Here is a 56,554-nt window from a genome sequence, read left to right as displayed (position 1 = left end):
GCGCGGCATGCAGGGCATGGTGGAAGTCGTCGTTCCACTGGGCGTGCAGCCCGAGGCCGCCCTCCGCGCGGGGCGTGGTGGTGCGCGGGTCCCCGAGGTCGGACTCGGCGATCAGGAACAGCGGCCGGCCCAGGTCGGCGGAGAGCGCGTCGACGGCCGTGGACAGCTCTTCGAGGAAGGTCAGCGCGCGGTGGTCGGCCAGCGCGTGCACGGCGTCCAGCCGCAGCCCGTCGAGCCGGAAGTCCCGCAGCCAGGCCAGGGCGCTCTCCCGCAGATACGCGCGCACCTCGTCCGAGCCGGGGGCGTCGAGGTTGACGGCGGCGCCCCACGGGGTGTGGTGCGTGTCGGTGAAGTACGGTCCGAACGCGGGCAGATGGTTGCCCGCCGGGCCGAGATGGTTGTGCACGACGTCGAGGACGACCCCGAGGCCCAGACCGTGCGCCGTGTCGACGAAGCGCTTGAGCGCCTCGGGGCCGCCGTACGGCTCGTGCACCGCCCACAGCGACACCCCCTCGTACCCCCACCCGTGGGTCCCGGGGAAGGGGCACACCGGCATCAGCTCGACGTGGGTGATCCCCAGTTCGGCCAGGGGAGCGAGTCGCGCCGCCGCCGCGTCGAAGGTGCCCTCACGGGTGAAGGTGCCGATGTGCAGCTCGTACAGGACCGCGCCGGGCAGCGGCCGGCCCGGCCAGGGGACGCGCCAGTCGTACGCGGCCTGGTCGACGACGGCGCTGCGGCCGTCGGGGCCCTCCGGCTGGTGGCGGGAGCGCGGATCGGGCCGTACGGGGCCGCCGTCGAGCGCGAAGCCGTAGCGCGTCCCTTCGACCGGCGCGGCGACCGGTCCGTCGGCTGTACCGTCGGCCGGTCCGTCGGCTGTTCCGGCCGTCGTCTCGGCGGTCCACCAGCCGGGTCTGCCCTGGTCACGCTCCATGGGCAGGACGACGGGTCCGGCGCCGCCGGGTCCCGCCTCGCCGTGGCTGCCGGGTCCCGCGCGGTCCGCCCCTCCCAGATGGAGGTCGACCCGCTCCTGCGCCTTCGGTGCCCACACCTCGAACTGCACGGGTGGTTCCCCCTTGTCGTCGGCACCGTCCCTCTGACGGTGACACCTCTCATGGTGGCAAGGGAGACGGCCGCAGGCTCGGTGATCACGGTGAATCGGTGGCCGTGGCGCGGACGGGGACACCGCGAGCGTGCGGAGGGGAACACCGGTCCGCGTCGACGGAAACACCGGTCCGTGCGGACGGGAACACCGGTCCGCGTCGACGGGAACACCGGTCCGTCTGGACACGTCAGGGCCGCCGGAAGGACAATCACGTCTGTGACGTCCTCCTTCGAGTCTCCCGCGTATCCCGTGCGGCTCTCCGACGCCGAACGTGACCGTGTCCTCGCGGTGCTCAGGGAAGGCGCGGCGCAGGGCAGGCTCTCGCACGACACCTTTCTGCGCCGGACGGACCTGGCGCTCGCCGCCCGCGGGGCCGACGAGCTGAAGCCGCTCACCGCGGACCTGGAGGCCGAAGGCCGCTGGTCCCGTGGGCTGTTCGCGGCGGTGGGCCGGATCTCCGCGTTCTCGCACCGGCTGGGCAGGGCGTGGCAGGCCGAGCGGCTGCCGAAGCTGCTGCTGCCGCAGCCGGGCCCTTTCCCGCTGCGGATCGGCCGCGACCCGGTCAACGGGCTGCGGCTCAGCCATGACACGGTCTCCCGGCTGCACGCCGAACTGAGCATGGAGGGCGGGCGCTGGGTCCTGCGCGACCTCGGTTCGACGAACGGCACGACCGTCAACGGACGGCGCGTCACCTCGACGGTCGTCGTGCGGGACGGCGACCTGGTGACGTTCGGTCACATGAGCTTCCGGCTCGCCTCGAACTGAGCTGCGGAGAGCGGCAGTCGGGCGGACCCGGCCCGCCGCCCGGTGTGGGGGGTGTGACGGCGGGCCGGGTGCTGTCCGGCGTCCGGGTGGGGGCCGGGCCGGAGTGTGCGGGTGCGCCGGTGGCGGACCGGGCGCGCCCTGGTCAGTGCACGGAGCAGGGCGCTGTGGTGGCGGTGTCCGGTGGCCCGCCCGAGGCCACGTAGCTGAAGGTGGTGGAGGCGCCGGCCGCCAGCGATCCGTTCCAGTCGACGTTGTGGACCATCACCCCCTGACCGCCGTAGGTGGCGTTGCCGTTCCAGAGGCTTTCGACCTTCTGGCCGGTCGGCAGGGTGAACTCGACCATCCAGCCCAGGATCGGGTTGGCGCCGGTGTTCTTGACGGTGATCTCGGCCTGGTAGCCGCCCGACCACGAGTTGGTGGTCTTCCGGGTGGCGGTGCAGGTGGCCGTCGGGTCGGTCGGCGGGTCCGTCGGGGTGGTGCCGGGCTCGCCGACGCCGGTCACCTCGCCGTTGCCGCCGTCGAAGACCACGTCCGAGCAGCTGTAGAAGGTCTCGTTGCTGTCCGAGCGCTGCCACACCATGTAGATGATGTGCCGGCCGCTCTTGCCGCCGGGCAGCTTGCCGGTCCACTTGTACGCGCCGTCCACGGTGCCGACGCTGCCGGTGACCTGCGGGTGGTCGACGGTCATGAACGGGGTGGACTCCAGGGCGTCCCAGGTGAAGGTCTTCGTGGGGTCGAAGCCGTCCTTGGTGACGTACACGTAGAACCAACCGGGGTGCGCGGCCCACGCGTTGTACGAGAAGTCGAGCGACGCGCCCGAGGTCAGGTGGGTGAGCGGCCAGTCGCTCCTGGCCTTGTTGTAGCCGTTGAACGTGGTGTTGCCGCCGCTGCACAGCTGGCCGTCGGGGATGAAGCCCTTGGTCCGCCCGGCGCCGTCGGAGCGCAGCACGGAGAACCAGTTGTAGAGCGGGGTCGTGCCGCTCTCCGCGACCGCGGCCTTGCACGCGGGGTTGACGGGCTTGATCTCACCCGTGCTGGTCAGACCGTCCCGCCAGCACATGAAGGTGCGGCTGGCGGGTTTCATCGGGGTGCCGTGGGCGGACGAGGGCTGACTGTCCGTGACGACCAGCAGCAGGGCGGGGAGTACGGCGAGAAGCGCGAGGAGTACGGCTCTGCGGGGGTGTAACAGCCACAGTGGGGGGCGGTTCATCATGCGAGTCCCTTCGGCATGATTTTTTCGGCGTGATCATGACAAGTGAGCGAGGCGGCCAATGGGAGCGCTCCCATTTCTCGGAACGTAGCGCGGCCCGGTCACTCTGTAAACGCCGTGGACCGAACTTCCGGTAACAGGCCTTCAGGCCCGCGCCACCTCCGGGCCACCGCCACGTCCGGTCCGCGGCCTTCCGTCCGGCCGGCTCCGGTCCGTCCCCCGCGGGCCGCCGTCGCCATCGGCCCGCAGCCCCGGGCCCGCCGCCCTCACTCCGTCGTCAACAGGGCCACCGGGAACTGGTCCAGCAACTCCGCGAGCCGCACCGTCCCCGACACCTCACGCCCCGTCAGGGTGTCCCGCCACCGCCCCGGCGGCAGCGGCAGCTCCGTCGTACGCCAGCCGCCCGCCCGCTCCAGACCGTACGGGAGCCGCGTCGCCACCGTGACCGTGGCGCCGGTGCGGACGAAGGCCAGCGCGTGCGCGGCGGCCGGGCCCACCGCGGGCAGCGGGGTGTACGTGCCGGACTCGCCGAAGACCTCGGGCCGCTCCCGGCGCAGCATCAGCGCGGCTGTCGTGACCACCGTACGGTCGTCGGGCGGGCCGGTCCTGAACGGCCGCCGGTTGTCCGGGTCCACCAGCGCCGGATACTCGCGCTCCGTGCCCTGGTAGAGGTCGGGCACCCCCGGCATGGTGAGGTGCACCAGCGCCGCGCCCAGCGCGCTCGCCCGTACGTACGGCGCCAGCGCGCGGTTGAACGCCGTGACCGTACGCCGCGCGGGACCCGCGGGGCCCGCCTCGACGAACGCCGCCACCGCCTGCTCGTACAGCGCCTCCGGTTCCGTCCAGCTCGTCCGCAGCCCCGCCTCCCGTACCGACTTCAGCAGCGCGGGCACCATCCGCGCCCCGTCCGGCGGGGTCCCGTCCACGGCCGGGGTGAAGCCCACCGCCGTCTGCCACGCCTGCCACGCCACCTGCGGGTCCGGCGCCGCGACCCCCGCCACCTGCTCCAGCAACTGGTCCCACCGCTCGGGGCACTCGGCCAGGATCGCGATCCCGGCCCGTACGTCCGCGCTGCGCTTGGTGTCGTGCGTGGTCAGTACGGTGCCGGTGGACGGCCAGTCGCGCGCGAGGCGCAGGCAGTACGCGTGGAACCGCTCCGGGCTCACCGCCGGGCTGCCCGGGTCGCCGCCCACCTCGTTCGCCGAGATCAGCGGCGTGTAGCGGTAGAACGCCGTGTCCTCCAGCGCCTTGGCGCGCAGCGCGGACGCGGTCTGCGCGAACCGCGCGCAGAACACCGTCTGGTCCTCGCCCGTACCGAGCCGGCCGAGCGCCAGCTCCCGCACCACGTCCACGACGGTGGCCTCCCGCTCCACCGCGAACGCCGTCTTCGCCTGCCTGACCGCCTCCTCGGAGACCGCGGCCTCCGCCGCCTCGGGGCAGGGCCCGCCCGCCGTCGTGTACGGGCGGTAGACCGGTACCCGGACCAGCAGCTCGCGGATCGCCGTACGCAGCGCCCAGGGCGCGTGGTCGCGCAGCGCGGGGTCGGCGGCGCAGACGCGCAGCGCCGTACGGACGAGGAAGGCGGTCTCGGCGGCCAGTTCGTGGAAGACCACCTTGTACGCGGCGCGCCGGGCCGTACCGTTCCAGTAGCCGCCCCGGTCGCCGGCCGGGCCCGCGACATCCCGGTAACGGCGTTCCAGGACCTCGGCGCCCGCCCCGTCCGTGAACACCCCGTCGATGTGGCGCAGCGCGTCGTACCCGGTGGTGCCCGCGACGGCCCAGCCGGCCGGGAGCACCTCGTCGTCGGCGAGGATCTTCTCCACGACCGTCCAGCAGCCGCCGGTCGCCTCGTTCAGCCGGCGCAGATACTCCTCGGGGTCGGCGAGCCCGTCCGGGTGGTCGACGCGCAGCCCCTCGACGACGCCGTCCCGTACCAGCTCGACGATCTTGGCGTGGGTGGCGGTGAAGACCTCCGGGTCCTCCACACGTACCCCGATCAGCTCCGGGATGGTGAAGAACCGGCGGTAGTTCAGCTCGGTGCGGGCCAGCCGCCACCACGCGAGCCGGTAGTGCTGGGCGTCGAGCAGCTCGGGCAGCGGCAGTTCCTCGCTGCCGGCCGCGAGCGGGAAGCGCTGCTCGCCGTGGTGGAGCGTCCCGTCCTCGACGCGCAGCGCCCCCGCCGCCAGCTCGTCACCGACCGGGCCCGGCAGCACCGGCAGCAGCACCTTGCCGTCGCCCGCGGCCCAGTCGATGTCGAACCAGCGGGCGTACGGCGACTCCGGTCCCTCCCGCAGCACCTCCCACAGGGCGCGGTTGTGGACGGGCGCCGCGGCCATGTGGTTGGGCACGATGTCCAGCACGATCCCGAGGCCGTGCTCGCGGGCGGCGGCGGCGAGCTGCCGCAGCCCCTCCTCGCCGCCCAGCTCGGCCCGTACGGCGGAGTGGTCGACCACGTCGTAGCCGTGCGTGGAGCCCGGTACGGCCTCCAGCACCGGCGACAGGTGCAGATGCGAGACCCCGAGCGCGGCGAGATACGGCACGGCTCTCCGGGCGGCCGAGAACGGGAATTCCGGCTGGATCTGGAGCCGGTAGGTCGCAGTGGGCGTCATACGGTCGTACGTACCCCGCTTCTCGACTTCTGTTTCATCGGTATCACTGGATTCGGCGGGAACGGTCTCGACGGGAATGACTGCGGAGTCACCGACTCTCGGGCGCGGGCGGCGGGCGGTCCGCCTCCACCGTAGAGCCTGTGGCCTACGCCGTGTGGACGTACGGGGTGGTCGTACTGAGGACGGTGAACCCGAGGCGCTCCAGGATGGGACGGCTCATGTCCGTCGCGTCCACCTGGAGGTAGGGGTAGCCGCGGTCGGCGGCGATCCGGGCCCGGTAGGTGACGAGCGCGCGGTAGACGCCCTGGCCGCGCCACTCCTCCGTCGTACCGCCGCCCCACAGACCGGCGAACCGCTTGCCGGGCGGCAGTTCCAGCCGGGCCGCGCTCACCGGTACGTCGCCCGCCATGGCGACGACCGCGGAGACCGTGTCGGGGAACTCGGTGAGCTGGGCGAGGAGCTGCCGACCGATCCGGCCGTCGTCCGTGCCGAACGCCTGATCGTGCACGTCCGCCATGAGGGCGACCCCGGCCGCGTCGGTCACGGGGACCAGCCGGACGCCCTCCGGTGGCTCGGCGTCGCCGAGCAGATCCCTGACCTCGGCGACCATGAGCGCCTCCGTGGGCTCGGCGACGAACCCGGCCGCGAGCAGCAGCTTCCCGAGACCGGCGGGAGCGTCATGGTCGTAGAGCTTCCACTCGAACTCCAGGCCGAGCGCGGTGAAGTGCGCCACCTGCTCCGCGATCGCCGCCACGGCCGAGCTCTCGTCCAGGTCCGACCAGAGGACCCCGTTCCAGTCGTGCGGGCCGCCGCTGCGGCGCACCACATTCCCGGCCCGCTCCGGCGACGCGCGCGAACCGTCGGCCCCCGCGCGCAGTCGCATGTCCCGGTCGAACGCCTTCAGTACGGTTTGCTTGTCCATCCGGGCACTGGATCACCGGCGGGGGCGGCGCGGCAACCGGGTTTCCCAGCCCGCCGCGCCGCGTCCGCTCCGCGCCGCGTCCGCTCCGGGGAGCCGTACGGCCCGTACGGCTCCCCGTACCGGCCGGGGCCCTACGCCGGCCGCATCAGCACCGTCATGCTGCGGCCGATCATCTTGAGCCGCTCGCCGCCGTCGACCTTCTCGCCCTGACCGCGCACCACGCCCTCGGGGCGGGCCGTGTCCACCATGACCTGCCACTGGCGTCCGTGGTTCACCGGCACTCTGAACTCCAGCTCGTCCGCGCTCGCGTTGAACATCAGCAGGAACGAGTCGTCCGAGATCCGCTCCCCGCGTGGCCCCGGCTCCGAGATCGCGTGGCCGTTGAGGAAGACCGTCATCGCCTGGGCGTGCGCCGCCTGCCAGTCCTGCTGGGTCATCTCCTCACCCGCGGGGGTGAACCAGGAGATGTCCGACAGGTCGTCGTGCGTGCCCTCCACCGGGCGCCCGTGGAAGAAGCGCCTGCGCCGGAAGACCGGATGGTCCCGGCGCAGCCACACCATCGCCTGGGTGAAGGCCAGCATCGTCCGGTCGGTCTCCGCGCCCGGCTCCGGCCAGCGGACCCAGGAGACCTCGTTGTCCTGGCAGTACGCGTTGTTGTTGCCGCCCTGCGTACGAGCGAACTCGTCGCCGTGGCTGAGCATCGGCACGCCCTGGGAGAGCATCAGCGTCGCGATGAAGTTGCGCATCTGGCGGTTGCGCAGCTCCACGATCTCCAGATCGGCGCTCTCGCCCTCCGCCCCGCAGTTCCAGGACCGGTTGTGGCTCTCGCCGTCCCGGTTGGACTCGCCGTTGGCCTCGTTGCGCTTGTCGTTGTACGAGACCAGATCGTGCAGGGTGAAGCCGTCGTGGCAGGTGGTGAAGTTGATGGAGGCCAGTGGCCGCCGCCCGTCGTCCTGGTACAGATCGGACGAACCGGTCAGCCGGGACGCGAACTCGGCGAGGGTCCTGGGTTCGCCGCGCCAGAGGTCCCGTACGGTGTCGCGGTACTTCCCGTTCCACTCGGTCCACAGCGGCGGGAAGTTCCCCACCTGGTAGCCGCCCTCGCCCACGTCCCACGGTTCGGCGATCAGCTTCACCTGGCTGACCACCGGGTCCTGCTGGACGAGGTCGAAGAACGACGACAGCCGGTCCACCTCGTGGAACTGGCGGGCCAGGGTCGCCGCGAGGTCGAAGCGGAAGCCGTCGACGTGCATCTCGGTCACCCAGTACCGCAGCGAGTCCATGATGAGCTGGAGGACGTGCGGGCTGCGCATCAGCAGCGAGTTCCCGGTGCCCGTGGTGTCCGTGTAGTAGCGCTGGTCCTCGGAGAGCCGGTAGTACTGCGCGTTGTCCAGGCCGCGGAAGGAGAGCGTCGGGCCGAGATGGCTGCCCTCGGCCGTGTGGTTGTAGACGACGTCGAGGATGACCTCGATCCCGGCCTGGTGCAGCGCCCGTACGGCCTGCTTGAACTCCAGGACCTGTTCGCCCCGGTCGCCCCACGACGCGTAGGCGTTGTGCGGGGCGAAGAAGCCGATGGTGTTGTAGCCCCAGTAATTGGCGAGCCCGGCGTCCGCCAGCCGGTGGTCGTTGACGAACTGGTGCACCGGCATCAGCTCCAGCGCCGTGACCCCCAGCTCGGTCAGGTGCTCGATCACCGCCGGATGGGCGAGCCCGGCGTACGTGCCGCGCAGCTCCTCGGGGAGCGCCGGGTGGAGCATCGTCAGGCCCTTCACATGGGCCTCGTAGAGCACGGTGCGGTGATAGTCGGTACGGGGACGCCGGTCGTCGCCCCAGTCGAAGTACGGATTGACGACGACCGAGGACATCGTGTGGGGGGCGGAGTCCATGTCGTTGCGCGAGTCCGGCTTGCCGAAGTGGTAGCCGTACACCGACTCACCCCACTCGACGGAGCCGCTGATCGCACGCGCGTACGGGTCGAGAAGTAACTTGGCGGAGTTGCAGCGGTGCCCGCGCTCCGGTTCGTACGGTCCGTGGACCCGGAATCCGTAGCGCTGACCAGGCATGATGCCCGGAAGGTAGGCATGGCGCACGAAGGCGTCGGTCTCGCGGAGCTCCACCGCCGTTTCTGATCCGTCGTCGTGCAGGAGGCACAACTCGATCCGGTGCGCGACCTCGGAGTAGACCGCGAAGTTCGTACCGGCGCCGTCGTACGTGGCGCCGAGGGGATATGTCTGTCCCGGCCAGACCTGCATAGGGAGGACTCTTCCATTTCTGATCCGGGTGGAGCGGGCTGTTGTGCCAGATCTTCCCCGAAAGTAGGGCAACCACCTAGGAACCCGCAGCCTTCTTGGCCCTTCTTGCCCCGAGGGTCAACCGCGTGCACCGCGCCGTCGCCCGGACCGGTCATGGTGCTCAGCGGCCCCACCGGGCTCCTCCCGCCCCGCCGGGCGCGCGGAGAAGATCGGGTGGAATCGTGATGAATCATCCCACTCCGGTGGAAGTCACCACCGGGAACAAGCCGCATGAACAAGGGAGTTGGGAAAGGAGCCTGTGCATCCTGCTGCACCTGGTCCGGTCGGCGGAGTACCCTTCCTTGATCGTTGAAAAGGGAGAGAAGGCGGTGCGCGGGTGAGCTCGGGAGGGCTGGAGCTGCCCCCAGGTGACGCAGGTCATGCGGGGGAATCCGGCGACATCCCGCCCGGAGTGGTCTCCCTCGCGCGACCGATGGAGATCGGGGCGGAACTGGACTGGGGCGCGGACGCCTGGAACGAGGTCCGTACGCGCGCACAGCGGGCCGGGCGGGCCTACATCTGGCTGAATCTGGTGGAGCAGCGGCTGCGCGCGGTCGTCGCCGCGGTCCTGCGGCCCATCTACGAGCCCGTGCACGGCGAGGAGTGGGTGGTCGCCGCCGCCGGGCCCGCCGGGCAGGAGTGGGTGCAGCGCGCCGTCGCCGTACGGGAGGTGTCCCGGCGCAAGGGCTACCTCCTCGACCCGGCCGACGACAACGTGCTGAGCTTCCTCACCCTTCCGCAGCTCAGGGAGCTGATGGTCCAGCACTGGCCCTGCTTCGAGCCGTACTTCGACGACCGCCGCGACGTGGAGCTGGCCCTCGACGAGCTGGAGGTCGCGCGGAACGTCGTCTCCCGCAACCGGGCGCTCTCCGAGACGGTCCTCGCCCAGGCGGAACGGGCCTCCGCGAGGCTGCTGGAGATCCTCGGCGGCGGCAGCGGCATACCGTCCTCGCAGCGGCTGCGCGTCGACGCGGTGGAGGACCTGGTCGGCGACCGGTACGGCGATGTCGTCTCCGTCCACTCCGACCGGGTCAGACTGCAGCGCCAGCTACCCGCGGAGGACCTGTTCGGCGGGGCCCGGCGGCTCGACGCCATCGGTATCGGCCTCAACCTCCTCGTCCAGAACTTCTCCGGACGCCGGCTCGTCCGGCTCGCGGAGTCCGGCTGCAGGACCCGGCTGGTCTTCCTCAACCCGGCGAGCAGCGCGGTCAAGCGCCGGGAGCGCGAGCTGGGGCTGCGCAAGGGGGAACTGAGCCGTTCGGTGGAGATGAACATCCTCCACATGCGCCGGGTGCGCTCCAACCTGCGCGACCCGGGCGCCTTCGAGATCCATGTCTTCGACGAGACGCCGCGCTTCACCGCGTACCTCGTGGACGGGGATGGCCCCGACGGTCTGGCCGTCGTCCAGTCGTACCTGCGCCGGGCACGCGGCATGGAGGCCCCGGTCCTGGTGCTGCGCGGCGGCGGGCGTGAGGTCGTGCGGGCGGGGCAGGACACGGAGCACGGGCTCTTCCAGACCTACCGCGAGGAGTTCGACTCGGTCTGGACGGACTCCCGGCCGGTCTCCTGAACCGGGGCGTTGTCAGTGGCCCGTGGCAGGGTGAAAGTCCGGCGGGGAGATCCGACGGGGGGAGCGGGGGAAGCACCACCGCACCACGAAGGAGGACCACACGATGACTTGGCACGGGGAAGCACTGGCCGGTTTCGACCTGGAGACGACCGGTACGGAGCCGCTGGAGGCCCGGATCGTGACGGCCGCGGTCGTCGAGGTCCGGGGCGGCGAGGTGATACGGGAGCGGAGCTGGCTCGCGGACCCGGGCATCCGGATCCCCGCCCAGGCGTCCGCGGTGCACGGCATCAGCAGTGAGCGCGCCGCCTCGGAGGGGCGTCCCGCGCCCGAGGTGGCGGCCGAGGTCGCGGAGGTCCTGCGCGGCTACTGGGCGCGCGGGGTGCCGGTCGTGGCGTACAACGCGCCGTTCGACCTGACGCTGCTCGCGGCCGAGCTGCGGCGCCACGGGCTGCCGGGGCTCGGTCCGGTCGGCCCGGTGATCGACCCCTACACGATCGACCGGGCCGTCGACAAGTACCGCAGGGGCAAGCGCAATCTGGAGGCGGTCTGCGGGGAGTACGGCGTGGTGCTGGACGCGGCCCATGATGCGGGCGCGGACGCCCTGGCGGCGGCCAGGGTGGCCACCGCGATAGCCGAGCGGCACGCCTCGGTGGCCGCGCTGACCCCGCCGGAGCTGCACGAGCGCCAGATCGCCTGGTACGCGGAGTGGGCGGTGGACTTCCAGCGCTTCCTGCGGAAGAAGGGGAACACGGACGCGGTGGTCGACGCGGTGTGGCCGCTGCGCGAGCCGGTGGTGACGACGACGCCCTGACCCCGGTGCCGCGCGGATCCGTACCGCCGCGGTCCGGCGGTCCCGCGGTCCCGTACGGGCGGGCCGGCCGGTCAGAAGGGGTACCAGCGGACCTCGGGGTCGTCGTCGCGCAGGGAGGCGACCCGGCGCCGGAACTCGGCGAGCGCCTTGGGGTTGGCCGGGGCGTGCTGCGCCACCCAGGCGCAACTGGCCGTCTCGCGGGCGCCGCGCAGTACCGGACAGCCTGACCAGGCGCGGACGTCCCAGCCGTAGACGGCGGTGAACATGTCGTACGCCTCGGGGGCCAGCCCGTACCGGTCCCTGGACAGCGCCATGACCACCAGGTCGTGTTCGCGGAAGTCCGCGGAGAAGGTCTCCAGATCGACCAGCACGGGCCCCCGCGGGCCGACATGGACATTGCGCGGCAGCGCGTCGCCGTGGATCGGGCCGGCCGGAAGGTGCGGGGTGAGTGTGGCGGCGGCCTCGGCGAAGCCGTCCCTGCGCCCGCGCAGGTACGCGGCGTCGGCGGGGTCGATCGTGTCGCCCGCGATGTGCAGCCAGCGCTCCACACCGCCGAGCAGTTCGCGGCGGGGCAGGGTCAGTACGGCGGGATCGGGGGCGGGCAGGGCGTGGACGAGCCGCAGCAGCGCGGCCAGATCGGCGGGTTCCGCCGGGCGTACGGCCTCGGGCAGCCGGTGCCAGAGCGTCACCGGATGGCCGTCCACGGACCGCGCCCCGGATTCGGCGGCCCGTACGGCCGGCACCCCGGACTCGGCGAGCCAGGACGCGAGGGCGACCTCGCGCCGGGCGCGCTCCAGCAGCTCCGGGTGGTCCCGCGCGTCCCTGCCGACCTTGACGACCAGCCCGGCCGTCCCGAACACCGCGTTCTCGCCCAGGGCCAGCAGCTCCGCGTCGTGCGGCAGCCCCGGCAGCCCCGCCCCGGCCAGAATCTCCCGCGCCCGCGCCTCGTCCATCGTCGGCCCACTTACTTCCGGTCGTCGCTCCGCGCGGTCCATCGCGTCCCGCGCCACCGCGAAGTCTCCCATCCGCCCGCGTGTGCGTGCTTGACGTACCACGAGGGCGTCCCCACGATGACGAGGACGGACAGGACGGCCCCTGACAGCCCCACGCGAAGGAGTCGCATCCGTGACATCGGCCACCGCGACGACGCGGTCAGCGGCGGAGGAGGCCGGCGAGGGCCGGTCCGGTACGGGACGTACGGGCCGGCCCCGGAAGCCGCTGGATCACGGTGCCTGGTTCCTGGTGCTGCCCGCGCTGCTGCCGATCCTGGTGCTGAGTGTGGGACCGCTGCTCTACGGCGTCGCGCTCGCCTTCACCGACGCGCAGTCCGGCCGCACCGAGCCCACCGGGTGGATCGGCGTCCTGAACTTCCAGGACCTGCTGCACGACACGCTCTTCTGGGACTCCTTCGGTATCGGCCTGCTCTGGGCGGTCGGGGTGACCGTGCCGCAGTTCGCGCTCGGCCTCGGCCTCGCCCTGCTCCTCGACCAGGACCTGCGCCTGCGCTGGCTGGCCCGGGCCCTGGCGATCATCCCCTGGGCCATGCCCGAGGTCGTCGTCGCCGTCATGTGGCGGCTCGTCTACCACTCCGACGCCGGGGTCCTCAACGAGACACTGCGCGATCTGGGCCTGGGCGAGGGCCGGGACTGGCTGACCGGTCTGTCCACCGCCCTGCCCGCGGTGATCGTCGTCGGTGTCTGGGCCGGCCTGCCGCAGACCACCGTCGCCCTGCTGGCCGGCCTCCAGAACACCCCGCGCGAACTGCACGAGGCCGCCGCGCTCGACGGCGCGGGCGCCTGGCGCCGCTTCCTCGCCGTCACCTGGCCCGCGCTCCGGCCGGTCGCCCTCGCCGTCACCGCGCTCAACTTCATCTGGAGTTTCAACTCGTTCGCGCTGGTCTACGTGCTGACCAGCGGCGGCCCCGGCGGTCGCACCCGGCTGCCGATGCTCTTCGCGTACGAGGAGGCGTTCCGCTACGGCCAGTTCGGCTACGCCGCCGCGATGGGGTGCGTGATGGTCGCCGTGGTCTCCGTACTCCTCGCGTTCCATCTCGTCGGCCGGCTCACGAAGGGGGCGGAGGCATGAGCCCGCGCGTCAGCGGCTCCGTGCGCGCCGGACAGTACGCCGCGCTCCTGTGCTACCTCGTCTTTCTCGCCTTCCCGTTCCTCTGGCTGCTGTCCACGGCCTTCAAACCGCCCCGGGAGCTGGGCAGCCTCCACCCGACCTGGATCCCGCACCACCCGACGCTCGACAACTTCCGCCAGGCGTTCGACGAACAGCCGCTGCTGCGGGCGGCGGCCAACAGTCTGACGGCCGCCCTCGCCGCCGCGCTGATCGCCGTCGTCGTCGCGACCCCGATGGCCTACGTGATGGCCCGCCGGCGCGGCAGGCTCGCGGCGGCGGCCACCGGCTGGGTGGTGGTCAGTCAGGCGTTCCCGTTCGTCCTGGTGATCATCCCGCTCTTCCTCGTCCTCAAGAACCTGCGCCTCGTCGACTCCCTGGGCGGGCTGGTCCTGGTGTACGTGGTCTGGTCGCTGCCGTTCGCGCTCTGGATGCTCACCGGGTACGTCCGCGCCCTGCCCACCGAGCTGGAGGAGGCCGCGGCCGTGGACGGCGCGGGCCGGATCCGCACCCTCGTCTCCGTCACCGCACCGCTGCTCGCGCCCGGCATCGTCGCCACGGCGCTCTTCGCGTTCATCACCGCGTGGAACGAGTTCTTCTTCGCGCTCGTCCTGCTCAAGTCCCCCGGGAAACAGACCCTGCCGGTGGTGCTCACCCACTTCGTCGGGGCGGAGGGCGTCGCGGATCTCGGACCGCTCGCCGCCGCCGCGTTCCTCGCCACCCTGCCCTCCCTCCTCGTCTTCGCCCTCATCCAGCGCCGGATCACCGGCGGGATGCTGGCCGGGGCGGTGAAGAACTGATGCGCCGGCCGAAGACCTTCGCGGCCGTCGCCGCCGTGCTCGCCCTGCTGCTCGGCGGCTGTTCCGGCGGCGGGACCGACGGCGCGCGGGAGGACGGGATCACCCTGCGCTTCCAGTCCCTGGCCTGGCAGGACGAGTCGGTCCGCGCCACCGAGGAGCTGGTGGAGGAGTGGAACGCGGCCCACCCCGACATCCGGGTCGAGTACGTCCAGGGAAGCTGGGACAGCGTCCACGACCAGCTCCTCACCTCCTTCGAGGGCGGCGAGGCGCCCGACCTCATCCACGACGCCGCCGACGACCTCGCGGACTTCGCCTACGGCGGCTACCTCGCCGACCTGCGTCCCTTGCTCTCCGACCGGCTCACCCGGGACATCCCCCGGCGCAGTTGGGACACGGCCACCTTCGGGGACGGCGTGTACGGCGTGCCGTTCCTCCAGGAGCCCCGCGTCCTGATCGCCGACCAGAAGATCCTGGACGCCTCCGGGGTCCGGATCCCCACCGCGGAGCGGCCCTGGAGCTGGCCGGAGTTCCGGCGGATCAGCGGTGAGCTGACGGCGTTCATGCGGCAGGGGCGGGCGAAGGAGAGGTTCGCGGTCGCCTGGCCGCTCAAGGACCCCGTCTCCGCGACGCTCAACCTCGGCCTCTCCACCGGCGGCCGGCTCTTCCACCGGGGCGCGGACGGGAAGGTGACGATCCGGTTCACCGAGGACGACGCCGTGGTGCCCGACACGGTCCGGCGACAGGTCACCGAGGACAGGAGCGCGTCCGGCGCCACCCTCGGCATGGGCGGTTCCGACACGCTGCCCGGCCTGTTCGGCGGGAAGTACGCGATGGTCCCGCTCGGGTTCTCGTACCGTCAGCAGATCATCCAGCAGGCACCGGAAGGCTTCGAGTGGACCGTCCTGCCGGCCCCCGCCGGCGACGGGAGCGCCGGGGCAGGTGACGAGGGGGCCGTGCCCGCGCAGGGCGTGAGCCCGCAGACCCTCTCCATCGCCCGGGACAGCCCGCACAAGAGGGAAGCGGCGCGCTTCCTCGACTTCCTGCTGCGTCCCGGGAACATGGTGCGCCTCGCGAAGGGCGACTGGATGCTGCCCACCGGTACGACGGCTCTCGCGGACCCGTCCCTGCACACCGCCGAGCACGGCTGGGCGACGGGAGCGGCGCTCGCGGGCGGACTCCGCCCGGCCCCCGCCCAGTCCGTACGCGGCTACCCGGAGTGGAAGGACAAGGTGGCGACCCCGGCGCTCCAGGAGTACTACAGCGGCGCGATCGACCGTACGGAGCTGGAGAAACGCCTGGTCGAGGACGGCAACCGGGTGCTGGCCCGCTACCAGCGGTAGACATGTGGACGGACTCCAATGTAGTTGCACGAGACGTATCGTCTTGTTTATGTTGAGGGCATGACCGCAGCCGAGCCCGCCCACATCGCCATGTTCTCCATCGCCGCCCACGGCCACGTGAACCCGAGCCTCGACGTCATCAGGGAACTCGTCGACCGGGGCCACCGCGTCAGCTACGCGATCCCCGCGAACTTCGCGGAGAAGATCGCGGCCACCGGCGCCACACCGGTGATCTACACATCCGTCCTGCCCACCCCCGACGACGACCCCGAGGACTGGGGCACCGAACTGATCGACAACCTGGAGCCCTTCCTCGACGACGCGATCCAGGCCCTGCCCCAACTCGTCGCCGCCTTCGAGGACGACCGCCCCGACCTCGTCCTCGGCGACACCACCTCCTTCCCCGCGCCCGTCCTCGCCCACCGCTGGGGCGTGCCGTTCTTCCAGATCTCCACGCACATGGTCGCCTGGGACGGCTACCGCGAGGAGGTCGCGGAGCCGATGCTCGCGGAACTGGAGAAGTCGGAGCGCGGCAGGGCGTACCGGGCACGGTTCGCCCAGTGGCTCATCGACCAGCACATGGACCACACCGACCCCGACCGGCTCTCCGCGGAACCTGGCCGCTCCCTCGTCCTGATCCCCAAGGCGCTCCAGCCCCGGGCCGACGACGTGGACGAGTCCGTCTTCACCTTCGTCGGCGCCTGCCAGGGCGACCGCGCCGACCAGGGGGAGTGGCGGCGGCCCGCCGGAGCGGAGAAGGTCCTGCTCGTCTCGCTCGGCTCGTCCTTCACCAAGCAGCCCGCGTTCTACCGGGCGTGCGTCGAGGCGTTCGGCGGAGAGCCGGGGTGGCACGTCGTGCTCCAGATCGGCAAGAACGTCGAGGTCTCCGAACTGGGCGAGATCCCGGCCAACATCGAGGTACGGGACTGGGTGCCGCAGCTCTCCGTCCTCCGGCAGGCCGACGCGTTCATCACCCACGCGGGCGCGGGCGGCAGCCAGGAGGGCCTGGCCACGGCCACCCCGATGGTCGCCGTACCGCAGGCCGTCGACCAGTTCGGCAACGCCGACATGCTGGCCGCCCTCGGCGTCGCGCGACGGATCGACACGGCGGAGGCCACCCCCGGGGCGCTGCGCGAGGCCGTCCTCACCCTGGCCGCCGACCCGGAGGTGGCCCGCAGACTCGCCGCGATCCAGGCCGGGATGGCGGCGGAGGGCGGTACCCGCCGGGCGGCGGACCTCGTCGAGGCCGCGCTCACCCCGGACACGGACCGATGACCGCGCGGGGTTCCGTGCCCGGGGCATGCGGGGTGCCCCGGGCACGGCCCCGCCCTATCGTGGGCACATGATCACGACCTATGTGGCGCTCCTGCGCGGAATCAATGTCGGCGGGCACCGGAAGGTCCCCATGGCGGACCTCCGGGCGCTGCTCACCGGGCTCGGCCACGGACAGGTCCGTACGCACCTCCAGAGCGGCAACGCCGTCTTCACGAGCGAGTCCGGCGACGAGAAGGCCCTCGCCACCGCGCTGGAGCACGCCATCGAGGAGCGCTTCGGATTCACCGTCGACTGCCTCGTCCGCAGCGCCGCGTATCTGCGGGCCGTGGCCGACGCCTGCCCCTTCCCGGCCGGCACCCTGGAGGGCAGGCAGCTCCATCTCATCTGCCTCTCCGAGCGGATGGGCCCGGAGCGGTTCGCGTCGCTCGACCCGGCCGCGTACCTCCCGGAGGAGTTCCGGCTCGGCGACCGGGCCCTGTACCTGTACGCACCCGACGGCCTCGGCCGCTCCAAGCTCGGCGACGCGCTCGCCAGGCCCGCCCTGTTCCGGGGCGTCACGGCCACCAGCCGCAACTGGAACACCGTCGTCAAGCTGCTGGAACTGGCCCGTGACTGACCGCACCTCCGCGATCGCCGCGGCCATCGACGCCGAGCTGCGCCTCCTCGACCCGGCCGTCCGCGCCTCCCCGGCGCTGCTCGCGGAGCTGCTGCACCCGGAGTTCCGGGAGTTCGGCGCCTCGGGCCGGGAGTGGGACCGTGACACGGTCGTCGCCGCGCTCACGGAGCCGGGCGGGCCCGTGCCCCGGCCGATCACCACCTCCAAGATGCGGGGCGTGCGGCTCGCCCCCGACGTGGTGCACCTGACCTACGACAGTGCCACGGACGGCCGCCGGGTCCACCGCAGTTCACTGTGGCGGCAGACCGGCGGCACGTGGCTGCTCTTCTTCCACCAGGGCACGCCGTACGGCTAGGGTCTTTCGTTCGGATCTGGCCGGATCAGGGAGCGCCCGCCGCGTCAGCGGCTGATGTCGCTGCGGGCGCGCGAGCCCGGCAAGGTCCAAACGGGAGGCTCTAGGGCCTGTTTCGAACGTAGCGCCGTCCGCCCGTAGGGCGGGGCCTGCGGCGTCCGGTGCACTGCACTCGCTCCGCTCGCTCCGTCTCGGCGCACTGAATTGCCCTTGGGATGCCGAGCGCGATCGCGAGGCGGAGGATCGGCACCCTCGACGGCCCGGACGTACGCGGACGACTCCGGCAACGCGGCGAGCGTGCGTGCCAGGCGTCGCGGGCCAGGCGGGACTTTCGAAACACGCCCTAGACCCGACCGAACCCCGCGAAGGGGCCGTCGGCGGCGAACGCCAGGCCGGCGAAGCGTTCGCCCATACGGCGGTGGGTGGCGGCGTCCGGGTGGAGGTCGTCGGGCAGCGGCAGTTCGGCGGAGTCGGCCTCACCGTAGAGGGCGCGGCCGTCGAGGTGGCGCAGGTTCGGGTCCTCCGCCGCCCGCTGCGCCACGATGCGGGCCAGCTCCTCCCGGATGACGCCGAGGGCCAGCTTCCCCTGGGCGCGCTCCGCCGGATCGCCCGCCGCCCGGAACCGCAGGCGTCCGGCGCCGAGGGCGGAGAAGTCCGGGGCGCTGGGGCCGGGGGCGTCCTCGTGGATGGGACACAGGATGGGCGAGACCACCAGCAGCGGGATGGTGGGGTGGCCCTCGCGGATGGTGTCGAGGAAGCCGTGCACGGCGGGGGTGAAGGCGCGCAGCCGCATCACGTCGGCGTTGACCAGGTTGATGCCGATCTTGACGCTGATCAGGTCGGCGGGGGTGTCCCGCAGGGCGCGGGCGGTGAACGGGTCGAGCAGGGCGCTGCCGCCCAGGCCCAGATTGATCAGCTCCACCCCGGCGAGGGAGGCGGCCAGCGCCGGCCAGGTGGTGGTGGGGCTCGCGGCGTCGGAGCCGTGGCTGATCGAACTGCCGTGGTGCAGCCACACCGGGCGCCCCGGGTCGGAAGCGGGCTCGACGGGGGCGTCGGTGCGCAGGGCGACGAGTTCGGTGGTCTCGTTGTGCGGCAGCCAGATCTCGATGTCCTTGACGCCCTCGGGCAGGTCGTCGAAGCGGAGTGTGGAGACCGGCCCCGACGTGGTCTCCACGGATCCGGTGGTCATGTCGATGGTCATGGTGTTGCCGCCGGTCACAACGGCCTGGCCGGTGAGCCGGCCGTCCACGAGCAGGTCGTACACGCCGTCCGGGCGGGGCGGGGCGCCGACGTAGGCGCGCTTGGTGGGCAGCGTGTCCAGTTCCAGGGCGGTGGCCCGGGTGCGGAAGGCGAGCCGTACTCCGGAGGGCTGGGACTCGGCGAGGGCGAGCTGCGGGTCGGCGCACTGCGCGCGGGCCCGCGCGGGCAGCCGGTGCGGCAGTAGGCCGTGCTCGGTGCGCTCCACTTCGAGGGCGCCACGCAGGAGGTCCGCGGTGACGGGGGTGGTGATCCAGTGGTTCCGGGTGTTCATGGTCTCAGCCTGTGGGTCGGGGCCTGTGTGGGGCCGGACGGTCGGAGGTGCGGAGGCGCGGACCATGTCGACGGAGGCGGACCGCGCGACGGAGCAGGACGAGATGACGGGGGGAGGGCGGCGCGACGGCGGAGGAGGGCGTTTTCAGGGCGCGGGCCGGCCCCGTAGCAGGGCGTCGAGGCGGTCGAGGGTCCAGGACCAGGACTGCTGCGAGTCGGGGACGCTGTGGCTGAAGCCGCCCGCCAGTTCCAGGCTGACGTAGCCGTGGAAGAAGCTGCCCAGCATCCGTACGGCGTGCGTCTGGTCCGGTTCCGTCAGGTCGTAGCCGCGCAGGATCGCCCGCGTCATGCGCGCGTGCCTGCCTCCGGCGCTCGCCGCCGCGGCCTCCGGGTCGAGCCGGAACTGGGCGGCGGCGTAGCGGCCGGGGTGCTCCCGGGCGTAGTCGCGGTAGACGTCGGCGAAGGCGGTCAGGGCGTCCTTGCCGGCCCGTCCTGCCAGGGCGGCGGCGCCCCGGTCCGCCAGCTCCTCCAGGGCGAGCAGGGCGATCCTGGTCTTGAGGTCGTGGGAGTTCTTCAGGTGCGAGTAGAGGCTCGCGACCTTGACGTCGAACTGCCGGGCGAGCGCCGAGACGGTCACCTGGTCGAAGCCGACCTCGTCCGCCAGCTCCGCCCCGGCCCGGACCAGGCGGTCCGTGGTCAGTCCTGCGCGTGCCATAGCCATCCATTCATCAGCCTGAATCAATTATGCATTTGCCTATAAGGCTTAGGCAAATTAGCTTACGGCTTATGAAGCCGCTGACCGAGCAAGAGATCCGTACCGCGTTCGTGAACTGCACCAAGGGCCAGGCCAAACGCCTGTCCGTGCCGCGTGACCTGGCCGACCGGCCCTGGGACGACCTGGACTACCTGGGCTGGCGGGACCCACAGGCGCCCGACCGTGCCTACCTCGTCGTCGAGCTGGACGGCCGCCCCCGGGCCCTCGCGCTGCGCTCGCCCAGCCCCGCCTCCTGGCAGACGCGGCGCAGCATGTGCTCGATCTGCCTGACCCTGCACACGGGCGGCGTCTGCCTGATGGTCGCGCCCAAGGCGGGGAAGGCCGGGCAGCAGGGCAACTCGGTGGGCACGTACATGTGCGGCGACCTCGCCTGCTCCCTCTACGTACGAGGAAAGAAGGACGCGGGCGTCGGCTCACGGCTCCCCGAGTCGCTCACCCTGGAGGAGCGGATCCGGCGGACCGTCGAGAACGTCGCCGCGTTCATGGCCAAGGTGACCGCCTGACCCGGGCACCCGAGCCCGGAGCGGTCGGTCGGTCAGCCGAGTCCGGGCCGTGGTGCGGGGGCCTCTTTCGCGCTTCACCGCCCAGCGGCCCTCGATCCCGGATCGAGCGGTACGAGCGGTACGAGCGCGTCCAAGTCGCGCATGTCCTCGGCGGACAGCCGGATCTCCACGGCGCGCAGGTTCTCGTCGAGATGGGCGGGCGAACCGGTGCCCGGGGTCGGGCACAGCACGGGGGAGCGGTGCAGCAGCCAGGCCAGGGCGATCTGCCCGCGCGTGGCGCCGTGGCGCCCGGCCACGGAGTCGAGCGCCGACGCCGCCGTACCCGTCAACGCGCCGTTCGCCAGCGGGAACCACGGCAGGAACGCGAGCCCGTGCGTCTCGCACAGCCTCAGCACCGCCGCCGACGCGCGGTCCAGTAGGTTGAAACGGTTCTGCACCGAGGCGATCCCGGTCAGGGCGAGCGCCCGCTCAAGCTGCTCGGCGGTGACGGTGTCCAGGCCGATGTACCGGATCTTGCCTTCCCGCCTCAGTTCATCCAGGGCCCCCACCTGTTCCTCCATCGGCACCGCCGGATCCAGCCGGTGGAGCTGGTACAGGCCGATCGTCTCCGTACGCAGCCGGCGCAGGCTCGCCTCGCACATCGCCCGCAGCCGTTCCGGGCGGCCCTCGACGTGCCAGCCGCTGTCGCTCGTCCGCACCACGCCGCCCTTGGTCGCCACGGTCAGCCCGGCCGGATACGGTGCCAGCGCCTCGGCGACCAGCTCCTCCGCGAGCCCCGGCCCGTAGTTGTCCGCCGTGTCGATCAGGGTCACCCCGCGATCGACGGCGCGCCGCAGGACGGCGACGGCGTCCGCACGCTCGCCGCGCGGGCCCCAGTAGCCGGGCCCGGTGAGCTGCGCCGTACCGAACCCCAGCCGCCGCACCGGGAGTCCGCCGTCCAGCGCGAAGGTCTGCGCGACCGGATCCCCGTCCGCCGATCCGTCTCTCCGTTCCGTCATTCCCGGACGGTATCCGACCGTGTAACCGGGCCCCAGGACAGCCCGCGAACACCGTCGCCGCCGTGACGGTGTCCGCGGGCTCAGTAGACGTCGCGTACGTACCGCTTCTCGGCGGCGAGCCGCTTGACGTACGCGGCGGCCCCGTCCTCGTCCAGACCCCCGTGGGCCATGGCGAGTTCGCGCAGCGCCCGGTCGACGTCCTTGGCCATCCGGGAGGCGTCGCCGCACACGTAGAAGTGGGCGCCGTCCTGGAGCCAGGACCAGAGCCGGCCGCCGTGCTCGCGCATCCGGTCCTGGACGTAGACCTTGGCCCGCTGGTCGCGCGAGAAGGCGGTGTCCAGCCGGGTCAGGGTGGCGTCGCGGCGCAGCTTCGCCAGTTCCTCCCGGTAGTAGAAGTCGGTGGCGCGCCGCTGCTCGCCGAAGAAGAGCCAGTTCGGGGCCTGGTGACCGCGGGCGCGCCGCTCCTGGAGGAAGCCGAGGAAGGGGGCGACCCCGGTGCCGGGGCCGACCATCACCATGGGCGTCGCGGGGTCGGCCGGCGGACGGAAGTGCGGGGAGCGCCGCACATGGACGGGTACGGGGCTGGCGGGCGCCGCGTCGGCGAGGAAGGCAGACGCGACGCCCTTGCGCGGGCGGCCGTGGCGGTTGTCGTACCGGACCACGGAGACCGTCAGCCGGACGAGCGCGGGGTCGGCGAGCGGGCTGGACGAGATGGAGTAGAGGCGCGGTTGAAGCCGTTTCAGGGTGCCCGCCCACTCCGCCGCCGTGGCCCGCACCGGGTACTCGGCCAGGATGTCGGCGCACTGGCGGCCCCAGGTCCACTGGGCCAGCTCGCCCTTGTTGTCCGGCCGGAGCAGCTTCTTGAGGGTGCGGTCGTGGCTGCGTTCGGCGACGAGACGCAGCAGCGCGGGGGTGACCGCGGCGATGTCGAGATGGCGGTGCAGCGCGTCGCCGAGCGCCACCTCGCCGGGGCCGGACAGGTCGACGGGCGCGGCGGGGTCGAGCCCGGTGACGGCGAGCCATTCGGCGACCAGGTCGGGGCAGTTGCGCGGCTGCACGCCGAGCGCGTCACCCGCCTCGTAGACGAGCGGGACGGGGCTGTCGCCGGTGTCGAAGGTGAACTCGCGCACCTCCTTGGCGGCGCCGGGGAGGCTGAGCAGCCGGTTCCCGGTCAGCCGGGCGGTGACGGGCGCGGCCTTGGAGGGGCGTACGTCCGGTGCGGGTGCGGGTGCGGGTGCGGGGTCGGGGGCGACGGTGGGTGCGGGCGGCGTTCCCCCGGGCGCCTCGGGCACCGCGCCCGGCCCGGCCGCCGGCCCGGCGCCCGGCTCCGTGAGCAGCGCCGTGCGTACGTGGTCGAGCCACTGCCCGGCGGGCTGTTCGTACTCCGGCTCGCAGTCGGTACGGGGCACCAGGCGGACGGCGCCCAGCTCGTCGAGGCGCGCGTCCAGCCGGCGGCCGTGGCCGCAGAAGTCGTCGTAGGAGGAGTCACCGAGGGCCAGCACCGCGTACCGCACGCCGTCGAGCCGGGGGGCGTCGGGCGCGCTGAGCGCCGCCCAGAACCGGGAGCCGTTGTCGGGGGCGTCGCCGTCGCCGAACGTACTGGTCACGACCAGCAGATCGGCGCCGCGCCCGACCGTGTCCGGCGCCGCGTCGTCGTCCATGTCGAGCAGCCGCGCCGCGAGCCCGTCCTCGGTCAGCCGCCGTACCACCAGGGCGGCGGCCTCCTCGGCGTTGCCGGTCTGCGAGGCCCACAGGACGACGATCTCGCGTCCGGGCACGGCGGCGGAGGGGGAGGCGTCGGGCAGCGGCGCCGCCGGGGCGGCGGTACGGGAGTACATCCCGGCGAGTACGCCGTTGACCCACAGGGCGTGCGCCGGGGCGAACGGCGCACGGTCCGGCAGCACCGGCGTGGCGACGGAGGCCCCCACGCCCGCCTCCGCGCCGGCCTCCGCCCCCACGCCGGCCTTCGTGTCCGCCTCGGCGGCGCCCAGCCCGGTGAGGAACCCCGCCAGATAGCGGCGCTCCTCGTCGGTCAGCACCGGCGGCGCGAGGTCCGCCCCGAACACCCCCGCCAGCGCCGCCACCTTCCCGGGACCGGGACCGGGACCGAGACCGGGACCGGGAACGCGACCCTGACTGCCACCGTCGCCGTCGCCGTCGCTCATTGTCGGCGCCTCCTCCGCGGGGGCGGCGTGGGGCGCGGCGGGCGCGGTGGCGAGCCGGGTCAGCGAGACCGCGCACACCTTGAACTCCGGCTGGAAGGAGATCGGGTCGACCGCGTCGTTGGTGACCGCGTTGACGCAGGTGTACTCCCCGAACAGGTCGTTCCAGTGGAAGGGCGCGAAGCAGCCCCCGGGCCGCACGCGCTCGGTCACCACGGCCGGGAGCACCGCTCGGCCCCGCCGCGAGGCCACCTCCACCGGGTCGCCCTCCGCGATGCCCAGCTCCCGCGCGTCGTCCGGATGGATCTCCACGAAGGGCCCGGGGTTGAGCTTGTTGAGCTTGGCGATCCTGCCGGTCTTGGTGAGCGTGTGCCACTGGTGCGGGAGCCGGCCGGTGTTCAGGACGTACGGGAAGTCGTCGTCCGGCAGTTCGGCCGCCGGCAGGTGCGGGCGCGCGTGGAAGACGGCCCGGCCGGAGGCGGTGGGGAAGACGAGCCGCGGCCTGCCGCCGTCGGGACGCTCGGCCAGGGTCTGGCTGACGCCGTCGTTGAGGTAGCGCACCGGGTTGCGGTCGGGGCCCCCGGCGGACGCGCTGGGCCACTGCACGGGGGCGCGGCGCAGCCGTTCGTAACTCACCCCGCGCAGGTCGTAGCCGGTCTTCGGGTTCCAGGCGCGCTTGATCTCCTCGAATATCTCCTCGGCGCCGCCGTAGCCGAAGGCGTCCTCGTACCCCATCTCGCAGGCGATCCGCGCGATGATCCGCCAGTCCGGCCAGGCCTCGCCCGGAGGCTCCACGGCCTGCCGGCTCAGGGTGAGGGTGCGTTCCGAGTTGACCTGGACGCCCTCGGACTCGGCCCACAGAGCGGCGGGCAGGGCGACATCCGCGTACGCGTTGGTCTCGGTCTCGGCGAAGACGTCCTGCGTGATGACGAACTCGGCCCGTTCGAGCCCCTCGATGACCGTTCTGCGGTTGGCCACCGAGGCGACAGGGTTGGTGCAGATGATCCAGCACGCCTTGACGTCCCCGTCGGCCATCCGCCGGAACAGGTCCACCGTGCCCTCGCCGAAGCCGTCCGCCCGTACGGTCCCGGGCTCGACGCCCCACAACTCCTCGACGAAGGCGCGTTCTTCCGCCACCAGCACCGATCGCTGCCCCGGCAGTCCGGGGCCCATGTACCCCATCTCGCGCCCGCCCATCGCGTTGGGCTGGCCCGTGAGGGAGAACGGGCCGCTGCCGGGGCGGCAGATCGCCCCGGTCGCGAGGTGCAGGTTGACCAGCGCGTTGGTGTTCCAGGTGCCGTGCGTGGACTGGTTGAGCCCCATCGTCCAGCAGCTCATCCACTCGCCCGCGTCGCCGATCCACTCGGCGGCCCGCCGGATGTCCGCCTCCGGGATGCCGGTGATCTCCGCGACCTTCGCGGGCGGGTACTCCGCGAGGAACGCGGGCATCTCCTCCCATCCCTCGGTGTGCTCGGCGATGAACTCCGGGTCGGTGCGGCCGTTCTCGACGAGGAGGTGCAGCAGTCCGTTGAGCAGGGCGAGATCCGTGCCCGGCCGGATCTGGAGGAAGAGATCGGCCTTGGCGGCGGTGGCGCCGCGCCGCGGGTCGACCACGATCAGCTTCGCGCCCGCCCTGACCCGCTCCATGAGCCGCAGGAAGAGAATCGGGTGGCAGTCGGCCATGTTGGAGCCGGTGACGAGGAAGACGTCCGCGTGCTCGAAGTCCTCGTACGAACCGGGCGGGCCGTCCGCGCCCAGCGACAGCTTGTAGCCGCTGCCCGCGCTCGCCATGCACAGCCGCGAGTTGGACTCGATGCGGTTGGTGCGCAGGAAGCCCTTCGCGAGCTTGTTGGCGAGGTACTGCGCCTCCAGGGTCATCTGCCCCGACACGTAGAAGGCGATCGCGTCGGGACCGTGCTCGTCGAGGATCGCGCGCAGCCGCCGCGCCGTCTCCTTGACCGCCGCCTCCATCGGGGACGGTACGGGCTCGTCGCCGCGCTCCGCCCGTACCAGCGCGGTGGTCAGCCGCCCGGGGGCGGTGAGCAGGCCGGCGGAGGTCGCGCCCTTCGTGCAGAGCCGGCCGCGGTTGGCCGGGTGGGCCGGGTCGCCGGACGCCTTGAGAACGGTCCTGCGGCCGTCGGGGCCCGCGCCGACGTCGAGGAGGATTCCGCAGCCGACACCGCAGTACGAGCAGACGGTCCGCACCTGGGTGGCGGTGGCGGTGGCGCCTTCCTGGGGATGCGCTGCGGTCACGGGCGGCCTCTTTCGTGGACGCGGGGTCCGGGGATCCGGGGCGTACGGCTTCCGACCGTACGAAGGGCCCGTTACCCGGAGGTCACGCCGGACGCGTACGAGGAGTTACGCCTGCCACACAGCCGCCCGCACCGCCCCGTGAGGACGGGGGAGCGGAGGCTCCTCACCCGATCAGGTGGAGCGGTTCCCTTCCGCCCCACCCGCTCCCCGGCGTCCGTCACGCTGTCCCGTGTCCGTCCGCCGCCCCCTCGCCACCCGCTGAGGAGCCACCCCATGCCCGATCTCTGGATGCCCGGTGCTGAACGACTCGACATCAGGGACCACGCCCCCACCGACGGCGGCCCGGCCAAGGCCGTCGCCCACATCACCTGGGACAGGGACGCGACCGAGGCCGAGCCCCGGAACCTCGTGCCGTACGCGACCCTCCGGACGTACTTCTCCGGCGACGGCAAGGGCGTCGCCCCGCATCTCCTCTGGAACCCCTTCACCGGCACCTTCTGCCAGTTCGTCCCGGCCGACTCCCGGTCGAAGTCCCTCGCCGACCTGCCGGGCGGTACCCGGACCAACCGGGCCGGGGCCGTGGTCCTCCAGATCGAGGCGCTCTTCTTCCCCTGGTGCGTGGTGAAGGGGAAGAAGTACGAATCGCTCAAGGACACCCCGTGCGAGGGATGGGACGCGCTCCACGCCTGGATCAAGAGCTGGGGCGTCCCGGACTCCTGGCCGATGGGGCAGCCCGACGGGTTCGTCAGCCGGCGCGACGAGAACGTCTGGGCGGAGAAGGCCGGCTGGTACGGCCACGCCCAGGTCCCGGAGAACGACCACACGGACCCCGGGACCTGGCCGGACTTCCCGTAGGCGACGGGCCGGAAGGCCGGACGGGCGGGCTATCGTCCGAGGTGTCCGAGGTGTCCGAGGTGTCCGAGGCCGTCGAGGCCGTCGAGGCTGCCGAGCACGCGCCGGGTGACGTCCTCGACCTCGCCCAGCGCGTCGACGACGGCCGTACGCCCCGCGTAGTAGGCGAGCAGGGAGTCGGTCTGCTCGTGGTGGATCCGCAGCCGGTGCCGGATCACGCCCTCGGTGTCGTCGGCGCGTCCGCGCGCGAGCAGCCTGCGGACGACGATCTCGTCGTCGATCCGGAACTCCAGGACCCGGTCCAGCCTCTTCCCGAGACCGGCGAGGATCGTGGCCAGCGCGTCCGCCTGGACCACGCTGCGGGGGAAGCCGTCGAGCAGGAACCCCCGGGCGGCGTCCGCCGCGCCGAGCCGCTCCGCCACCAGGGCGGTGGTGAGCTCGGCGGGGACCAGCTCGCCGGCGCGCAGATACTCGTCCGCCTCCAGCCCCAGCGGCGTCCCCTGGGCGACATGCGTACGGAACAGATCGCCGGTCGAGACATGGGGCACGCCGAACTCCGCCGCGAGAAGGCCGGCCTGGGTGCCTTTGCCCGCGCCGGGCGGGCCGAGAAGCACAAGTCGCACGCTGGGATCCTTCGCGGGTCGCCCTCCGTCCTCTTCCTGCGAGGACCGTGCGGTCGTTATACCCGCGCCCGCCTGCCCCAGACGTGACACCGCTCACGGTGGTGTCATACGGCTCGCCTATGCTGAAGACGTCGTACCGGAACGGGGGTCGGGATGCGTTACGTCATCATCGGGGCGGGAGCGGTCGGCGGCAGCGTGGGCGGCCGGCTCGCGGAGGCCGGGCAGGACGTGGTCCTCGTCGCCCGGGGCGCGCACTACGCGGCGCTGCGCGCGGACGGCCTGCGGCTCACCACGCCGGACGGCACCCGGGCGCACCGGCTGCCGGTCGTCGACGGACCCGACGCGCTCGCACTGCGCCGGGACGATGTCCTGCTGCTCTCCGTGAAGACCCAGGACAGTACGGCGGCGCTGGACGCCTGGTCGGCGAGGCCCGTCGCGGGCGGCGGTACGGCGGGCGAGCTGCTGCCGCTGGTCTGCGCGCAGAACGGGGTGGAGAGCGAACGGCTCGCCCTGCGGCGCTTCCGGCACGTGTACGCGATGTGCGTCTGGCTGCCCGCGACCTATGTCGAACCGGGCGCGGTGAGCGCCGGAGGCGCCCCGTACACCGGCATGCTGCACCTCGGCCGCTACCCCTCGGGTACGGACGCGACGGCCGCCGCGATCGCCGCCGGGCTGGCGAAGGGCAAGCTCCTCGCGCCGGTCGTGCCGGACGTGATGCGCTGGAAGTACGCCAAGCTGCTGGCCAACCTCGCCAACGCGATCGAGGCCGTCACCGGAGTGATCGGCGAGGAGACCTGGGAGCTGGTCCGGCGCGCCTCGGCGGAGGGCGCGGCCGTCCTCGACGCTGCGGGCATCGCGTACGTGGGCCCGGAGGAACAGGCCGAGACGCGCGGCGAGAACATCGGCTTCGATCCGTCCGGCGGCGTGGAGCGCGGCCACGGCTCGTCCTGGCAGAGCCTCAGCCGGGGCACGGGCACGATCGAGGCGGACTATCTGAACGGCGAGATCGCCCTGCTGGGCCGGCTCCACGGGGTCCCCACCCCGGTCAACGACACGCTCCAGCGCCTGGCCAACACCTTCGCGCGGGAGCGCCGCGCGGCGGGTTCGATGAGCGTCTCGGAACTGACGGCACTCATCGACGGCTGACGGCTGACGGCTGACGGCCGATGGCGCACGGGTGACGGCTGGCGGCCGGTGACGTACGGCTGACGGCGCAGGGTCGGTGACGTACGGCCGACGACGAACAGGCCGACGGCGCACGCGGCCGGTGGCATGCGGCCGGCGCGCCGACGTCGGGCGCCGGGTCACGGCTCCGGACCAGCGCAGGGTCACGGCTCCGGACCGGCGCAGGGTCACGGCTCCGGCCCGGCCCGGCCCGGACCGGTTACGCGTGGCCGACGAGTTCCCTGGCCGGAACCGCCGCCGCGCCGTCGTAGCGGCGCAGGAGCAGCGAAGCCACTTCCGGCGCCGCACCCAGCACCTCGGCGAGCACGTCCGCGCCCGCCTCCCGCGCGCCCGCCGCGATACGGTCGGGGAGCCGGCCGGGGGCGATGACGTACGGTGCCACCGCCACCCGGCGGACGCCCTCCGCGCGCAGCGCGCGGACCGCGTCCTCGGTGCGGGGCAGAGATGCGGAGGCGAACGCAGGCCGCACGGCGCACCAACCGGTGTGCCGCCACTCCCGCGCGATTTCAGCGATCACTGCGATCGCCTCCGGGTCCGATGAGCCCGCCGAGGCCAGGACGACCCCGGTCGAGCGTTTGTCGGCGGCCGTCAGACCGGCCTCGTACAACCGCCGCTCCAGCGCCGCCCCGAGCAGCGGGGACGGGCCGAGCACCGCCGCCTGCCGGATCCGCAGGCGCGGATGGCGGAGCGTCGCAGCTCCCAGCACGGCGGGGATGTCGGACTTGGCGTGGAAGGCGCGCGTCAGCAGCAGGGGCTGCGCGACCACGTCCCGTACGTCCTCCCGCGCGAGCCGGTCCAGCACGTTCGCCACGGACGGCGAGTCGAATTCCAGGAACCCGGTCTCCACCCGCAGCCCCGGCCGCAGCGCCCGCAGCCGCCGGGTCAGGGCGCGTACGGTCGCGGCGTGCCGGGGATCGCGGCTGCCGTGTGCGACGAGCAGCAGCACGGGCCGCGGGGCGCGGTACGTCAGGAGGCGGCGCACAGGTCCTGGCATGGGCATCAGCTCTTCACCAGCAGACCGCGCCCGCGCAGCACCCGGCGCTCCAGCGGGCTGAAGATCAGCAGGTCGATGGCGATCCCGACGATCAGGATCAGGAAGATGGCGAGGAACACCATCGGCATGCTGCCGACCGTACGGCCGTTCTCCAGCAACTGCCCGAGCCCCACGCCGAGGTCCGGCGAGGACGCGATGATCTCCGCGGCCATCAGCGAGCGCCACGAGAACGCCCAGCCCTGCTTGAGCCCCGCCAGATAGCCGGGCAGCGCGGCCGGCATGACGATGTGCCAGGTGCCCCGCAGCCCGGTCGCGCCGAGGGTGCGCCCGGCGCGCAGGAAGAGCGGCGGCACCTGGTCGACGCCGGAGACCAGTCCGTTGGCGATCGAGGGGACCGCGCCGAGCAGGATCACCGCGTACATCATCGAGTCGTTCAGACCGAGCCAGATCACGGCCGGCGGCACCCAGGCCACCGAGGGCAGCGACTGGAGCCCGGAGAGGATCGGGCCGATGGCCGCCCTGACGAACTTCACCCGGGCCACCAGCAGCCCCAGCGGGGTGCCGATCAGCAACGCCAGCAGGAAGCCCAGCAGGCCGCGCGAGACACTGGTCCAGATGTAGCCGAACAGGGTGCCCTGCGTCCACGCGTCGGAGACCTCGCCCCACACCGCGCCCGGTGACGGCAGCTTGTAGCTGTCGGTCACCTTCGCCCACACCAGCACCTGCCACACCACCAGCACCACCGCGACGGCGATCACCGGTGGCAGCACCTTCGCGACGAGCGTCCGGCGCAGCGGCGTACGCCCGGTCTGTACGGTGTCCAGCGCGTCGAGCCCGGCCCCCAGACCGGCCAGATCGGCGCCCGGCGCCGCGCCCCGCTCGCCGGTGCCCCGCCGCACCGCGTCGTCGCGCGGCGTCCCCTGCTCGGACGTCGTCTCAGTGCTGGCCATGGCGGCGGATCTCCCCACGCAGTTCTTCGGTGATCTCGACGGACAGCTCCGCGACCGCGGCGTCCTCGATACGGCGCGGCTGCGGGATGTCCACCCGCCACTCGCGGGCCACCCGGCCGGGCCGCGACGACAGCAGGACCACGCGCTGCGCGAGCCGTACCGCCTCACGGACGTTGTGCGTGACGAACAGCACCGACAGGTCGGTCTCCCGCCAGATCCGGGTCAGCTCGTCGTGCAGCACGTCCCGGGTGATCGCGTCCAGCGCCGCGAACGGCTCGTCCATCAGCAGCAGTTGGCTGTCCTGGGCGAGCGCGCGGGCCAGCGCGACGCGCTGGCGCATCCCGCCGGACAGCTCGTGCACCCGCTTGCCGTACGCCCCGTCGAGCCGGACGAGCCCGAGCAGCCGCTCCGCCTCGCCGCGCCGCTCCTGCTTGGCGACGCCGCGCAGCCGCAGCGCCAGTTCGATGTTCTTGCCCGCGGTCAGCCACGGGAACAGCGCGTGCTCCTGGAACATCAGCGCGGGCCGGCCGCCGGGCGTCTCGATGGCCCCGGCGGACGGCCGGTCGAGCCCGGCGACCAGATTGAGCAGCGTGGACTTACCGCATCCCGAGGCCCCCAGGAGGGTGACGAACTCGCCCGGCGCGACATCGAGCGTGATGTCGTCCAGTACGAGCTGCTGCCCCGCGGGCGTCGCGAAGGACTTCGAGACGTGCGCGATACGGGCGGCGTGGTCCACCGCCGGGGTGGCCTCGGCGGCCTTGGCAAGAGTCGATGCCACGGTCGTCACCTCCTGGGAACGGTGTGGATTCGGGAGTTTCGCGGGTGCGTGCATGCGAGGTGCGTACTGGCGTTCGCGCGTATCCGGACGTACGGCATGACAGGTCTACCGGTTGCCGAGACCCGCGTCGGTGACCTCGGTCTTCCCCTCGGTCTTCAGCACCTTGTTGAGCGGCGCCACGTCGTAGATCCCGTTCAGGTCGGGCTTCTTCAGCAGCCCGGCCTTGACCGCGTGGTCCGCCTCCGAGCGGAGCGTGGAGGCCAGCGGATCATCGGTGATCTTGATGGACTTCCACGCCGGGTCCAGGACATCGGCGGGCAGCGCCTTGCCGGAGAGCTTCTTCAGCGCGTCGTTGGCCGCCGCCTTCGCCTGGGCGTCGTTGGCGTTGATCCACTTGTTCGTCTTCACCGTGCCGCGCAGGAACGCCTCGACGACGTCCGGGTGCTCCTTCAGGAACGTCTGCGACACGATGATGTTGGTGATCACGAACTGCTTGTCCGGCCAGAGGGCCGACTCGTCCAGGATCTCCTTGGCGCCCTCGGCGACCAGCTTGGAGGCGGTCGGCTCCGGCACCCACGCGCCGTCGATGTCCCCGGCCTTGTAGGCGTCCGGGGTGATCTTGTTGTCCGTACGGACGACGGAGACGTCGCCCTTGCCGGACTGCGCGTCGACCTTCCACCCCTGCTCGGAGATCCAGTGGAGGAACGCCACGTCCTGGGTGTTGCCGAGCTGCGGGGTGGCGATCTTCTTGCCCTTGACGTCGGCCAGCGACTTGATCTTCTCGGGGTTGACGACGAGCTTCACCCCGCCCGAGGCGGAGCCGCCGATGATGCGCAGCCCCTTGCCCGCGGTCTGCGTGTAGCCGTTGATGGCGGGGGAGGGGCCGATGAAGCCGATGTCGATGGAGCGCGCGTTGAGCGCCTCGATCTCGGAGGGGCCCGCGTTGAACGTCGTGGCCGACACCTTCGTGCCGCCCAGCTCCTTCTGGAGGATGCCCTTCCCGATACCGACCAGGGCGGTGGCGTGCGTGAGGTTCGGGAAGTAACCGACGCGCACGGTGTCGGCCGACAGCGCCTTGCCGGTGGGCGCGGGGGTGGACTCCTCGGAGGAGTCGGCGGCGGAGCCGTAGCCGCACGCGGAGAGCGCGAGGGCGAGCAGGGGCAGTGCGGCTACGGCGGCCAGTCGGCGGCGCGTGACGGTGCGGGAGGCAGGCACGGGAGGGGTTCCTCTCGTTGGCCCGGTGCTCACGCCCTGGAGGGATACGGGGGCGCGGCCGGGAGGTCGGCAGATCTTCGTCGATACGAGTGGTACGGGTGCGGCTGGTGAGGCATACGGGCGCGCGAGCGGTGCGCGTACGTCATCGCGCACATCGCGCCACCCCGCCCGTCCCCGCGCCGAGGGCGCCGCTGCCCACCCGGCCGCCCTCCTTCGCGAACGTCGCGTAGACGTCGTGCCCGGCGCCCGCCATCAGAAGTCCCAGCCCTCGTCGTCGGCTGCCGTGGCGGCGGCCGGGGCGGGGGCGGCGGCGCCGTCCGCGAAGGCCTCGCCCGCCATGCCGGCGCTCAGCGTCGTCCCGTCGGCCGGGTCGATCAGCAGAAACGATCCGGTGCGCCGTGAGTCCGCGTACGAGTCCAGCGCCAGCGGCTCCGCCGTCCGGACGACGACCCGGCCGATGTCGTTGGCGACGAGCTGCCCCGGCGCCGGGTGCTGGGAGAGGTCGTCCAGCGTCAGCCTCGACGGGATGTCCTTCACGATCGCCTTGACCGTACGGGTGGTGTGCTTCAGCAGCACCCGCTGGCCCACGCCGAGCGGCTGGTCGGCCACATGGCAGACGGTCGCCTCGATGTCCTGCGTCGTGGCGGGCGCGTCGCCGGTCGGCACGATCAGGTCGCCGCGCGAGACGTCGATGTCGTCGTCGAGCAGCAGCGTGACCGACTGCGGCGTCCAGGCGACGTCCACCGCCTCGCCCAGCAGGTCGATCCCGGCGACCTTCGACGTACGCCCCGACGGGAGGACGGTCACGTCCTCGCCGACCCGGAAGGTGCCCGCGGCGATCTGGCCCGCGTACCCCCGGTAGTCGGGGTGCTCGGCGCTCTGCGGACGGATCACGTACTGCACGGGCAGCCGCGCGTGGCAGCCGGTCAGGTCGTGGCTGACCGGGACGGTCTCCAGGTGCTCCAGCACCGTCGGGCCGCCGTACCAGTCCATGTGCGCGGACGGCTCCACGACATTGTCCCCGGCCAGCGCCGAGATCGGGATCGCCGTGATCTCGGGGACGCCGAGGGACGCCGCGTACGCCGTGAACTCCTTGGCGATCGACGCGAAGACGGGCTCCGCGTACTCCACCAGGTCCATCTTGTTGACGGCGAGGACGACGTGCGGCACGCGCAGCAGCGCGGCCACCGCGGCGTGCCGGCGGGTCTGCTCGACCACCCCGTTGCGGGCGTCGACCAGGACCACGGCCAGCTCGGCCGTCGACGCGCCCGTCACCATGTTGCGGGTGTACTGCACATGGCCCGGGGTGTCGGCGAGGATGAACCGCCGCCGGGGCGTGGCGAAGTAGCGGTAGGCGACATCGATGGTGATGCCCTGCTCGCGCTCGGCGCGCAGCCCGTCGGTGAGCAGCGCCAGGTCGGGCGTCTCCTGGCCGCGGCCGAGCGAGACCCGCTCGACGGCCTCCAACTGGTCGGTCAGGACCGACTTGGAGTCGTGCAGCAGCCGGCCCACGAGGGTGGACTTGCCGTCGTCGACGGAGCCCGCGGTGGCGAAGCGCAGCAGCGTGGTCGCCGCGAGCGGCCCGGTGGTGTGCGTGTGCGTGCTCGGCATGGCTAGAAGTACCCCTCGCGTTTGCGGTCTTCCATCGCGGCCTCGGACATCTTGTCGTCGGCGCGGGTGGCGCCGCGCTCGGTCAGCCGGGAGGCGGCGATCTCGGTGATCACCGCGTCGAGCGTGGTGGCGTCGGAGTCGACGGCGCCCGTGCAGGACATGTCGCCGACCGTGCGGTAGCGCACGAGGCGCGTCTCGACGGTCTCGGACTCCTTGGGGCCGCCCCAGTCACCGGCGGTCAGCCACATCCCGCTGCGGCTGAAGACCTCGCGCTCGTGCGCGAAGTAGATCTCCGGCAGCTCGATCCCCTCGCGGGCGATGTACTGCCAGACGTCCAGCTCGGTCCAGTTGGAGAGCGGGAAGACCCGGACGTGCTCGCCCGGGGCGTGCCGGCCGTTGTAGAGCTGCCACAGCTCGGGGCGCTGGCGGCGCGGGTCCCACTGCGAGAACTCGTCCCGCAGCGAGAACACCCGCTCCTTGGCGCGCGCCTTCTCCTCGTCGCGCCGCCCGCCGCCGAAGACCGCGTCGAACCGCTCGGCCTGGATCTTCTCCGTGAGCGGCACGGTCTGCAGCGGGTTGCGGGTGCCGTCGGGCCGCTCGCGCAGCTTCCCGGCGTCGATGTACTCCTGTACGGAGGCGACGTGCAGCCGCAGCCCGTGCTCGGCCACGGCGCGGTCGCGGTAGTCGAGGACCTCGGGGAAGTTGTGCCCGGTGTCGACGTGCAGCAGCGAGAACGGCACCGCGGCCGGCGCGAACGCCTTCAGCGCCAGATGCAGCATGACGATGGAGTCCTTGCCGCCGGAGAAGAGGATCACCGGCCGCTCGAACTCGCCCGCGACCTCGCGGAAGATGTGGACCGCCTCGGACTCCAGCGAGTCCAGGTGGCTCAGCGCGTACGGGGCGTCCGTGCCCTCGGTGACGGCTGCGACGGTGGTGGTCACGCGAGACCCCTTTCGGTGAGCAGCGCGTGGAGCGCGGCGGCGGACTCCTCGACGGACTGGGTGTGCGACTCGATCCGCAGGTCCGGCGCCTCGGGGGCCTCGTAGGGGTCGTCCACCCCGGTCAGCCCGGTCAGCTCGCCGGCCGCCTGCTTGGCGTACAGGCCCTTCACATCGCGTACGGAGCACACCTCGACCGGTGTGGCCACGTGCACCTCCAGATATCCCGTGTCCTCGGCCTGGTGGCGCTCGCGGACCGCCTCCCGGCTGTCCGCGTACGGGGCGATGACGGGGACCAGTGCCTTGACGCCGTTCGCCGCGAGCAGTTCGGCGACGAAGCCGACGCGCCGCACATTGGTGTGCCGGTCCGCGCGGCTGAAGCCGAGGCCCGCGGAGAGGAACTCCCGGATCTCGTCGCCGTCGAGGACCTCCACCCGGTGTCCCTCACCGCGCAGCCGCTCGGCCAGCGCGACCGCGATGGTCGTCTTGCCGGCGCTCGGCAGCCCGGTGAGCCAGACCGTGGCGCCCCGCTCCGTCGCGCTCAACCGTTTCTCCACTTCCTCTTCCCGGCGGACATCGTGTTCCTGGTGGGCCGTCATCAGTGCAGCCCGCATTCGGTCTTGGACCGGCCCGCCCAGCGCCCGGCGCGCGCGTCCTCGCCCGCCAGGACCCGTCGGGTGCACGGTGCGCAGCCGACGGAGGCGTAACCGTCCTCCAGCAGCGGGTTGGTGAGCACCCCGTGCTCCAGGACGTACGCGTCCACGTCGTCCTGCGTCCAGCGCGCGATCGGTGAGACCTTCACCTTGCGGCGCTTCTCGTCCCAGCCGACGACCGGGGTGTTCGCGCGGGTCGGGGACTCGTCGCGGCGCAGCCCGGTGGCCCACGCGTCGTATCCGGTCAGGCCCTCCTGGAGCGGCCCGACCTTGCGCAGCGCGCAGCACCGGTCCGGGTCGCGGTCGTGCAGCTTCGGGCCGTACTCGGCGTCCTGCTCCGCGACGCTCTGCCGCGGGGTGAGCGTGATGACGTTCACGTCCATCACCGCGTCCACGGCGTCCCGGGTCCCGATGGTCTCGGGGAAGTGGTAGCCGGTGTCCAGGAAGACCACGTCGACGCCGGGCCGTACCCGGGCGGCGAGGTGGGCGACCACCGCGTCCTCCATCGAGGAGGTCACGCAGAACCGGGCGCCGAAGGTGTCCGTCGCCCAGGTCAGGATCTCCAGGGCCGACGCGTCCTCCAGGGCGCGCCCCGCCTCTTCCGCGAGGGCCCTGGGATCGTCGGTCTCCGTCAGTGCCGTCATGACTCTTCCCCTCCGTCACTTCGCCGAAGTCCCTGGGCGAGCAGCCCGAGGAACTTCAACTGGAAGGCCCGATTGCATGCCCCGCATTCCCAGGCGCCGTGACCCTGCTCGCTGGGACGCAGGTCCTCGTCGCCGCAGTAGGGGCAGTAGAAGGGCGCCGCGCGTTCGCTCATGACAGGGCCTCCTCGCTGGCCCTGGCCGCCCAGGTGGCGAAGCGCTCGCCGTCCTCGCGCTCCTTCTCGAAGCGCCCGAGGACCCGCTCGACGTAGTCGGGCAGCTCCTGCGAGGTGACCTTCAGCCCCCGGACCTTGCGGCCGAATCCGGCCTCCAGACCCAGCGCGCCGCCCAGGTGCACCTGGAAGCCCTCGACCTGGTTGCCGTCCTGGTCCAGCATGAGCTGGCCCTTGAGACCGATGTCCGCGGTCTGGATACGGGCGCAGGCGTTGGGGCAGCCGTTGATGTTGATGGTGATCGGCTCGTCGAAGTGCGGGATGCGGCGCTCCAGCTCGTCGATGAGCGTGGCACCGCGCTCCTTGGTCTCGACGATCGCCAGCTTGCAGAACTCGATGCCGGTGCAGGCCATCGTGCCGCGCCGGAACGGTGAGGGCTTGACCCGCAGGTCCAGCGCGTCCAGACCGGCGACCAGGGAGTCGACCTGGTCCTCGGCCACATCGAGGACGATCATCTTCTGCTCGGCGGTGGTACGGAGCCGGCCGGACCCGTGCGCCTCGGCGAGCGCCGCGATCTCCGTCAGCTTCGCGCCGTCCACCCGGCCGACGCGCGGCGCGAACCCCACGAAGAAACGCCCGTCGCGCTGGCGGTGCACACCGACGTGGTCACGCCACCGCTGGAGCGGCTGCTCGGGGGCGGGCCCGTCGATCAGCTTCCGCTCCAGGTACTCGTCCTCCAGGATCTGGCGGAACTTCTCCGCGCCCCAGTCGGCGAGCAGGAACTTCAGCCGGGCGCGGGTGCGCAGCCGGCGGTAGCCGTAGTCGCGGAAGATCGAGATGACCCCGGTGTAGACGTCCGGCACCTCGTCGAGCGGCACCCAGGCGCCGAGCCGCTGGCCGATCTTGGGGTTGGTGGAGAGCCCACCGCCCACCCACAGGTCGAAGCCGGGCCCGTGCTCGGGGTGGTCCACCCCCACGAAGGCGATGTCGTTGATCTCGTGGGCGACGTCCAGTGACGGTGACCCGGAGATGGCCGTCTTGAACTTGCGCGGCAGGTTCGAGAAGTCGGGGTTGCCGATGATCCGGCGCTGGATCTCGTCGATGGCGGGCGTGCCGTCGATGATCTCGTCCTCGGCGACACCGGCGACCGGCGAGCCGAGGATCACGCGGGGCGTGTCACCGCAGGCCTCGGTGGTGGAGAGCCCGACCTCTTCGAGGCGCCGCCAGATCTCCGGGACGTCCTCGATCCGGATCCAGTGGTACTGCACGTTCTGCCGGTCGGTGATGTCCGCCGTACCGCGCGCGAACTCCTGCGAGATCTCACCGATGACCCGGAGCTGCTCCGTGGTGAGCCGCCCGCCGTCGATCCGTACCCGCAGCATGAAGTACTCGTCGTCCAGCTCCTCCGGCTCCAGGATCGCGGTCTTGCCGCCGTCGATCCCGGGCTTGCGCTGGGTGTACAGACCCCACCAGCGCATCCGGCCGCGCAGATCGTTGGGGTCGATCGAGTCGAACCCGGCCTTCGAGTAGATCGTCTCGATGCGCGTCCGCACGTTGAGACCGTCGTCGTCCTTCTTGAACTGCTCATTGCCGTTGAGCGGAGTGAAGTGACCCCGGGCCCACTGGCCCTCGCCGCGGTGACGGCTCACCTTGCGGCGTGGCGTGGCGGGGGACGGCTGTTCCGGCGTGGCGGCCATGGCGGTTACGTCCATTCGAGACATGCAGGAGGGCGGCTCTGAACCGCACACGTGCGCGTGGGAACGCGGGGGTGCGCGGCAGAGGGGAGGAAAGAGGGGTGATCGCGGCGGTGCTGGGACTCTCAGCTCGCCGGACAGATGGCGCTGGACATGCGGCAGAGGTCGACGTGGCGTCGACTCACCAAGGCGATTCCAGAGCAGGACATGACGGAAGCGTGTCACGCGGATCTCTGGCCAGTCCACCGTTATCCATCATGTGGACCATAACGTACCGCTATATGAGACGGTGTGTTGTCTGTCACGGGGTGTCGGCGTTTAACCCCTGATCCGGGCCGCTCCCGACCCCTGATCCTGCTCGCCCCGCAGGCGGACGGGTCGTACCGCAGGCCCGCGGCCGGGCCGTACGCCGCCGGGCGGGTCAGGCCGCCGTGTGCGCGCCGGGCCACGGGCCGGGGGCCGCCGCCTCGGGCTCCTCCTCCGTCTTCGTTTCGAAGAGCCGGAAGCCACGCCGCAGATAGTTGTCCATGGCGTGCTCGCCGTCCTTGGAGCAGGTGTGCAGCCAGACCCGCTTCACCTGCTCGGCGTCGGGCCACCGCTCGGCCAGGTCCCAGGCGCGCGCCACCCCGTACGACAGGAGCTGACCGCCGATCCGGCGGCCACGGAAGGCGGGTATCAGCCCGAAGTACGCGATCTCCACCACGGCGTCCTCGTGGGGCCGCGTCTCGATGTATCCGGCCGGGGTGCCGTTCTCGTACGCCACCCAGGTCTCCACGCCGGGCCGCGCCAGATACTCCGACCACCGGGCGTACGTCCACGGCAGCCGGTCCGTCCAGCGGACGTCCCCGCCGACGGCCGTGTACAGGAACCGGCTGAACTCGGGCGAGGGCACCTCGGCCCGTACGATCCGCACCCCCGCCGGGGGCTCCGCGACGGGCCGCAGATCGGCGGGCGAGGTCTGTTCCAGGGACCAGGTGGTCACGGTGATGCTCATACGGGCCAGGAAAACACGGGGCGGGGACGGTCAGAGGGGCGCCCCCGCCCGTCCCCTGGGTACGCGGGCCGCCGGCTCTCACGGCCGGGGCAGGCCTCGCGCGCTCACCACCGCGGGCGCCGTCGAGTGCGGCAGCAGGTCCGCGGGGCGCTCCGGGGCGACCACCTCCACCTCGACCTCCTCGCTGAAGCGGTACGGCCGGTGCGCCAGCACGCCCGAGAGATGGCGCCGCACCCGTGACATCTCGGCGCGGACCGTCACCGTACGGCTGGGGTCCCCGAAGACATCGGCGGCCAGCTCGGCGGCGCTGCGGCCCGCCCGGTGCTCCGCCAGGACGTACAGCAGCTCGGCGTGGCGCGGGGTCAGCTCCTGCGTCCAGCTTCCGGCCGGGCCCGACACGGTGACCGACCGGCGCCGGGGCCCGCTCAGATCCAGTACGACCCGGCCGGGCGCCCCGTCCGCGCCATGCCCCCCGTCGACCCGGATCAGCCAGCCGCCGGGCAGCGGCTCGACCGTGCACATGCCCAGCGACGGCTGCCAGATCCGGCCCGCCCCGAGCGACTTCGGCAGCGGCAGCCGGTCCACCGGCGCCATGCCCGTGACCGCCGCCGTCCAGCCGTGGACATCGACCGCCAGAGCGCGCCCGCCCAGCCGGCACAGGATCGGCGCCGCCACCGAGCGCAGCCGCTCGATGCTCCGTCCGTGGCGTTCGCGCAGCTCGCTCTCGGCGAGCCGGGCCACCGAGGTGACCAGTGCCAGCGTCGTCGGATGGAAGCCCGCCGCGGGGCCGCTCACATCGATCACGCCGAGCAGCCGCCCGTCCCGCGGGTCGTGCACCGGGGCCGCCGCGCAGGTCAGGGCGTGCAGGTCCTGCGCGAAGTGTTCGGACGAGTGGACCTGCACCGGCCCGCGCAGGGCCAGCGCCGTACCGATGGCGTTGGTCCCGGTGTCCCGCTCCGACCAGTTCGCGCCCTCCTCCAGACAGACGTCGCCGGCCCGGCGCAGCGCCCCGAGGCTGCCTTCGCGCCAGAGCACCCGGCCCTCGGCGTCGCCGACCACCAGGATCTGGGCGGAGGTGTTCACCGGGCCGCCGAGCGCCTCGCTGAGCGACCGGGTCACCTCGCCCAGCGCCGACGCCCGCCGCCGGTGCTCCAGCTCGTCCCGGCCGAGTAACGCGCCGCCGCCCGCCGGCCGGCCGGGGTCGAGGCCCATGCCGAGCGCCCGCGACCAGGAAGCGCCGATCACCGGCCGGGGCGCCACGGGGGGCCGCTCCCCGGCCAGGGCGGCGTCCCGTACCCGCTGGAGGAGCCGGCCGGCCCGGTCGCCGTTCATGGCCATGAACTGGTTCAGATCGATCGGCGGGTCCGTCAGCGGTAGGTCCTTCAGTGGTAGGTCCTTCAGTGGTAGGTCCTTGAGCGGGCCGCTCTTCATCGGGTTCTCCCCGCCACCAGGGGCGTTGTGTCGAGTCTCAGAGTGCCGTATCGATTCTTCTGCAACGGCCTGCAACCCTGGCGCAACGCCGGCACGTGCGTGAAAGTGACTACCGGTCAGAGGTGGCGCCGTGTCGGCGCGGCACCACCTCTGGCCCAGAACCCCTCTCAGGCCACGGGCCGCGCCCGCTCCACGATCGACGCCAGGTCGAGCGTGTGCGGCAGAGTGCCGAAGGCCGAGCCCCAGTCCCCGCCGAGCCGCGACGCGCAGAACGCGTCCGCCACCTCCGGCGGCGCCCACCGCACCAGCAGCGCCCCCTGGAGCACCAGCGCCATCCGCTCCACCAGCCGCCGCGCCCTGGCCTCGATCCCGTCCAGGTCCGCCAGCTCGGTCAGCAGGTCCTTGATCGCACGGTCCAGCCGGTGATCGGCCCCCCTGGCCCGTCCGACCTCCTGGAGGAACGCGTTCAGCGCCGCGGGCTCCCGCTGGAGCGCCCGCAGCACGTCCAGCGCCTGTACATTGCCCGCGCCCTCCCAGACCGAGTTGAGCGGCGACTCGCGCAGCAGCCGCGGCATCCCCGACTCCTCCACGTACCCGTTGCCGCCCAGGCACTCCAGGGCCTCCGCGGCCAGCGGTGTGGCCCGCTTGGTCACCCAGTACTTGGCGGCCGGCACCGCGAGCCGCAGAAAGGCCCGCTCCTCCTCCGTGTCCGCGTCGTACGCGGCGGCGAGCCGCAGCGCGAGCGTCGTCGCCGCCTCCGACTCCAGCGCCAGATCGGCCAGCACGTTGCGCATCAGCGGCTTGTCGATCAGCTCACCTCCGAAGGCGGCGCGGTACGTGGCGTGGTGCACCGCCTGCGCCACGGACTGCCGCATCAGCGCCGCCGACCCCAGCACACAGTCCAGCCGGGTCGCCGCCACCATCCCGATGATCGTGCGGACCCCGCGCCCCTCCTCGCCGACCCGGCGCGCCCACGTACCGTCGAACTCGACCTCGCCCGACGCGTTGGACCGGTTGCCCAGCTTGTCCTTGAGGCGCTGGAGGCGGAACACGTTGCGCGTCCCGTCCGCCAGCACGCGCGGTACGAGGAAACAGGTCAGCCCGCCCGGCGCCTGCGCGAGCACCAGGAACCCGTCGCACATCGGCGCGGAACAGAACCACTTGTGCCCGGTCAGGACGTACTCCCCGGACGCGTCCAGGGGGAGGGCGGCCGTCGTGTTCGCCCGTACGTCGCTGCCGCCCTGCTTCTCCGTCATGCCCATCCCGAACAGCGCGCCGGCCTTCCCCGCCGCGGGCCGCAGCCCCGGCTCGTACGCGTGCGCCGTCAGCCGCGGCTCCCACTCGGCCGCGAGCGCCGGATCCGCCCGCAGCGCGGGCACCGCCGCGTGCGTCATCGACACCGGGCACAGGTGGCCCGCCTCCGCCTGGCTCCACACCAGGAAACCGGCCGCGCGCCGGAGATGGCCGTCCGGCCTGCCCCATGCGTCGGTCAGCCCCGAGGAGACCGCCCGCCCGAGCAGATGATGCCAGTCGGGGTGGAAGTCGACCTCGTCGATCCGGTTCCCGAACCGGTCGTGGGTGCGCAGGACCGGAGGGTGGTCGTTGGCCCGTGCCCCCCACTCCTGGACCTCGGCGGACCCGGCGGCGTCGCCGAGCGCCGTCAGTTCCGCGCGGGTCCCGACGAGGAGACCGGGCGCGCTGTGCCGTTCCACGGCCTCGGCGAGGACCTGGTCGGCGCGGAAGACGTCGTACCCCACCAGGGGCGGAACCTGGTTGGTCACTGTGTGGGTGCTGGCTGCCATGCCGATACGGTAAGGAGGTGCAGGCAGCAAAAGAAACACCTGAGCGGCCGACTGGCCGACTCCACCGGGCCCGAGTCCTCTACCGCAACGTATCCAAGCGGAAGATGGCCTGGTTGCTGCTGAAGGACACGGTCAACTCGTGCATCGAATACCGGATCCTGGGGCTCGCGGCCGAGGCGGCGTTCTTCACGCTGCTCTCACTGCCGCCGCTGCTCCTCGGACTGATCGGCCTGCTCGGCTACGTGGACGACTGGACCAGCACGACCACCGTCGCCTCCATCGAGCGGAACATCCTCAGCGCGGCCGGTACGGTCCTCTCGCCGCGCGGCGTGGACGAGATCGCCAAACCCCTGCTGGCCGACCTCACCCAGGGCGGCCGGCCCGACGTCATCTCCATCGGCTTCGCGATCGCGCTCTGGTCGGGCTCCCGGGCGGTCAACGTCTTCGTCGACACGATCACGGTCATGTACGGCCTCGACGGGCGGCGCGGCATCGTCGCCACCCGGCTGCTCGCCTTCCTGCTCTACGTCGTGGCGATCGTGATCGGCGCGGTGGTGCTGCCGCTGGCGGTGGTCGGCCCCGACCGGGTGGTCGAGTTCATTCCCTGGGGCACGGAGGTCGTCAGCGTCCTGTACTGGCCCGTGGTGATCATCCTCTCCATCGCCTTCCTCACCACGCTCTACCACGTCTCCGTACCCGTCAGGTCGTCGCGCTGGATAGAGGACATGCCGGGCGCGCTGGTGGCGCTCGGCATGTGGGTCCTGGGCAGCTTCCTGCTCCGGATCTACCTCACCAACACGGTCGAGGGCCCCACCATCTACGGCTCGCTGGCCGCGCCCATCGCCGTACTGCTGTGGATCGGCGTCTCCGCCTTCGCCGTGCTGGTGGGGGCGGCGGTCAACGCGGCGATCGACCGGGTCTGGCCGTCGGTCTCCACGGCGGCGGCCCGCGCGGCCAACGACCGGCTGCGCGCGGCGCAGGTGGCGGAACTCGTGGCCCGCGCGTCGGTGTCCACGGAAGGGCCGCAGGACGACGACGTGACCGACCCGGACATGCCGTCGGAGTTCCCGGAGCGCTGGTCCAAGTTCCTGCCGCCGGACGACGTCAAGTCACGGATGACGGCGCGGCTGCACGGGGGACGGCACCGTTCGAAGGGGCCGCACGGGGGCGGCGGAAACCGGAACCGGAACGGGAGCGGGAGCGACAAGGGGAACGGTACGGGTACGGGCGGTTAGGGTCTTTCGTCAGCCGCGCCGGGCACGGGACGTCTCCCACGCCACGAGGGCGAGACCCGCGGCCATGCCCCCGCCGAACCCCGCGAGCACCACGAGGTCGCCCGGGGCGAGGCGGTCGGCGGCCCGGTCCAGGGTGATGGGCACCGACGCCGCCCCGGTGTTCCCATACCTCCGCACCGTCATGTGCGTGTGCTCGGGCAGGAATCCGAGGCCCGCCGCGAGCGCCTCGACCATGCGGCCGTTGGCCTGGTGCGGGACGAGGTGCGGCCGCCGGTCGCCGTCGGTCAAGTGGGCGTCGAGGAAGCTGCGGATCAGTGGTCCGACCCGGCTCTCCACGAAGTGGCGTACGGCCCGGCCGTCCATCGTGAAGTAGTGCAGTCCCCGGGCGAGGGACTCCGGCGAGGCGGGGATGAGCGAGCCGCCCGCCGGGACCCGGATCAGATCCCGTTTCTCCGGGAAGGTGGCGAGGCGGGTGGCGAACACGCCCCGGCCCGCGCTGGGGCCGAGGACGACCGCGCCCGCGCCGTCGCCGAAGAGCACCACGGTGCGGCGGTCGGCGGGGTCGAGCGTACGGGAGTAGATGTCGGCGCCGATGACGACGGCGTACCCACCGGTGCCGCGCACCATCCGTTCCGCCGCGGTCAGCGCGAACACGAAGCCGCTGCACACCGCGTTCATGTCGAAGGCGGGGGTGCCCGAGGACACCCCCAGTTCGGCGGCGACCGTGGTGGCGGTGGGCGGCTGCGGCGCGTCGGGGGTGGAGGTCGCCACGACGACCAGCGCGACGTCCTCCGGGGGGACACCCGCGTCGGCCAGCGCCCTCCGGGCGGCCGTCGTGGCGAGGCCGGAGGTCGCCTCGTCCGGCTTCGCCCAGCGGCGCTCACGGATCGCGGTCCTGCGGACGATCCACTCGTCCGTCACCCCGGCCGGCGCCCCGACCTCTTCGTTGGTGACCACATGGCCGGGGAGGCAGGAACCGGTGCCGAGTATCCCGACGGCGTCCGTGGCCGTTGCCGTTGCCGTAGAACTGGTCATGACGACTCATCTCCTGTCGATTCCGCGGTGCGCGAAGGCCGGCCGGTGGTGCCGGGCGTCCCCACCGGGCGGCCGCCGCCCGCCCGGTGGGGACGCTTCGGCCACGAGGGACGGTTACGCCGCCTCGTAGACGCGCTGGTGGTCACGGACACCGGCCAGCCGGAACGGTCCCTGGGTCTGGTGCGGCAGGTCGTGCCGGCCGCCGTCGGTGGGCAGGGTCCGCTCGTGCAGCTCCCGGTAGGTGCCGTAGTCGATGGCACGGCGCCGGTCGACCGCTTCCCGGTGGGCGTCGCGGCGCAGATGTTCCTGGTAGCCGGGGCGCACGCGGCCGGCGAAGAACTCGGCGACGCTGCCGGAGCCGTAGCTGAAGAGGCCCAGTGCCTGGCCGGTCAGGTCGTGCTCGCTCTCCAGCAGCGCGGCGAGCGCCAGGTACAGGGAGGCGGTGTAGCTGTTGCCCACGGTCTCGTTGTACGCGGTGGTGGCCGCGAGGGCGCGCTCCACCGCCGCCTCGTCCGCCGGTACCCCACAGGTCTCCAGCAGTTGCCGGTGGGCCTTGAACGCCATGCGGGTGTAAGGCTGGTGGTAGCAGAAGGCCCGGAACTCCTCCAGCGGCAGGCCCCCTTGCGCGCTGTAGTCCCGCCAGGCGCCCTCGACCGCTTCGAGGTAGGCGGCGACCGACTCCTTGCCGTTCACCAGGGCGGTGGAGCGGTAGTTGGGGCGCCAGAAGTCCATGACGTCGGTGGTGAACAGTCCGGAGGGGCGGTCGAGTTCGACCAGGGCCGGGTCGGCCGAGACCAGCAGGGCCGTCGCCGCGGCCCCCTGGGTGGCCTCGCCGGGGCTGTCGAGGTCGTACCGTGACACGTCGCTCGCGATGACGAGGACCTGCTGATCAGGGTCACGGTGGACCAGGGCTGTCGCGAACTGGAGCCCGGCGGTGGCCCCGTAGCAGGCCTGCTTGACCTCGACCACGCGGACATGCGGGTGGAGCCCGAGCAGCTTGTGCACGTAGATACCCGCCGCCTTGGACTGGTCGACGGAGGTCTCGGTGGCCAGGACGAGGGTACGGATCCGGTCCGCGCCGTGGCGCCGGACGATCGGTGCCGCGGCCGCCGCGGCCATGGTGACGATGTCCTCGTCGGCGGTGGGCACGCTCATCGCGCGCTGGCCGATGCCCCGGTGGTACTTGGCGAGGTCGGTGCCGTTGTGGCGGCTCAGCTCGTCGTGGCTGAGCGCGAGGCTCGTCGTGCTGAAGGACAGGTCGTGGATTCCCAGGGCGAGGTCAGTGGGCATCGGAGTCTCCGTTGTGGCGTTCGGGGCCAGGGCGTTCGAGAGGGGTGCGTTCGAAACGGGTGTGGGCCTTCATGAGTTCGCCCGGATTGGTCTGGGCGGCGAGCAGCGACAGCTCGCCGCAGAGCACGGTGGCGGCGGCCAGCACCGCGAGGCGCCGGGCGTTGTCGCCGACGGGCCGGTCCTCCTGGCAGCCGAGGCGCCGCAGGTTGGCGTCGACGAAGTCGAGACCCTTGCCGTTCCCCACCGAGCCCACGATCAGATTGGGCAGGGTGCAGGAGAAGTACAGGTCGCCGTCGCGGTCCTCGACGAGGGTGATGCCCTGCGATCCTTCGACGATGTTCGCCGCGTCCTGGCCGGTGGCCAGGTAGAAGGCGAGCAGCATGTTGGCGAAGTGCGCGTTGGCCGACCGGATGCCGCCGGCGAGCAGCGTGCCGACGAGGTTCTTGTGCGTGTTGAGCCGGGCGATCGCGGCGGCGGTGGTGTGCAGGCGCTCGGCCACCATCTGCCGGGGCACGAGGATTTCCGCGATCACGTTCTTTCCTCGGCCGAGGATCCCGTTGACGGCGGTGGCCTTCTTGTCCGTGCAGTAGTTGGCGGAGATGGAGCCGTAGCTGATCCCCGGCACGGTCGCGAGCAGGTGGGCGAGGAGGGCGTCGGCGGCGAGCGTGGCCATGTTGTGGCCGGAGGCGTCTCCGGTGGAGAACTCGAAACGCAGGAAGAGCAGCGGTCCGGTCACCTCGTGGCGCAGCGCGAGCAGTTCGGCGAACCGGCTGCTGCGCCGTGTGACCACGCGCAGTTCGTCCATTCGCGCGTGGACGGCACGGGCGGCTTCGTAGGCCGCTCCCGCGTCCGCGGCCTCGACCAGGACGGAGCGCGTCATCCGTTCGTCCACCAGGGTGGCCCTGATGCCGTCCTCCGTCAGCCGGGAGATCTTCGCGCCGCGTCCCACCGAGGGCCACAGCGGTGACTCGTAGGTGGCGAGCGGGACTTCGGTCTCGGTGGTGGTGACGTTGCCCGAGATGCGGAGCGGACCCACCCAGCGGAGGGGGACCGCCGCCGCGTCGAGTGCGGTGTCCGGTCCTGCGGTGACAGTCATGCCGTGTCTCCTTTCGCCGCGCCCGTGGAGAGGCCGCGGTCCTGACAGAATGCGCGGAGTGAGCCGGTCACGAGCACGTCGCAGTCGGCGAGCGCCGCCGGGCTGTGCGCGCCGAGCATCGTCATCAGGGCGGTGAGCTGGTCGAGCCACAGGGTGATCCGGCGTACGAGCGCGTCCACCCCGCCGTCGAGCAGCACCGTGAGGAATCCGCCGGACGCTCCGACCGCGTGGGCGCCGAGGGCGAGGGCCCGCGCCGCGTCCAGCGGATGGCGCACGCCGCCCGAGGCGAGCAGCGGCAGACCGCGCCCGTGCGCGTCGAGCAGGGACGCCGGGGTACTCAGCCCCCACTCCTCCAGATAGGCGTAGTCCGCCCGCTCACGGCGGCCGTTCTCGATCCGGGCGAAGTTGGTGCCGCCGCGTCCGGCCACATCGGCGGCGCGTACGCCGAGTGCGGCCAGGTGCTCCACCGTTCGGCCGCTCAGTCCGAACCCGACCTCCTTGACGATCACCGGCACGTCGACGGCGGCGACGATCCGTTCGATGCCGGCCGGCCAGTGCCCGAAGGACCGGTCGCCTTCCGGCATCACCGTCTCCTGCACGGTGTTGAGGTGGATCTGCAGGGCGTCGGCCTCGATCAGTCCGACCGCCCGGCGGGCCTCCTCCGCGGTGGCCGTCGCGTTGATGTTCGCCATCACGAACCCGTCGGGGTGCTCGCGACGTACGGGGGTGAAGGTGCCCGCCGTGGACGGGTCCTTGAGGTAAGGGCTCATGGAGCCGGTGGCGATGGGCAGACCGGTCTCCCGCGCGGCGATGGCGAGGTCCCGGTTGATCTCCCCGGTCTTCTCACTGCCGCCCGTCATGGCGTTGATGTAGAGCGGAACAGGCCACTCCAGGCCGGCGAAGCCCGTCCGCAGCGAGACTTTCGCACGGTCCGTACCGGCGAGCGCGTGGTGCAGGAACCGCACCTCGTCGAATTGGCTGTGCCCCGGTGAGGCGCCGGACGGCGCGGGGCCTTGCGGGGAGTGCTGGGTGGTGGCGAGCCTGACGTGCTCGTCCTTCCGGTTTCCGGTCATCAGAGGTGTCCTCGGTGGGAAGGGGAGGCGGAGACGGGGTCGGTGTCATGGCACTCGTGGCCCGGTGGGGCGGCGGGGCCGGTCACCCGCAGCGGCAGCGTGGTGATGCCCGCCTCGGCCCAGCGGGCGCGCAGGTCCGAGGCCGGGTGGTGGTCAGGTAGCAGGGCGATGCCGCAGTCGCCACCGCCCGCGCCGGACGGCTTGGCGGCGCCGCCGCAGGCCTCGGCCGTGTCGCACAGCCGGTTCAGCCGCTCGGTGAAGATGCCGAGCGAGACGTCCGCGTCCAGCCGGGCGAGGAGGTGGCGGGCGGCCCGTACGGCATCGAGGAGCGTGTCCGGTTCTCCCCGCTCCAGCGCGTGTACGGCGGCGTTCACGCGGCGCTCGCTCTCCGCGAGGAAGCCGGCCCGGGCCGGGCCTCGCCACCACGGCCGTGCGGTGAGGCCGGAGACCAGCGCCGAGGTGGAGGCCGGGCTGCCGCTCCAGCCCACCCGCAGGGCGAGATCGCGGGGCGGCGGCAGCGCCTGGACCGAGAAGCCGGGCCAGGGGGCACACAGGGTCTCCGCGATCCCGCCGTGCCGCAGGCGCCGCCGCAGGGCGTCGCGGTCGGGGGCGCGGTAGGCGAGCCACCCGTGCCAGGTGCCGGCCGCGAGGTCGCCGCCGGAGGGGCCCGCGTCGATCCGGACACTCGACAGCAGGGAGAGCCGGAAGCGGGTCTCCGGTGGCAGCGCCATGCCGTAGTGGTCCGTCAGGGCCTGCGTGGCCGCGACGGTGACCGCCGCGCTCGATCCCAGACCGATCTTGACACCCCGCTCGTGCAGCCGGCTGCGTATCGTGAGCCGTAACGGCGCGAGCGCGAGCCCCTGTTCGACCCTCAGCGCTTCGACGACCTCCACCACGGAGACGAGGTACGCGAGCGTGCCGCGGGTGTGCCCCGCGTCCGCCGGGTCGAGGGCGCGCAGTCCCCCCGCGCTCCGGCCGAGCCGCACCTCGTGGTCGAGCAGGTCGGAGTCGACGACGACATCGGCGCCGTCGGCGGCGGCCACCGTGACGGTGACGTACCGGTCGACCGCCACGACGATCGCCGGCTGCCCCGGCTCCAGCACCGCGTACTCCCCGGCGACGAAGAGCTTGCCGGGTGCCCGGCGGGTGACCGTCCCGGGCATCAGGCGGCCTCCGTCCGCAGCACGGCGCCGGGGCCGCGGCGCGCGACGACCACCCGGGAACCGCGGACCGTACGCATCCGCTCGGCCACCCGGTCCGCGTCGGCGAGGTCGCACAGCACCTTGACGTTGGGCCCGGCGTCCATCGTGGCCCAGGCCCCCACCCCGTCCGCGCGCAGGCCGCGGACCGCGTCGAGGGCGGCGGCCGAGGCGTCGGTCCGGTACCGGACCGGTGGCGTCGCCGCCTCCATCGTCGCGTGCATGCCCAGCGCGTTGTGCTCCGCGATCCGGCCCACGGCACCCAGGTCGCCGGCCCGCAGAGCCGCACGCATCCGGACGAGGTCGGCGCGGCTCGCCGTGACCCACGCCGGGTGGAGCGGGGAGGTGGCGACCGTACGCCGCATGGCCTCCCGGCTGGAGACGGACTTCGGGCCTGCCTCCAGCACGACGACGACCAGCGCCGCGTCCAGACGGGCGTCCGTCACCGGCTCCGCGTACGAGGCATGATCGGGATCGCGGGCGTCCACCGCGCCGGCGTGCCAGACGACGAAGCCGCCGAAGAGCGACCGGGCGGCGGAGCCTGACCCGCGGCGCGCCAGCCGGGACAGCGCGAGGGGATCGCGGGTGAGGCCGTAGGCGCCGGCCGCGGCGAGCGCCAGGGCCGCGAAACCACTGGCGGAGGAGGCCAGCCCGGCGCCCACCGGCACGGTGTTACGGGTGTCCACGACGGCCCGCTCATGCCGTCGGGCCCGCTCGCGCACCAGGTCCAGGAAGGTGGTCATACGGCGCAGTGGTTCTCCCCGCGCGGGCAGACCGTCCATGACCACGGTGTCCGCGTCGGCGGCCGGGTCGAGCCGGACCGAGGTCGTGGTGGGGAACACGTCGAGGGTCATCGAGAGACTGTCGGAGCAGGGCAGCACCAGGCGTTCGTCCCGCTTCCCCCAGTACTTGATCAGCGCGATGTTCGGATGGGCGACCGCCACGGCCTGTTCAGAACCCGTCATGGCCGGCCCCCTTCGCCACCGGGACGTGCCAGGTACGTACGCCCTGCTCGCGGGTGAGCAGGGCGGCCACCGCCGCGGCCTCCCGCCGCGTCGCGGCCAGGGCGATGACACAGCCGCCGAGCCCGCCGCCGGTCATCTTGGCGCCCAGCGCGCCCGCGTCCAGGGCCGCCCGTACAGTCGCGTCGGTACGCTCCGTCGTGAGGCCGAGACCGGCGAGCATGGTGTGGCAGACGGTGAGCCGCCGGCCCAGCGCGGGAAGCCGTCCGTTCGCCAGGTCACCGAGCGCAGCCCGGGTCAACTCGGTCGAACGGTCCAGGAATTCCGTACGCCGGCCGGGCGCCCGGGTGAAGAGGTCCCGCAGCATGGCGACGGCCTTTCCGGTCCCGCTGCCGCTCCCGGTGTCCACCACGACGACGTGGCAGGCGGCGCCCACCGGGGGAGTGCTGCCGCGGCCGTCCGCCAGCAGCACCGGACCGGTGCCGCCGGTGGCCAGGGCGTCGATACCGCTGGCCCGGCCGTGCGCCGACTGCTCGGACACCTGTACGAGTTCGAAGACGTCACGGTCGCTCAGCCCGGTCCCGAAGAGCCGGTCGAGCGCGTGGACCAGGGCGCGCGCCGTCGCGGCGCTGGAACCGAGGCCGCGCGCGGGCGGCACCCCGCTTTCGAGCAGCACCTCCAGGCCCGGGGGCCCGGCGAGACCGGCCCGCCGGGCGAAGGCGTCGACGAGCAGCCGGAGTTCCTCGGACGCGCTCTCCTCCGTGGTCTCCGCGGGCGTGCCCGGAGGGGACACGACACGGCGCAGCCGCAACGGCCCGGGACCGTGTCCGTTCAGGCGGCCCGCGGTGGCCTGGCAGCTCAGGGCAGGCACCGGGAGCGCCAGCGCCGGGGCGCCGTAGACCACCGCGTGCTCACCCAGCAAGATGATCTTGCCGTGGGCCCGGCCCGTCGCGACTCGCCGCTCGTCGGCCTGCGACACATGGTGTGGGGACATGGCTCCGGGTCTCCCTCCTTCTCGGACGTGGTTCTCGGACGTGGACAGTGCGCGGGCCGCGGCCGGGCGGGCCTCACCCGCGGCCGGCGGAGACCGCCCCGGTGGTGACCAGCTCCCGTACCCGGCGGGCCGCGCTCTCCCCGGTGACGAGGGAGGAGTTGGTGGCGCTGAAGGCCAGGTAGTCCCCGGCGAGCTGGATACGGGAGCGGGGGTCGAGACCGCGGGTGAAGTCACGCAGGCGCGCGTAGTCCCCGGGCTTGCGCAGGATGACGGCGTTCTTCCACCGCTGTACGTAGGCCATGTCCTCGTGCGCCTCGATGTGCCGGGCCATCTCCGGCCACGCCTGCCGGTGCACCTCGTGGGTCAGCTCCACCACCTTGTCGTCGTCGCAGTCCCAGTGCCGCATCGCCCACGGGTAGCGGTAGTAGCTCGTCAGCAGGCCGTGGCCGCGCGGGGCGCGGCCGGGGGCGAAGTTGTGGTTGAAGGTGATGACGCCCAGGTCCGGATGGGCCCGCTGGGGGAAGAGGACGCAGGTGGCCGTCTCGTCCGGCAGGCGGTCCACGCCGAAGTAGACGTGGATGTCCGGCACGTACGGCACGCTCTCCAGGTAGGTGCGGCTCGCGGGCGCCATGTCCGGGCAGAGCCGGGCGGCGATCGGGCCGGGGAGGGCGACCACCACGGCGGCGGCCTCCTCCACGTGGTCGGGCTCGCCCTCCCGGCTCCAGTGCACCCGGACCCCGTCCGGTGTCTCCTCCACCTGGGTGACCTCGGCCCTGGTCTCCACGGGCAGCCGGGCGGCCAGGGCCGTCGTGAGGGTGTCGACCCGGTCGTGGAAGTTGAACCACTCGGAGTTGACGGCGGGCATCGAGAAAAGGAAGTTGACCACGGAGAGATCGGGAGGCGAGTTGAAGAACATCGCGCTCATCGGGTCGACGACGTAGTCGAGGAAGTCCTTGTCGAGCCGGCGCTCGGCATACGCGGCGGCGGTCTCGGTGTCGAGCGCCGCGGCCTCGCCCATGTCGCTGTCCCAGCGCAGCCGGCTCCCGTACTTGTTCAGATCCGTCTGCAGCCGCAGCATGGCGGGCAGCGAGGACCACGGCAGCAGGCCGGAGCGCTTGAGGTCCGTCGGCTTGTTCGCCCGCAGGCGGTGGACCTTGCCGTCCCGCCGGATGCCGACCACGTTGTTGGTCCGCAGGGTGGTGTTCTCGATGCCGAGGTCGCGTACCAGGTCGCGCATCTGCGTGTAGTTCTCGATCAGCAGGATCGCCGCGAGGTCCATGTGGTAGCCCCGGCGTTCCACGGTGCGCATCCGGCCGCCGGCCCGGTCCTCCGCCTCCAGGATCTTGACGGGATGCCCGGCCTGCTGGAGGCGGAAAGCGGCGGTCATGCCGGCGATGCCGGCGCCGACGACGACGATCGGTTCTCCGTTGCCTGTGGTGTTCACGGGTGTCCCTTTCATCCGACGGGGGCGAGTGTGTGATGACGTGAACGGTCCCGGCCGCGCGTCAGGCCCAGCCGGTCCGCGAGCCTGCCGGCCGCGGTGACCCCTGAGCAGATGCTGTGGTGCGTACTGGACTGGGTGAAGAAGTCGCCCCCGGCGAGCCGGACGCGCGCGTGCTCGGGCCAGGCCTTGCTGAGCCGGGCCAGCTCGCGGTAGTCGCCCGGCCGCCTGAAGACCACCGCCTGCCCGGGGCGTAGGACATGCGTCATGACGGTGTGGTCCTCGGTCTCGGGCGTCAGCCCCACGGCGCGCAGCGCGGCACGGGCGTGCTCGACGAGGCGCTCCTCGGGCAGCTCGCGGTGCCGGTCCGACCAGGAGCCGCGAAAGTGCGCCATGACCAGCCCCTGCCCCGGGGGGACCCGGCCCGGAGCGGTGTTGTGCGGCAGGATCACCCCCACCAGCGCGGCGTGTTCGGCGCGCGGGACGTTGACCATCACGGCCCGTTCGGCGGTGGGCCGGTCCAGGCCGAAGGCCACATGGACACTGCTGGTGTACTCGACCTGCCGGAAGAAGTCGGCGAAGGGCTGTTCCATCTGACCGTAGAGGTCGAGCGCCTGCGGGGCGGGTACGGCCATCACACACGCGTCGGCGCGCTCGGTGCGCTCGGCCGTGCCGTCCTGCGCCGTGCCGTCCTCGGTCCGCCAGGTGACGGAGACACCGGCGGCGTTCTCCTCCACCTGGCGTACGCGTGCGTGGTGGGTGACGGACAGCCGCGCGGCCAGCGCGCGCGGCAGTTGCCCGACGCCCTCTTCGAAGGTGAACAGTCCGCCGCCGCCCAGCAGCGAGTTGAGCAGCATGAACGGGGCGATGGACGAGGTGCGTTCGACGTCCTGGAGGGAGGCGAGCATGCACAGCGGGTCCAGCAGATGGTCGACGGTGGCCGGGCGCAGCCCCCGGCGGGCCGCGTACCCCGCGACGGTCTCCCCGTCGTGGCGGGCCGCGGCCGACATGTCGTACCAGTCCAGGGTCCGCCGGATTCGGAGGTGGTCCGTCATCAGCTTGGGCAGGTCGGTGGGGAACGGCGCGAAGCGCAGCAGTCCGGCGGCCATCCGGGGCAGGGAGCCCACACGCAGATGGTGCACACGCCGCTCGCGCATGAGGCCGACGACGTCGGAGGAGGGCAGGATCCGGTCCCCGATCCCCGCCAGGCCGGCGAGGCGCAGCATCGCGCGGTAGCGGCGGGAGAGCAGGGAGGCGCCGGTGTCGATGTGGAAGCCCCCGCGCCGTACCGAGGCCATCCGCCCCCCCACGTACTCCGGTCCCGAGCGCTCCAGTACGGTGACCCGGCAGCCACGCCGTTGCAGGAGGAAGGCGCTGGTGAGCCCGGCTATGCCCGCGCCGACCACGACGACGTGCGGCCGGCCCGCCGGCCCCGCCGCGTCCTGCTGCCAGGCACTGGGGACCATCCCGCTCACGGGGACACCTCCGGGTGCGGCTCCTCGCGTTCGTACCGGGCGTGCCGGAGATACCACTCGACGTGGCTCTGGAAGCAGAGCAGACCGTCGGCCCAGGCGCGGATGGCCTCGATCTCGCTTCCGTTGTACGGAGCGACCGAGCCGGAGCCGTCCTTCGTGCCGGAGCCGACGTCCGGTCCCGAGCCGCTGATCGCGTCGAGCGCGCCCTCCAGCGACCGCACCCGCTGCTCGATCCGGTTCAATGTTTCGACGGCGGCGTCCTGGAGGGACTTGCGCTCCTGGCGGTGCAGGAGGACGACGAGGTTGTAGGCGTCCGGCCGGTCCAGCTCCTTCGACACGGAGCACAGGTCGTTGATCCAGGACGCGATGTCGGCCGCGCACCCGATCATCTCGGTGTACTCGGGCGTTCCGTAGAAGCGGACCGGAAGCCGTACCGACTCGGCCTGCTCCACGAAGTCCAGCAGCGGAAGCACCGGCCCGGTGTCCCTCCGCAGGGTGATGTAGGCGTCGACGCCCGGCAGGACGCCGCGTGCGCGGTATTCCGACTCCACGACCAGGGAGGTGAAGTAGTCGTCGAGGTGGGCGAGCAGTTCGTGGAACTGCACCGGTGCCATGACCTGCGCCGTCCGGCTCAGCAGATCGGACATCGAGTGCTGCAGGGAGTCCTCGGCGAGGGGCATCGTACGGTGCCGCCTGGCCGCGTCCACGATCCGGCGCAGCGGCGCGGCGGCCGCCTCGGCGGCCTCGGCGCTGGTGCCGGAGGCCCCGTCCTCGAAATGGTCGTCGAGGTTGAAGTACCACATCGTCCACTGGGTGATCAGGACACGCATCGCGGTGTCGGCCCGTGGATACCCGAAGCTGACCAACTCGCCCGCGCACAGGAGGCGCAGCGGATGCGGAGCGTCTTCGGAGTCGATCAGGCCGAACCGCCGGGCCCATTCCTCACCGCCGCTCTCGACGGCCGCGACATCGGCGGGGTCACGCGACGGGGCCGCGGGGAAGGGCCAGCGTGGCAGTACGGTGTCGAGAACCGGATCCGAGACAGGGCTTTGCACGGGGCTTCTCCTCTACGTGGGCTGGGCGGGTCACGCGTGGGGCGCGTGGGTGTTTCGCACCGGACGGGCCGTCAGTGGTCGCGGCCGATGAGCCACTGCGCGAGGTCGCGCAGAGGACGGCTGTCGGAGACCGGAAGCCGGGCGTCGTCCAGGTGGCGCAGCGCCTCGGACAGATGGTGGCGGGCGCGGTCGGCGGACGCGCCGCGCCCGCCCGCCCGTTCGACCAGCCCGGCGGTGTGGCGGAGGGTTTCCGCGTCGTCCAGGGCGGGGTCGAGGGCGTACCGGTCGGCGAGTTCCCTCGCCTCCGGTGTGCGGGCGGCGAGGGCGGCGACCACGGGCAGGCTCTTCTTGCGCGTGTGGAGGTCGGCGCCCGCCGGCTTGCCGGTCCGCTCGGGGTCTCCCCAGATACCGAGGAGGTCGTCCACGTGCTGGAAGGCCAGCCCCAGGGAGCGCCCGAAGGCGTCCATCGACGCCGCTCGCGCTTCGTCGGCGCCTCCCGCCAGTGCGCCCAGCCGGCACGCGGCCCCCATGAGGGCGCCGGTCTTGCGCGCGGCCATGGTGGTGCATTCGCCGAGCGAGACGTGGGCCCGCGTCTCGAAGGCGATGTCCTCGAACTGCCCGCCGATGAACTGCTGCACGGCCTCGTTCAGGGCCGCGCAGACGGGTGCGCTCCTGGCCTCCCGCTGGGCGAGGGACATCGCCAGGGCGAGCATGGCGTCGCCTGCCAGGAGTGCGCCGGGGACGCCGAAGACCTTCCAGGCGGTGGGCCGGTGCCGGCGCGTCTCGTCGTGGTCGATGATGTCGTCGTGCAACAGCGAGGAATCGTGGGCGAGTTGTACGGCGGCGGCGGCGCCCGTGCCCGTACCGGGAGGGCCGCCGACGGCCCGGGCGACGAGCAGGACGAGGGCGGGCCGTACCGCCTTGCCCCAGCCGGCCGAGATGGGCCGGCCCCGCTCGTCCCACCACCCGAGGTGATATCCGGCCACGGTCCGCGCCTGCTCGTGCAAGGAGGAGACGGCCGCGCGGAGGACCGGATCGGTCATCTCCCCGGCATGGCGCAGCCAGTCCTGCGGCCGGGCGTCGTCGGGGGGCGTGCCGGCCGTGTCCCGCTCCCGCGTCCGACCGGTCGCCGTCACTGTGCCGTTCCTTCCGTCATGGAG

General features: G+C 72.5%; 49 protein-coding genes (2 of these 49 cut by a window edge). 13 read left to right on the top strand and 36 right to left on the bottom strand.

From position 1 onward, the window contains the following. Window positions 1-1,060: the 5' portion of a malto-oligosyltrehalose trehalohydrolase gene (gene treZ / locus ACFXPL_RS03355; RefSeq protein WP_384911652.1), read on the bottom strand. It extends 812 nt beyond the left edge of the window; the window shows 1,060 of its 1,872 coding nt (coding positions 1-1,060); it begins with the start codon at window positions 1,058-1,060; its stop codon lies beyond the left edge, outside the window. Between the two features lie 258 nt (window positions 1,061-1,318). Between treZ and ACFXPL_RS03350 the strand changes: the two genes are divergently transcribed. Further along, on the top strand, window positions 1,319-1,867 hold the full coding sequence (locus ACFXPL_RS03350) for an FHA domain-containing protein (protein ID WP_384911649.1): 549 nt from the start codon (window positions 1,319-1,321) through the stop codon (window positions 1,865-1,867). Between the two features lie 142 nt (window positions 1,868-2,009). Here ACFXPL_RS03350 and ACFXPL_RS03345 read toward each other — a convergent pair whose 3' ends face one another. The 4 genes from ACFXPL_RS03345 to glgX form a co-directional block, all read right to left on the bottom strand. Further along, window positions 2,010-3,080 (bottom strand): lytic polysaccharide monooxygenase, encoded by a 1,071-nt coding sequence (locus ACFXPL_RS03345; RefSeq protein WP_384911646.1) that lies wholly within the window; start codon window positions 3,078-3,080, stop codon window positions 2,010-2,012. A 263-nt stretch (window positions 3,081-3,343) separates the two neighbouring features. Beyond that, entirely contained in the window at window positions 3,344-5,686 is a 2,343-nt protein-coding gene (treY, locus tag ACFXPL_RS03340) for a malto-oligosyltrehalose synthase (RefSeq protein ID WP_384911643.1), read from the bottom strand. A 145-nt stretch (window positions 5,687-5,831) separates the two neighbouring features. Then, window positions 5,832-6,608, bottom strand: coding sequence for a GNAT family N-acetyltransferase (locus ACFXPL_RS03335; RefSeq protein ID WP_384911640.1), 777 nt, complete (start codon window positions 6,606-6,608; stop codon window positions 5,832-5,834). Between the two features lie 131 nt (window positions 6,609-6,739). Beyond that, window positions 6,740-8,860, bottom strand: a complete 2,121-nt coding sequence (gene glgX, locus ACFXPL_RS03330) for a glycogen debranching protein GlgX (RefSeq protein WP_384911637.1) — start codon at window positions 8,858-8,860, stop codon at window positions 6,740-6,742. A gap of 376 nt (window positions 8,861-9,236) precedes the next feature. Here glgX and ACFXPL_RS03325 point away from each other — a divergent pair, with 376 nt between their 5' ends. Together ACFXPL_RS03325 and ACFXPL_RS03320 are read left to right on the top strand one after the other, a co-directional pair. Further along, entirely contained in the window at window positions 9,237-10,469 is a 1,233-nt protein-coding gene (locus tag ACFXPL_RS03325; RefSeq protein WP_384911634.1) for an SAV2148 family HEPN domain-containing protein, read from the top strand. Window positions 10,470-10,572: 103 nt separating this feature from the next. Beyond that, window positions 10,573-11,280: a 3'-5' exonuclease gene (locus tag ACFXPL_RS03320; protein WP_384911631.1), complete on the top strand. Its 708-nt coding sequence runs from the start codon at window positions 10,573-10,575 to the stop codon at window positions 11,278-11,280. 71 nt (window positions 11,281-11,351) lie between these two features. On the opposite strand, the gene ACFXPL_RS03315 is transcribed toward ACFXPL_RS03320, so the two are convergent. Next, complete coding sequence (locus ACFXPL_RS03315) at window positions 11,352-12,233, bottom strand: phosphotransferase enzyme family protein (RefSeq protein WP_384911831.1); 882 nt, start codon at window positions 12,231-12,233, stop codon at window positions 11,352-11,354. Window positions 12,234-12,405: 172 nt separating this feature from the next. Between ACFXPL_RS03315 and ACFXPL_RS03310 the strand changes: the two genes are divergently transcribed. From ACFXPL_RS03310 to ACFXPL_RS03285, 6 genes are all read left to right on the top strand, one after another. Beyond that, window positions 12,406-13,365, top strand: a complete 960-nt coding sequence (locus ACFXPL_RS03310) for a carbohydrate ABC transporter permease (RefSeq protein WP_384911629.1) — start codon at window positions 12,406-12,408, stop codon at window positions 13,363-13,365. Then, the gene (locus ACFXPL_RS03305) at window positions 13,362-14,201 is read left to right on the top strand and encodes a carbohydrate ABC transporter permease (RefSeq protein ID WP_384911625.1); all 840 of its coding nucleotides are present in this window, start codon (window positions 13,362-13,364) and stop codon (window positions 14,199-14,201) included. The genes ACFXPL_RS03310 and ACFXPL_RS03305 overlap by 4 nt, the downstream gene beginning before the upstream one ends. Next, entirely contained in the window at window positions 14,201-15,541 is a 1,341-nt protein-coding gene (locus ACFXPL_RS03300; protein WP_384911622.1) for an ABC transporter substrate-binding protein, read from the top strand. Before ACFXPL_RS03305 ends, ACFXPL_RS03300 begins: the two co-directional genes overlap by 1 nt. A gap of 60 nt (window positions 15,542-15,601) precedes the next feature. Then, window positions 15,602-16,816, top strand: a complete 1,215-nt coding sequence (gene mgt / locus ACFXPL_RS03295) for a macrolide-inactivating glycosyltransferase (RefSeq protein ID WP_384911620.1) — start codon at window positions 15,602-15,604, stop codon at window positions 16,814-16,816. A 67-nt stretch (window positions 16,817-16,883) separates the two neighbouring features. Continuing rightward, on the top strand, window positions 16,884-17,432 hold the full coding sequence (locus ACFXPL_RS03290; protein ID WP_384911617.1) for a DUF1697 domain-containing protein: 549 nt from the start codon (window positions 16,884-16,886) through the stop codon (window positions 17,430-17,432). Next, window positions 17,425-17,787 carry a DUF4440 domain-containing protein gene (locus tag ACFXPL_RS03285; protein WP_384911614.1) on the top strand — a complete coding sequence of 121 codons (363 nt, stop codon included), beginning with the start codon at window positions 17,425-17,427 and terminating at the stop codon, window positions 17,785-17,787. Before ACFXPL_RS03290 ends, ACFXPL_RS03285 begins: the two co-directional genes overlap by 8 nt. Before the next feature lie 340 nt (window positions 17,788-18,127). On the opposite strand, the gene ACFXPL_RS03280 is transcribed toward ACFXPL_RS03285, so the two are convergent. Both ACFXPL_RS03280 and ACFXPL_RS03275 read right to left on the bottom strand, forming a co-directional pair. Further along, the gene (locus tag ACFXPL_RS03280) at window positions 18,128-19,315 is read right to left on the bottom strand and encodes a GDSL-type esterase/lipase family protein (protein ID WP_384911611.1); all 1,188 of its coding nucleotides are present in this window, start codon (window positions 19,313-19,315) and stop codon (window positions 18,128-18,130) included. A gap of 144 nt (window positions 19,316-19,459) precedes the next feature. Beyond that, the gene (locus ACFXPL_RS03275) at window positions 19,460-20,029 is read right to left on the bottom strand and encodes a TetR/AcrR family transcriptional regulator (protein ID WP_384911608.1); all 570 of its coding nucleotides are present in this window, start codon (window positions 20,027-20,029) and stop codon (window positions 19,460-19,462) included. Window positions 20,030-20,100: 71 nt separating this feature from the next. Between ACFXPL_RS03275 and ACFXPL_RS03270 the strand changes: the two genes are divergently transcribed. Further along, window positions 20,101-20,592: an FBP domain-containing protein gene (locus tag ACFXPL_RS03270; RefSeq protein ID WP_384911605.1), complete on the top strand. Its 492-nt coding sequence runs from the start codon at window positions 20,101-20,103 to the stop codon at window positions 20,590-20,592. 74 nt (window positions 20,593-20,666) lie between these two features. Here the strand turns inward: ACFXPL_RS03270 and ACFXPL_RS03265 are convergent, their stop codons facing one another. Further along, window positions 20,667-21,590 carry an aldo/keto reductase gene (locus tag ACFXPL_RS03265; RefSeq protein WP_384911602.1) on the bottom strand — a complete coding sequence of 308 codons (924 nt, stop codon included), beginning with the start codon at window positions 21,588-21,590 and terminating at the stop codon, window positions 20,667-20,669. Window positions 21,591-21,670: 80 nt separating this feature from the next. Beyond that, a complete protein-coding gene (locus ACFXPL_RS03260) occupies window positions 21,671-26,005 on the bottom strand; it encodes a molybdopterin-dependent oxidoreductase (protein WP_384911599.1) in 4,335 nt (1,444 codons plus the stop codon). 273 nt (window positions 26,006-26,278) lie between these two features. Between ACFXPL_RS03260 and ACFXPL_RS03255 the strand changes: the two genes are divergently transcribed. Continuing rightward, the gene (locus tag ACFXPL_RS03255; RefSeq protein WP_384911597.1) at window positions 26,279-26,860 is read left to right on the top strand and encodes a hypothetical protein; all 582 of its coding nucleotides are present in this window, start codon (window positions 26,279-26,281) and stop codon (window positions 26,858-26,860) included. Window positions 26,861-26,889: 29 nt separating this feature from the next. Here ACFXPL_RS03255 and ACFXPL_RS03250 read toward each other — a convergent pair whose 3' ends face one another. After that, entirely contained in the window at window positions 26,890-27,480 is a 591-nt protein-coding gene (locus ACFXPL_RS03250) for an adenylate kinase (protein WP_384911594.1), read from the bottom strand. Window positions 27,481-27,633: 153 nt separating this feature from the next. On the opposite strand from ACFXPL_RS03250, the gene ACFXPL_RS03245 reads away from it, so the two are divergent. Beyond that, window positions 27,634-28,626, top strand: a complete 993-nt coding sequence (locus tag ACFXPL_RS03245; protein WP_384911591.1) for a ketopantoate reductase family protein — start codon at window positions 27,634-27,636, stop codon at window positions 28,624-28,626. A 238-nt stretch (window positions 28,627-28,864) separates the two neighbouring features. Here the strand turns inward: ACFXPL_RS03245 and ACFXPL_RS03240 are convergent, their stop codons facing one another. From ACFXPL_RS03240 to ACFXPL_RS03180, 13 genes are all read right to left on the bottom strand, one after another. Beyond that, complete coding sequence (locus ACFXPL_RS03240; protein ID WP_384911588.1) at window positions 28,865-29,659, bottom strand: sirohydrochlorin chelatase; 795 nt, start codon at window positions 29,657-29,659, stop codon at window positions 28,865-28,867. Window positions 29,660-29,664: 5 nt separating this feature from the next. Then, window positions 29,665-30,609: an ABC transporter permease gene (locus ACFXPL_RS03235; protein ID WP_384911585.1), complete on the bottom strand. Its 945-nt coding sequence runs from the start codon at window positions 30,607-30,609 to the stop codon at window positions 29,665-29,667. Beyond that, window positions 30,596-31,441, bottom strand: coding sequence for an ABC transporter ATP-binding protein (locus ACFXPL_RS03230; RefSeq protein WP_384911582.1), 846 nt, complete (start codon window positions 31,439-31,441; stop codon window positions 30,596-30,598). The genes ACFXPL_RS03235 and ACFXPL_RS03230 overlap by 14 nt, the downstream gene beginning before the upstream one ends. A 51-nt stretch (window positions 31,442-31,492) precedes the next feature. Beyond that, window positions 31,493-32,602, bottom strand: a complete 1,110-nt coding sequence (locus ACFXPL_RS03225; RefSeq protein WP_384911579.1) for an ABC transporter substrate-binding protein — start codon at window positions 32,600-32,602, stop codon at window positions 31,493-31,495. Between the two features lie 252 nt (window positions 32,603-32,854). Next, the gene (locus ACFXPL_RS03220) at window positions 32,855-34,213 is read right to left on the bottom strand and encodes a sulfate adenylyltransferase subunit 1 (RefSeq protein WP_384911577.1); all 1,359 of its coding nucleotides are present in this window, start codon (window positions 34,211-34,213) and stop codon (window positions 32,855-32,857) included. A 2-nt stretch (window positions 34,214-34,215) separates the two neighbouring features. Further along, entirely contained in the window at window positions 34,216-35,154 is a 939-nt protein-coding gene (cysD, locus tag ACFXPL_RS03215; protein WP_384911574.1) for a sulfate adenylyltransferase subunit CysD, read from the bottom strand. Next, window positions 35,151-35,750, bottom strand: a complete 600-nt coding sequence (gene cysC / locus ACFXPL_RS03210) for an adenylyl-sulfate kinase (protein WP_384911572.1) — start codon at window positions 35,748-35,750, stop codon at window positions 35,151-35,153. The genes cysD and cysC overlap by 4 nt, the downstream gene beginning before the upstream one ends. Beyond that, window positions 35,750-36,448 carry a phosphoadenylyl-sulfate reductase gene (locus ACFXPL_RS03205; protein WP_384911570.1) on the bottom strand — a complete coding sequence of 233 codons (699 nt, stop codon included), beginning with the start codon at window positions 36,446-36,448 and terminating at the stop codon, window positions 35,750-35,752. The genes cysC and ACFXPL_RS03205 overlap by 1 nt, the downstream gene beginning before the upstream one ends. Window positions 36,449-36,617: 169 nt before the next feature. Further along, on the bottom strand, window positions 36,618-38,315 hold the full coding sequence (locus ACFXPL_RS03200) for a nitrite/sulfite reductase (RefSeq protein ID WP_384911568.1): 1,698 nt from the start codon (window positions 38,313-38,315) through the stop codon (window positions 36,618-36,620). Window positions 38,316-38,437: 122 nt separating this feature from the next. Further along, window positions 38,438-38,521: a putative leader peptide gene (locus ACFXPL_RS03195; protein WP_365627905.1), complete on the bottom strand. Its 84-nt coding sequence runs from the start codon at window positions 38,519-38,521 to the stop codon at window positions 38,438-38,440. Between the two features lie 212 nt (window positions 38,522-38,733). Further along, window positions 38,734-39,306, bottom strand: a complete 573-nt coding sequence (locus tag ACFXPL_RS03190) for a GNAT family N-acetyltransferase (protein WP_384911565.1) — start codon at window positions 39,304-39,306, stop codon at window positions 38,734-38,736. 78 nt (window positions 39,307-39,384) lie between these two features. After that, window positions 39,385-40,644: a GAF domain-containing protein gene (locus tag ACFXPL_RS03185; protein WP_384911829.1), complete on the bottom strand. Its 1,260-nt coding sequence runs from the start codon at window positions 40,642-40,644 to the stop codon at window positions 39,385-39,387. 260 nt (window positions 40,645-40,904) lie between these two features. Beyond that, the gene (locus ACFXPL_RS03180; protein ID WP_384911561.1) at window positions 40,905-42,539 is read right to left on the bottom strand and encodes an acyl-CoA dehydrogenase family protein; all 1,635 of its coding nucleotides are present in this window, start codon (window positions 42,537-42,539) and stop codon (window positions 40,905-40,907) included. Window positions 42,540-42,556: 17 nt separating this feature from the next. On the opposite strand from ACFXPL_RS03180, the gene ACFXPL_RS03175 reads away from it, so the two are divergent. Beyond that, the gene (locus tag ACFXPL_RS03175; RefSeq protein ID WP_384911558.1) at window positions 42,557-43,774 is read left to right on the top strand and encodes a YihY/virulence factor BrkB family protein; all 1,218 of its coding nucleotides are present in this window, start codon (window positions 42,557-42,559) and stop codon (window positions 43,772-43,774) included. Between the two features lie 9 nt (window positions 43,775-43,783). Here the strand turns inward: ACFXPL_RS03175 and ACFXPL_RS03170 are convergent, their stop codons facing one another. The 12 genes from ACFXPL_RS03170 to ACFXPL_RS03115 form a co-directional block, all read right to left on the bottom strand. Then, complete coding sequence (locus ACFXPL_RS03170) at window positions 43,784-44,809, bottom strand: 3-oxoacyl-ACP synthase III family protein (RefSeq protein WP_384911556.1); 1,026 nt, start codon at window positions 44,807-44,809, stop codon at window positions 43,784-43,786. 114 nt (window positions 44,810-44,923) lie between these two features. Next, the gene (locus ACFXPL_RS03165; protein ID WP_384911553.1) at window positions 44,924-46,099 is read right to left on the bottom strand and encodes a hydroxymethylglutaryl-CoA synthase; all 1,176 of its coding nucleotides are present in this window, start codon (window positions 46,097-46,099) and stop codon (window positions 44,924-44,926) included. Next, window positions 46,089-47,195: a hydroxymethylglutaryl-CoA reductase gene (locus tag ACFXPL_RS03160; RefSeq protein ID WP_384911550.1), complete on the bottom strand. Its 1,107-nt coding sequence runs from the start codon at window positions 47,193-47,195 to the stop codon at window positions 46,089-46,091. The genes ACFXPL_RS03165 and ACFXPL_RS03160 overlap by 11 nt, the downstream gene beginning before the upstream one ends. Beyond that, a complete protein-coding gene (gene fni, locus ACFXPL_RS03155; RefSeq protein ID WP_384911547.1) occupies window positions 47,192-48,268 on the bottom strand; it encodes a type 2 isopentenyl-diphosphate Delta-isomerase in 1,077 nt (358 codons plus the stop codon). The genes ACFXPL_RS03160 and fni overlap by 4 nt, the downstream gene beginning before the upstream one ends. Then, window positions 48,268-49,431 carry a phosphomevalonate kinase gene (locus ACFXPL_RS03150; protein WP_384911544.1) on the bottom strand — a complete coding sequence of 388 codons (1,164 nt, stop codon included), beginning with the start codon at window positions 49,429-49,431 and terminating at the stop codon, window positions 48,268-48,270. The genes fni and ACFXPL_RS03150 overlap by 1 nt, the downstream gene beginning before the upstream one ends. Then, the gene (mvaD, locus tag ACFXPL_RS03145) at window positions 49,431-50,432 is read right to left on the bottom strand and encodes a diphosphomevalonate decarboxylase (protein WP_384911541.1); all 1,002 of its coding nucleotides are present in this window, start codon (window positions 50,430-50,432) and stop codon (window positions 49,431-49,433) included. The genes ACFXPL_RS03150 and mvaD overlap by 1 nt, the downstream gene beginning before the upstream one ends. Next, entirely contained in the window at window positions 50,419-51,423 is a 1,005-nt protein-coding gene (gene mvk / locus ACFXPL_RS03140; RefSeq protein ID WP_384911538.1) for a mevalonate kinase, read from the bottom strand. The genes mvaD and mvk overlap by 14 nt, the downstream gene beginning before the upstream one ends. A 73-nt stretch (window positions 51,424-51,496) precedes the next feature. Further along, window positions 51,497-52,867: a protoporphyrinogen/coproporphyrinogen oxidase gene (locus tag ACFXPL_RS03135; protein ID WP_384911535.1), complete on the bottom strand. Its 1,371-nt coding sequence runs from the start codon at window positions 52,865-52,867 to the stop codon at window positions 51,497-51,499. An 11-nt stretch (window positions 52,868-52,878) separates the two neighbouring features. Next, the gene (locus tag ACFXPL_RS03130; RefSeq protein ID WP_384911826.1) at window positions 52,879-54,330 is read right to left on the bottom strand and encodes a protoporphyrinogen/coproporphyrinogen oxidase; all 1,452 of its coding nucleotides are present in this window, start codon (window positions 54,328-54,330) and stop codon (window positions 52,879-52,881) included. A 5-nt stretch (window positions 54,331-54,335) separates the two neighbouring features. Then, window positions 54,336-55,394, bottom strand: coding sequence for a terpene synthase family protein (locus ACFXPL_RS03125; RefSeq protein WP_384911532.1), 1,059 nt, complete (start codon window positions 55,392-55,394; stop codon window positions 54,336-54,338). Between the two features lie 71 nt (window positions 55,395-55,465). Beyond that, window positions 55,466-56,530, bottom strand: coding sequence for a polyprenyl synthetase family protein (locus ACFXPL_RS03120; protein ID WP_384911529.1), 1,065 nt, complete (start codon window positions 56,528-56,530; stop codon window positions 55,466-55,468). Then, window positions 56,527-56,554 carry the end of a polyprenyl synthetase family protein gene (locus ACFXPL_RS03115; RefSeq protein WP_384911526.1) on the bottom strand. Its footprint extends 1,076 nt past the window's final position, so only the last 28 of its 1,104 coding nucleotides appear in the window; its start codon lies off the right edge, out of view; it ends in the stop codon at window positions 56,527-56,529. The genes ACFXPL_RS03120 and ACFXPL_RS03115 overlap by 4 nt, the downstream gene beginning before the upstream one ends.

It is taken from the genome of Streptomyces sp. NPDC059092 (assembly GCF_042756365.1).
Classification (GTDB): Bacteria; Actinomycetota; Actinomycetes; order Streptomycetales; family Streptomycetaceae; genus Streptomyces.
The sequence above is the reverse complement of the archived record's forward strand: the minus strand, read 5'-3'. Positions and strand labels throughout refer to the sequence as shown.

Excerpts from the sequence above, each read along its gene's own strand:
- ACFXPL_RS03345 (WP_384911646.1), bottom strand. The coding sequence starts at position 3,080 with ATGATGAACCGCCCCCCACTGTGGCTGTTACACCCCCGCAGAGCCGTA.
- treY (WP_384911643.1), bottom strand. The coding sequence starts at position 5,686 with ATGACGCCCACTGCGACCTACCGGCTCCAGATCCAGCCGGAATTCCCG.
- ACFXPL_RS03335 (WP_384911640.1), bottom strand. The coding sequence starts at position 6,608 with ATGGACAAGCAAACCGTACTGAAGGCGTTCGACCGGGACATGCGACTG.
- glgX (WP_384911637.1), bottom strand. The coding sequence starts at position 8,860 with ATGCAGGTCTGGCCGGGACAGACATATCCCCTCGGCGCCACGTACGAC.
- ACFXPL_RS03320 (WP_384911631.1), top strand. The coding sequence starts at position 10,573 with ATGACTTGGCACGGGGAAGCACTGGCCGGTTTCGACCTGGAGACGACC.
- ACFXPL_RS03315 (WP_384911831.1), bottom strand. The coding sequence starts at position 12,233 with ATGGACGAGGCGCGGGCGCGGGAGATTCTGGCCGGGGCGGGGCTGCCG.
- ACFXPL_RS03305 (WP_384911625.1), top strand. The coding sequence starts at position 13,362 with ATGAGCCCGCGCGTCAGCGGCTCCGTGCGCGCCGGACAGTACGCCGCG.
- ACFXPL_RS03300 (WP_384911622.1), top strand. The coding sequence starts at position 14,201 with ATGCGCCGGCCGAAGACCTTCGCGGCCGTCGCCGCCGTGCTCGCCCTG.
- mgt (WP_384911620.1), top strand. The coding sequence starts at position 15,602 with ATGACCGCAGCCGAGCCCGCCCACATCGCCATGTTCTCCATCGCCGCC.
- ACFXPL_RS03290 (WP_384911617.1), top strand. The coding sequence starts at position 16,884 with ATGATCACGACCTATGTGGCGCTCCTGCGCGGAATCAATGTCGGCGGG.
- ACFXPL_RS03280 (WP_384911611.1), bottom strand. The coding sequence starts at position 19,315 with ATGAACACCCGGAACCACTGGATCACCACCCCCGTCACCGCGGACCTC.
- ACFXPL_RS03275 (WP_384911608.1), bottom strand. The coding sequence starts at position 20,029 with ATGGCACGCGCAGGACTGACCACGGACCGCCTGGTCCGGGCCGGGGCG.
- ACFXPL_RS03270 (WP_384911605.1), top strand. The coding sequence starts at position 20,101 with ATGAAGCCGCTGACCGAGCAAGAGATCCGTACCGCGTTCGTGAACTGC.
- ACFXPL_RS03265 (WP_384911602.1), bottom strand. The coding sequence starts at position 21,590 with ATGACGGAACGGAGAGACGGATCGGCGGACGGGGATCCGGTCGCGCAG.
- ACFXPL_RS03255 (WP_384911597.1), top strand. The coding sequence starts at position 26,279 with ATGCCCGATCTCTGGATGCCCGGTGCTGAACGACTCGACATCAGGGAC.
- ACFXPL_RS03245 (WP_384911591.1), top strand. The coding sequence starts at position 27,634 with ATGCGTTACGTCATCATCGGGGCGGGAGCGGTCGGCGGCAGCGTGGGC.
- ACFXPL_RS03240 (WP_384911588.1), bottom strand. The coding sequence starts at position 29,659 with ATGCCAGGACCTGTGCGCCGCCTCCTGACGTACCGCGCCCCGCGGCCC.
- ACFXPL_RS03235 (WP_384911585.1), bottom strand. The coding sequence starts at position 30,609 with ATGGCCAGCACTGAGACGACGTCCGAGCAGGGGACGCCGCGCGACGAC.
- ACFXPL_RS03230 (WP_384911582.1), bottom strand. The coding sequence starts at position 31,441 with ATGCACGCACCCGCGAAACTCCCGAATCCACACCGTTCCCAGGAGGTG.
- ACFXPL_RS03220 (WP_384911577.1), bottom strand. The coding sequence starts at position 34,213 with ATGCCGAGCACGCACACGCACACCACCGGGCCGCTCGCGGCGACCACG.
- cysC (WP_384911572.1), bottom strand. The coding sequence starts at position 35,750 with ATGACGGCCCACCAGGAACACGATGTCCGCCGGGAAGAGGAAGTGGAG.
- ACFXPL_RS03205 (WP_384911570.1), bottom strand. The coding sequence starts at position 36,448 with ATGACGGCACTGACGGAGACCGACGATCCCAGGGCCCTCGCGGAAGAG.
- ACFXPL_RS03200 (WP_384911568.1), bottom strand. The coding sequence starts at position 38,315 with ATGGCCGCCACGCCGGAACAGCCGTCCCCCGCCACGCCACGCCGCAAG.
- ACFXPL_RS03195 (WP_365627905.1), bottom strand. The coding sequence starts at position 38,521 with ATGTCCTGCTCTGGAATCGCCTTGGTGAGTCGACGCCACGTCGACCTC.
- ACFXPL_RS03190 (WP_384911565.1), bottom strand. The coding sequence starts at position 39,306 with ATGAGCATCACCGTGACCACCTGGTCCCTGGAACAGACCTCGCCCGCC.
- ACFXPL_RS03185 (WP_384911829.1), bottom strand. The coding sequence starts at position 40,644 with ATGGCCATGAACGGCGACCGGGCCGGCCGGCTCCTCCAGCGGGTACGG.
- ACFXPL_RS03180 (WP_384911561.1), bottom strand. The coding sequence starts at position 42,539 with ATGGCAGCCAGCACCCACACAGTGACCAACCAGGTTCCGCCCCTGGTG.
- ACFXPL_RS03170 (WP_384911556.1), bottom strand. The coding sequence starts at position 44,809 with ATGACCAGTTCTACGGCAACGGCAACGGCCACGGACGCCGTCGGGATA.
- ACFXPL_RS03165 (WP_384911553.1), bottom strand. The coding sequence starts at position 46,099 with ATGCCCACTGACCTCGCCCTGGGAATCCACGACCTGTCCTTCAGCACG.
- ACFXPL_RS03160 (WP_384911550.1), bottom strand. The coding sequence starts at position 47,195 with ATGACTGTCACCGCAGGACCGGACACCGCACTCGACGCGGCGGCGGTC.
- fni (WP_384911547.1), bottom strand. The coding sequence starts at position 48,268 with ATGACCGGAAACCGGAAGGACGAGCACGTCAGGCTCGCCACCACCCAG.
- ACFXPL_RS03150 (WP_384911544.1), bottom strand. The coding sequence starts at position 49,431 with ATGCCCGGGACGGTCACCCGCCGGGCACCCGGCAAGCTCTTCGTCGCC.
- mvaD (WP_384911541.1), bottom strand. The coding sequence starts at position 50,432 with ATGACGGGTTCTGAACAGGCCGTGGCGGTCGCCCATCCGAACATCGCG.
- mvk (WP_384911538.1), bottom strand. The coding sequence starts at position 51,423 with ATGTCCCCACACCATGTGTCGCAGGCCGACGAGCGGCGAGTCGCGACG.
- ACFXPL_RS03130 (WP_384911826.1), bottom strand. The coding sequence starts at position 54,330 with ATGGTCCCCAGTGCCTGGCAGCAGGACGCGGCGGGGCCGGCGGGCCGG.